The sequence below is a fragment of the Legionella jamestowniensis genome, from assembly GCF_001467745.1.
In the GTDB taxonomy this organism is placed as follows: Bacteria; Pseudomonadota; Gammaproteobacteria; order Legionellales; family Legionellaceae; genus Tatlockia; species Tatlockia jamestowniensis.
Window position 1 is genome coordinate 2,093,635 of sequence record NZ_LNYG01000013.1, and the last position, 57,671, is coordinate 2,151,305.

Genomic DNA, 57,671 nt, shown 5'->3' on the forward strand with positions numbered 1-57,671 from the left:
TCAATTTATGTGGGAGTGTCTTATGAGCAAAGAAAATAAAAAAAATTGGCATAAAATCAAAGAAGAGCATGACTTGGAGGAAGAGCGCTCCTCTGAAGAAGATTTTCTGGAAGATGAAGAGGATATGCTTGATGAGCCTGCACTTGAACACCCAAGTTATGAATCGCTTGAGGAACAATTGACTGCTGCGGAACAAAAAGCACATGAAAATTGGGAAAAAGCCGCTCGAGCAATGGCCGAGCTGGAAAATGTACGCCGCCGCGCAGAGCGAGATGTCAGTAATGCGCATCGCTATGGGGTAGAAAAGCTGTTAACTTCATTTTTACCGGTTGCAGACAGTATTGAACAAGCTTTACAACTCTCTGAAAAAGAGCAAAACAGCAGTATGCATGAAGGCTTGGAATTAACAATGAAGCTTTTTCTCGATGTATTGGAGAAAAATGGGGTTAAACAGCTAAATCCTTTAGGTGAACCGTTCAACCCTCAAGAGCATGAAGCAATGTCAATGCAAGAAGCTGAAGGTGCTGCGCCGAATACGGTGTTGGCAGTATTCCAAAAAGGTTACAAACTCCACGACAGGGTAATCCGTCCTGCCAGAGTGGTGGTTACCAAAACAAAATCGATTGATGAAAAAGCTTAAGGGCTTTAAAAAAATGGCTTGAAATTTACAAATTTCACCCCATATGTGAAACATTGCAACTAGAAAACTATCGGAGCACGAATAAATGGCAAAAATTATCGGAATCGACTTAGGTACAACAAACTCCTGCGTAGCGATAATGGAAGGCAATCAACCACGCGTTATTGAAAACAGTGAGGGTCATCGTACCACTCCTTCAATCGTGGCTTATACAGATGATAATGAAATTTTGGTGGGCGCGGCTGCCAAGCGTCAGGCAGTGACTAATCCCGATAATACGGTTTTTGCCGTAAAACGTTTAATTGGTCGCCGTTTTGATGATCCTATTGTACAAAAAGATATTAAAATGGTGCCCTATAAAATTATCAAAGCAGATAATGGTGATGCATGGGTACGGGTTAAAGGCCAGGACAAGGCCCCCCCACAAATTTCAGCCGAAGTATTACGCAAGATGAAAAAAACAGCTGAAGATTACCTGGGTGAAGAGGTGAAAGAAGCTGTAATTACTGTTCCAGCTTACTTTAATGATTCACAACGTCAGGCTACTAAAGATGCCGGCCGTATTGCGGGTCTTGAAGTAAAACGTATTATCAACGAACCTACTGCTGCAGCCCTTGCTTACGGTATGGACAAAAAACGCGGTGATTCTGTTATCGCTGTGTATGACTTAGGTGGTGGTACCTTTGATATTTCAATTATTGAAATTGCAGAAGTGGATGGTGAACATCAATTTGAAGTATTGGCAACCAATGGTGATACTTTCTTAGGTGGTGAGGACTTTGACCTGGCACTAATTGAGTACCTAGCTGCTGAATTCAAAAAAGATGCTGGTATTGATTTACATTCAGATCCTTTGGCGTTGCAACGTCTGAAAGACGCTGCTGAAAAGGCAAAAATCGAGTTGTCTTCTGCACAGCAAACTGATGTGAATTTACCTTATATTACTGCAGATGCTTCAGGGCCTAAGCACTTAAATATCAAGCTAACTCGTGCCAAATTAGAGTCATTGGTAGAAAACTTGATTGAGCGCTCTATCGAGCCTTGCAAAATTGCATTGAAAGATGCTGGTTTGAATGTTTCCCAGATTAATGAAGTAATTCTTGTCGGTGGTCAAACCCGTATGCCAATGGTGCAAAAGACAGTACAGGAATTCTTTGGTAAAGAACCACGCAAGGACGTAAACCCTGATGAAGCGGTGGCAGTAGGTGCGGCTATCCAGGCAGCGGTATTATCCGGTGATGTCAAAGACATTTTGTTACTGGACGTAACTCCATTGTCTTTAGGTATTGAAACCTTGGGTGGTGTAATGACAAAGCTTATTGAAAAAAATACTACCATTCCAACGAAAGCAAACCAGGTCTTTTCTACAGCCGATGATAACCAAACAGCGGTAACCGTGCATGTACTGCAAGGTGAACGTGAGCAGGCTTCTGCGAATAAATCCTTAGGTCGTTTTGATTTAACGGACATTCCACCTGCACCACGTGGCGTCCCGCAAATTGAGGTTATTTTTGATATTGATGCGAATGGTATTTTGAATGTTTCTGCAAAAGACAAGGCAACGGGCAAGGCACAATCCATTGTCATTAAAGCTTCTAGTGGATTAAGCGAGGAAGAAGTTGAAGCAATGGTTAAAGATGCCAAATCCCATGCAGATGAAGATAAGAAATTCAAAGAAATGGCAGAGATTCGCAATCAGGCGGATGCCCTTATTCACAGTAGTGAAAAATCCATGAAGGATTTGGAAGGTGAGTTATCTGCGGATGAGAAAAGTAGTATTGAATCTGCTATTGCTGAATTAAAAGAAGCAATGAAAGGAAATGACAAGGCTCAAATCGAAGAGAAGTTAAAAGTTCTGACCAACGTTTCTGGTAAAATGGCAGAGCGCGTTTATGCTAAGAAAACTGCTGAAACTCAATCCCAGCAACAACCTCATGAAACCCAATCTTCCGAGCAGCCTAAACAAGCTGATGAAGGGGTGGTTGATGCTGAATTTGAAGAAGTACAGGACGATAAAAAATAAAAAAGGATAGCAAGTAAGGCTGGCATCGCGACAATCGATATCAGCCTTACTACGTCCAAGGCGTATTAGCAGGAAATGAGAATTTTACACTTCGTTTCTTTTTTATACTTCTATAATGGTAAAATAGACGTTTAACCTTTAAAATTGGTGTTAGAGTTATTATGGAAAAGCAGGATTTATATGAGCTTCTCGGGGTAAGCCGCAGTGCAAGTGACGCTGAGATAAAAAAAGCCTATCGTAAACTGGCAATGAAGTATCACCCCGATCGTAACTCTAATGACAAGGAAGCAGAAGAGAAGTTTAAAGACATTCAAAGTGCTTATGCCGTCCTCTCCGACTCGCAAAAACGTGCCGCTTATGATCGTTTTGGACATGCTGGCGTTGATCCTTCAATGGGTGGGCATGGTGGTTTTGGTGGCTTTGGCGATGTTTTTGAAGATATTTTTGAAAATATTTTTTCCGGAGGCCGAGGGCGTGGCCAATCCAGAGCTCAACGGGGTGCGGACTTACAAGTTAATGTGCAGATGACTTTGGAAGAAGCAGCCCTGGGCAAACAAATTGAAATTACGGTTCCCAGACATGTCGCTTGTCAAAGCTGTCATGGCTCAGGCGCAAAAAAAGGATCTACTCCTAAAAATTGTGAAACCTGTAATGGGATAGGGCAAGTTCGCATTCAGCAAGGCTTTTTTTCCATTCAACAAACCTGCCCAAGCTGTCATGGCGAAGGCAAGGTAATTACTGATCCTTGCAACAGTTGTCATGGACAAGGCCGTGTAAGGGAAAGCAAAAAATTAACCGTGAAAATTCCTGCCGGTGTTGATAACGGTGATCGTGTTCGCCTTGGGGGAGAAGGTGAAGCGGGTATAAATGGTGGGCCAGCCGGTGATTTGTATGTTCAGGTTAATATTAAGGCACATGCCATTTTTGAACGCCATGACAGTGATCTTTATTGTGAAGTACCCATTAGTTTTATGACCGCAGCTTTAGGAGGTTCCATTGAAGTCCCTACTTTGGAAGGACGTGTTACTTTAAAAGTACCTGGTGAAACACAAACGGGTAAAACCTTCCGTTTGCGTGGTAAAGGCATGAAATCCGTACGTGGGCATGCAACGGGTGATTTGCTTTGCAGAGTGGTTGTAGAAACGCCTGTTAATTTATCAAAAGAACAGAAAGAATTACTTTCAAAACTTCAGGATTCTTTAGATAGCAGTAAAAAAACACACTCACCACGTTCGAGCTCCTGGTTCGACGGGGTAAAAAAATTTTTTGAAGACATGAAATTTTAATAAACCTGCTGTACAATTTAGTATTTTTGTGCAGTTTAGTGCGTCAATGTGAGTGAAGAACAGCGTCGCACTACGAAAGAGTCCTTTATGTTCAATAAATCAGCAATTTTAGCGCTCTCTGACGGAACTATCTTCGAAGGCTTCTCCATTGGTGCTAATGGTGATTGCGTAGGTGAATTGGTTTTTAACACAGCCATGACCGGTTACCAGGAAATGCTTACTGATCCTTCCTATGCCAAGCAAATTATTACCTTGACAACAGCACATGTAGGAAATACTGGCTGTAACTCTCAAGACATGGAGTCTTCTCGTGTGTGGGCGGCAGGTTTGGTTGTTCGCGAATGCTCCTCTTATTCCAGTAACTATCGCGCCGAACATTCTTTGCCGGATTGGTTGAAAAAGCAAGGCGTTGTGGCAATTGCTGGCATCGACACACGCCAATTAACACTACGATTACGGGAGCATGGAGCGGTTGGTGCTTGCATTAGTACCCATATCCATCAACCTCATTTAGCCATTGAAAAAGCAAAATCATTTTCTGGCTTGGAAGGCATGGATTTAGCCTGTGAAGTTTCAAGACAAACGATTGAGCGTTGGCATGAAGGGCGAGGAAATTGGGGGGATGGCTCTAGACCTAACCAATTTCATGTCGTTGCTTATGACTTCGGTGTAAAACATAACATTCTTCGCATTCTGCACGATAAAGGTTGTCATGTAACTATCGTACCTGCCAAAACAACAGTGGCAGAAGTCATGGCGTTGAATCCAGATGGAATTTTTTTATCAAATGGCCCGGGAGATCCTTTAGCTTGTGATTATGCTATTGCTGCAACCCGTCAATTTCTGCAAGATGACATTCCCATTTTGGGCATTTGTCTTGGATTTCAAATTTTAGCGCTCGCCTGTGGCGCCAAATCAGTTAAAATGAAATTTGGACATCATGGGGCGAATCATCCTGTTATTGAAACCAATGGATCCCAGCGTGTTTTTATCACCAGTCAAAATCATGGGTTTACTATTGATGAGTCGTCATTACCTGACTGTTTACAGGTAACGCATCGTTCATTGTTTGATCAAAGTCTGCAGGGTATTCAGCATAAAGAGAAGCCGGCTTTAGGATTTCAAGGACATCCAGAAGCAAGCCCTGGCCCTCATGATATATTGGTCATTTTTGATCAATTTATTTCAATGATGAAGTCAAACCAACAAAAGAGGATATAGTGTGAGTGATTTTCATGTTTTTACCTCCGAATCCGTTTCAGAAGGCCATCCTGATAAAATCGCGGATCAGATCTCTGACGCCGTTCTAGATGCCATTTTAGCCAAAGATAAAAGAGCACGTGTTGCTTGTGAAACCTTTGTAAAAACGGGTATGGTTCTGGTAGGTGGTGAAATCACTACCAGTGCTTGGGTGGACGTTGAGGGCATTGTCCGCGAAGTCATTAAAGACATTGGCTATAATAGCTCCGAAATGGGATTTGACTGGGCCTCTTGTGCTGTTTTAAGTGCGATTGGTAAACAATCCCCTGATATTGCTCGGGGTGTGGATAATAGCGAAACCCGAATCCTGGGTGCAGGGGATCAAGGTTTAATGTTTGGCTATGCCAGCAAAGAAACCGATGTCTATATGCCCGCTCCTATTGCTTATTCACACAGGCTTATGGCAAAACAAGCTTCCTTAAGAAAAGACAACAGTCTCCCCTGGCTTCGTCCTGATGCAAAATGTCAGTTAACCTTAAAGTATGAAGATGGAAAACCCGTTGGTATTGATACCATTGTTTTTTCAACACAACATTCACCAGAAATTAGTCATAAAGAACTGGTAGAAGCAGTGCGTGAGGAAATTATTAAACCAGTTTTACCTGCTGAATGGCTTTTCCCTCATACGCGTTATTACATTAATCCGACAGGTCGTTTTGTTATTGGTGGGCCTCTTGGTGACTGCGGTTTAACCGGTCGAAAAATTATTGTGGATACCTATGGCGGTATGGCTCGTCACGGTGGGGGATGTTTTTCTGGTAAAGATCCTTCGAAAGTAGATCGCTCAGCAGCTTATGCGGCTCGTCATGTGGCTAAAAATATTGTAGCTGCAGGCATCGCTGATAAATGTGAAGTTCAGGTTTCTTATGCTATTGGAGTCGCTGAACCTACCTCAATTAGTATTAATACGTTTGATACTGGCCGCCTACCTAATGCTGAAATTATCGATTTGATTAATACTCATTTTGATTTAACACCCCAGGGAATTATTGATAATCATGATCTGTTGCGTCCTATTTACCGTCAAACGGCTAGTTATGGTCATTATGGCCGGGAAGAATTTCCCTGGGAGCGTTTAGATAAGGTCGCTGTTTTGAGTAAGGCTTTATAGCTTAACTATTAAAAGGATAACTTATGGAACATGCGAATATGGCGATTAAGCAAACAAGTGAAAACAAAGACTATAAAATTGCTGATTTATCTTTAGCTGCCTGGGGCCGCAAAGAAATTGCGATTGCCGAAACTGAAATGCCTGGATTGATGGCTTTGCGTGAAGAATTTGCCAGTCAAAAACCATTAAAGGGCGCGCGCATTGCCGGTTGTTTACACATGACAATTCAGACGGCGGTTTTAATAGAGACCTTGCAGGCGCTAGGAGCTGAAGTCAGATGGTCTTCCTGTAATATTTTCTCAACGCAAGATCATGCAGCAGCAGCGATGGCTGCAGCCGGCGTACCGGTATTTGCCTGGAAGGGAGAAACCGAAGAGGAGTATTGGTGGTGTGTGGAACAAACTTTACGTGGACCTAATGGCTGGACTCCCAATTTGCTTTTGGATGATGGCGGTGATTTAACACTGATCATTCATCAAAAATACCCTGAAATGTTTGCCGATATTAAAGGGGTTTCTGAAGAAACGACCACGGGCGTGGCCAGACTTTATGAGATGGCTAAGAAAGGTCAGTTAAAGGTTCCAGCCATTAATGTTAACGACTCGGTGACTAAATCCAAATTTGATAACCTCTACGGTTGTCGCGAATCTTTACTCGATGGATTGAAACGAGCTACGGATGTGATGGTAGCGGGCAAGGTTGCATTAATTTTAGGTTATGGTGATGTGGGTAAGGGTTGTGCACAAGCATTGCGCGGTCAAGGAGCAACCGTGTGGATTAGCGAAATTGACCCTATTTGTGCCTTGCAAGCTGCGATGGAAGGCTACCGAGTCGTTACTCTTGATGACGTGGCTGAGCAAGTTGATATAGTCGTTACCGCCACTGGAAATTATCATGTGGTTACGCATGATCATATGTTGCGCATGAAGCATCAAGCCATTTTATGCAATATTGGCCATTTCGATTCTGAAATCGATATTCAAAGTTTGCGGCAATATACTTGGGAAAATATTAAACCTCAAGTTGACCACATTATATTCCCTAGTGGTAAGCGTTTAATTGTTCTTGCAGAAGGGCGTCTTGTCAATCTAGGTTGTGCAACAGGTCACCCCAGTTTCGTGATGTCAACCTCGTTTACTAATCAGGTATTGGCGCAACTTGAACTGTTTCAGCATAGCGAGAATTATGAGAATCAAGTCTATGTTCTACCCAAACACCTGGATGAAAAAGTAGCAAGATTACATTTAGCAAGGATAGGAGCCAAGTTGACTAAACTTACTCAGGAGCAAGCAGAGTACCTTGGCGTTTCTATTGAAGGTCCTTATAAATCGGATCATTATCGTTATTAAAAAAATAGGGCGGGTCGTTTTGACCCGACATGAAGTCTATGCTTGGTTGCGTTGGGTCGAAACGAACCAACCTACCCTATTGCTTAGATAAGACATTGCTATATACAGAAAGCTAAAAAGGCCCAAAATTCCGGCATCATCCTGAAAGCGCCATGGTCGCTTGAAGGGGCTTGATCAACTTGCTTAAAAATATTTTTTAGACATAGTTGATTTTCACTCCCTCTATCCATTCATTGGATATGAACATTTTACTTTTCGCTGGCCCTTTTCTTCTGCATACTATTCTTGAAAATTCATTGCAAAGGAGAGATGCATGGTTTATCAACAAGGATGTGCGGGTCTCACACTGCTTATGTGTGCAGCCACAGCAATAGCCAGTGACAATATACACCTTATTATCAAATATAAAGAAAAACCCACGGCATTCGCTGCTTTAAAAACAGAGCTGGCTAATACGGTTCATCTGCCTGTTCACGCTTTAACACCAATGGCAGGAGAAGCTTATTCTCTCGTGTATAAAACCAAGCATTTAAACAACAAAAAGGACAATTTGCTACAAAAAGTGCTGGTCAAGTTAAGACAAAATCCAAACATTGCTTATGCGGTAGAAGATAGGGTGGGGCACTTTAAACCTTTACCCTTTTTGAAGCATCAATCTTCCCCTTCTTCTTTGGCTAACAATTTGTTATCTCACGATTCTCAGTGGGATGAGTTTTCTCCGCCCGCAGGCGTGATGCTTGAATCGGCATCAGGACGTCGTGATGGAGCTTGGGCTTATACTACAGGACACGCTTCAAAGCCAATTGTTGTTGCGGTACTTGATACGGGTATAGCTATCAATCCAAGTCTGGTAAATAATCTTGTTAAAGACAAAGATGGGAAGGTGTGGGGTTGGAACTTTGCAGGGAATAATCGAAATTTAAGCGATGAAACAGAATCTTACCACGGGACTCATGTCGCTGGTACCATTGCAGGATATGGCGAAATCATGATGGGCATGGGAGAAGATTTAAAAATATTACCACTAAAAATTCCTGATGCCTCTGGAATGTTTTATGAAAGTCAGGTGATTAATGCTATTTATTGGGCTGTTGGTGGCGAAGTCCCCGGTATACCAACAAACTCTTATCCGGCAAAAGTACTTAACATGAGTTTTGGTGTCGATGCACACCCAGGTAAAGAAATTGATCATTGCGATGAAGCCTTGCAGGAAGCAATTTTTTATGCGCGTAAAAAAGGGGCTGTTATAGTGGTCGCCGCAGGCAATGATAATCAATGGGAACATTACAATGCACCTGCAGTGTGCAACAGTACCATTAAAGTTGCTGCAACGGGTCCTGCAGGGCTTCGCTCTTATTACTCGAATTATGGCCCCAGCGTTACACTTGCGGCACCTGGAGGTGACTTACGTTATGGTAGGAAAGGAGGTATCTTATCCACCGTTAATCCAGGTGGAGGCTATCAGCATTCAGGCTTTGATTTTTATCAAGGAACCAGCATGGCCTCTCCTCATGTAGCAGGTGTTGCAGGACTTGTTTTTGCCGTGAGTGATGGAGCTATCAAACCTGAAAAGGTGGAACAAATACTTTATGCCACTACACACGATTTTGGGCAAAGCAATGATGAAAATAATTCCTGTAAAGGAAGAAAACCTTGTGGACACGGAATTTTGGATGCAGACAATGCCATTAAGGCTACACAGGCTAATTATGATGTGATTCTTACAGTGCCAAAAATTAAAGATCTCAAATTAACGCTTTGTGGTAAAAATACTTATCAGTCTAAAGAAGCGACTTTAAAAATTGGCAAAGTAGAATGGCATCGAATTAACGCAACATGTTCGCCTAAATCTACCTATGCACAGCCTGTAATAAGCCAATCTAAATCAGGAACTATCAAGGTTAGTTACGGAGCAGCTAGCTATATACTTGATCACACCCTATTGAAGCACTGTGACATCATTGGATTTGATGGCATTGGCTGCTATTTGTAGATTCACAAAACTTGTTAATAAAATCGGAAATAGGCTCAGCAAAAGAGCCTTAACTTCTGATATTATTGTAAATAATTTGAGCATAATGTGTCTTGTATGGTAAAATTTTATTTTTCATAAACTTCAAGCTTACTATGCGAGAATGGTTGAGACGTTTTTATTACGATAAAAAAGCTACTTTGACAATTAAAGGTGAAACTTATCAATTTTCAGATTGGGAGCGCATTGGTGGGGGGTCTGAAAAACACGTCTATAAAATTAAAGGCAAAAATTTTTGTTTTTTCATCCCTCATAAATATTTCAGTGAGGCAGACTGGAATTTTAAAATTGAACTTGAAAAGAATATTTTGGATGAAATGACTTTGGTGGGTTTGAAAACCCAGCAATTTGAATTAGTGGATTTGGAAATTAACTCGCCTGAACAACCTTCTTATACTATAAAGGCGCTTTTAACGAAGGATTTTCAAACTCTCTGCCAGGATGAATCCCTGGTAATTTATAATCCTAAAGGAGATGAGAAGGTCTGTGGAAAGGCTCCTGATTTTATGGCACTAAGGGCGAGATTCAAAGAAGAAGCTTATGTCCAAGAGATGTTCCAAAAAATTATAAAAGAATATGCCACTGCTTATACATTTTCTTTACCAATCACTGCAATCCAGAGTACGGATGACAGCGAACATATCTGCTTTGAATTATCATCACCTGTACCTACTGTTAGGTATATGTTCTGGGATGTGGTTGCAGACACCAACGCATTTCCTTTTATCCCACTAGTTCCAAGTCTAAGCGAATTAAGGAAAGGTCCCCGTTCCTACAGTAATAGAGAAAACTATTCTTTATATTGTCTGGCCAACACAGTAGCTTGTTCTATTTTAGAGATTCTTTATAGTTTAAAGTCCAGGATACCTGCCAATTCCTTCACTTTTGTTGGAGAATTGCAAGAAGATATCTTAAAGGCTATTGATCATTCAGCTCTGTTAAAAGAGGCATTAGAGCATGCAAGAACTCAAGCAGTGAACTACTTGCATCATCTTTCGAATAAAATAAACCTTGCTAATGTGGGCAACAAAAATTTTACTAAACTACTGACCAGTGCAATTTCAACCAATAACTTAGAGTTAGTACAACGATACTATGAAGCACGCCCAATGGAACAATTAACGGAAGGATTGATTGATACTATTCTTGATGCATCTAACCGATGCGGGAATTCAAATATAAGTCAGTTCCTACATAGTAAGCTAGGACCGGAAAAGGGCGCTTTTGTCGAAGAGCGACGCAAAATTGAAGTACAAGAAAAAGTTGGTCAATTAAAAAACACCTTTTTTTCACAATACAACAAGCAACTGTCTGCTGACAAAGGAGCCTGGTGTGGCTTATATTCATTGTTTGCTAAGAGCCATGTTAAATCTGAAGCCGACTTGCATGAATTGGTCAAGCATGCCCAAGGTTTATCAAAAGAAGGTTCTGGGAAACGCAGCCAACTCGTTATGAAGCAACTTGGATGGCTTGATAAAAACAATCAGGTTAGAAGTGACTTGGCTTCAGTTTTAAAAGAAGAAAATACCCTTACAATACCTTAAATTCATCCTAATCTTCGGTAAGCCTGATCTGCATCAGGCAGACCAGTCGTCATCTTCCCATGTGGAAAAAACATCTTCCTCTGTCTGTTGTCCCTTCTGGGGAGCATCAGGAAACGCAATGGCAGGAGCAGGATTTTCAAGAGCCTCTGCTAAGCTTATAAATTTGTAGCCATTGTCCTTGTACATTTGCAAAATATCAGCCAACACATAACTGTTTAGAATATTTGCATGAATTAATAAAATTTGTCTAACCGGCTTTCCTTTTGCTCGTTTTTCCGCACGTAAGGTTTGTTTCCAAATGAAAGCAAGATATTGCGATTTAAGCTTCTTAATATAATTTTCGCGCTGACGATAGGGAACCTTGTAGATTTTTTCATTGAAACGAAAGTCCAGACTATCTACGGTGACAGGTGCAATGATGTAGTTATGAGCTGCCAGGTAATCCAGCACTTTTTGTTTTTTTTGATTGCTTCCCTCAGCCAAATAGGGATAACGAAAATATTTAGGCTCAGTTAATACAGAGGTCAACTTTTTATCAGCTCGATCAACATCGGTAATGTATTTCTCAGCACTCATTTGATTTAAATTGTAATGCGAGTAAGTGTGATTACCCAACATAAATCCAGCTTGACGAAATTGTTCCAAAAAAGCCATTTGTCCTTTTGCGATAGAACCTGCGATCACAAAACCAGTTGCAGGTACATTATAATCGGTGAGTGCTTTCATAATCCTTGCAAAGCGCTCTGTGGCGCGTTGTTGATTCCCTGGTGTGTCCATACGCGCACCCACCAATGGCAAGTCATCAATAGTGATGGCAATTTCGCGCACTTGCTCTGCAAGACAAAGAGAAGGCAATAAAAAGAGGATGAAGTATAGAACATTACGCATAGATAGTCCCTTATCTAATGGTCGAATAAATAAGTGTAGCAGATAAATAAAGAGACTGATAATTTAGAGATTTTTGCCCAGGTAACATTACAATATGAACGCTGCAATACTGCAGAGTAATTCAAGAAGGATTGTTTTAGGAAGAGGATAACAATGAAGAAATTTTTTATTGCTGTATGCGCTATGCTAAGTGTTGGAAGTTATGCTGGAGAGTTAAGCTCCTTTTCAGAGGTGGCTACTGCTGTGGGAAGTGGTAAACAATTAACCTTTGTTTGGACACTCAAAAATTGTAGTTCGGAAGTTAATTTACCAGATATTGTTACAGCCATTAAACCCAATGCTGTGATGCTTATTGGTGAAAAACGCATTACTGCCTCAGACACTCATTTTTCTTTAAACGAGCCTTCATTACCCAATAAACCTAGTTTTACCTTCAGTAAATATAATTTGCAAGATGATGGACAGGCCTTACTCGACATCACCATCATGAAGGCCGAGAACTATAAGAAAGTGAGTAATTATCAAATTCGATGCGAATTGGGTAAAGGTTTAGCAGTGTTTGATTAGTTCGCCAGCAAATCCATTGTCGAATAGGATATATTTTTGGTAATCATGAAACGTCATTCCCGCGCAGGCGGGAAGCCATCCAATTATCAACGTTGAAGAAGTCTGTTTTTCCACGTGAATGAATGTATATTATACTGCTTCTATTCCAATAATTGGCCTTGCGAAGTTTTGTTTGGCATTAATGGCACTTAATTATTTCATCATACTCAAAACATAGTTTAACTAGTATGTCTCGCATAAGAAAATGCTCACTTTTGATCCATGCCCACAATGGCAATGGTTTGATATGATTTTCATTTTTTAAGTTAAGGACAAGAAGCTATCAACCCTTAATTGCCGCATTTTCCAATACCTTCTCCGCTTGTTTATTACGGTATTTTCGCACGGCCATACGATAGTCCGGATATTTATTGCCAAGAATCGTTGCGGCAAGAATTGCTGCGTTTATAGCACCTGCTTTACCTACTGCCAATGTTCCCACGGGGATGCCTGCTGGCATTTGGACAATGGAGAGCAGTGCATCCAAGCCATCTGTAAAGGTAGAAGAAGGCATGGGGACTCCTAATACGGGTAACAGCGTTTTTGCAGCAACTATACCAGGTAGGTGTGCGGCGCCTCCCGCAGCTGCGATAAAGACTTCAACACCTGCCTCTTGGGCAGAGGTTAAATAGGAAAATAGAGCATCGGGTGTGCGGTGTGCAGATAATGCTCGTACCTGATGGGGAATCTCCAACTCATCAAGAACAAGGCTGGCTGCTTCCATAATTGCCCAATCCGATTTTGAACCCATTAATACAGAAACAAGTGCTTTTGACATCATTATAACCCCTATAAAATAACTTCCAGTTCAGATAATTTTTTGATGGCTTCAACAAGAGCTTGTCCTTCAAGCTGTTGAACACGAGACTTCAAGGTTTCAGCGGTATCGCCGTGCAGTACAGGACATTTTTTTTGTAAAATTAATGGCCCTGCGTCTACTTCTTCAGTGACAAAATGCACGGAACAACCTGTGACGGTTGCTGCTGCATCAAGTACTGCCTGATGTACTTTTAAATCCATTAAGCCTGAGAATTCCGGTAAAAGCGACGGATGGATATTAATTATTTTATTATTCCAGTTTAAAACAAAGTGCGGTGATAAAATGCGCATGTAGCCCATTAAAACAACCAGTTCAACATGATGTTGCTTCAGTAAATTGGATAAATAAAAATCAAAAGATTGTCGACTTAAGTCAGCGGGATTGGCAAACAACGATTTAATGCCCAAATTGGTTGCGCGCTCTAAAATGGGAGCATCAATTTTATTGCTGATGACCACTTCAATCGATGCATCCAATTCTTCGTTATGAATGGCATCAATGAGCGTAGTGAGATTAGTGCCTCGTGTTGAGCCTAATATTCCTAGACGTAGCATTGACGTATCCTCTCCATGGCATCAATCCGGTGTTGAATTAAAGATGCTGTACCTATATCTTCACGATGAAATAAAGGACCCTCAATAAGCGATATGGCATCTTCAGCAAGTTTTTCTGCTGCAAAAATTGTATTTGCTACACCAACGTAAGCTGCAGTTCTTGCTCCCGTGGCAATAATTTGCTCTTCTACCTGATTTACAGCAGCTAAATATAAATGGTCAGATGCAGTGATCTTATTGAAATTGATGGCGAAATTTTTCGCGGGTGCGTCAGGATACCCTTCGGGAACCACATACTTGCAAACCGTCGCTTGAGGATAAAATACCACCTGATTCTCACCTAAATTGCCATTGACCATGGCCCTACAAAGCTCGACAAAGTCGGATTTTAAAATGGCTAAGACGTTTAAGGCTTCAGGATCGCCAAAACGTGCATTAAACTCTATGACATAAACCCCATTTTTAGTGGCCATAAAGCTTCCATACAAAATACCAATATATTTTTCACGACATTCTGTAATTAATGCATGAAAAACAGCCTCATTGATAGCAAAAGCAGAATCGACATCGTTGCGGGTTAAAAAGGGAAGGCTGTGGTTGCTGTCGCTGTAACTTCCCATTCCCCCCGTGTTTGGTCCTTGATCCCCATTGTGGGCTCTTTTATGATCCTGAACTAGTGGCATGGGAATGAGGCGTTCGCCATCAGCAAAGCACATGAAAGAAAATTCTTGGCCAATTAATTTTTCTTCAATAATGAGAGATTGGCCTTTTGCAAAAATCTCCTGACAGTAAGCCAAAGCATCATCAAACGAGTGCAGATGTTCGCCTGCGACTTTAACACCTTTTCCACCCATCAAACCATCCGCTTTTATCACGTAATTATTTTCCCCCAATTCCTTAAGAAAGGGTAGGACGTTATCTGCTTTGTCAAATTGCTGCCATTTTGGAGAGCCGGGAATATGATATTTATGCATCAATTGCCGTGCAAAATGTTTGCTTGTTTCAATTTTTGCCAGGTTTTTTCTAGGGCCGATAGTTGGAATATTTTCTGCCCAGAGGGCATCCGCCAAACCTTTTTCAAGCGGCGCTTCAGGTCCAATAATCGTTAATGCAATTTGCCACTTTTTGGCTTGGGTAACAATTGCCGGACATTGGGTAATGTCCGCTTGCACATAATCAAGCGTTAACTGCTTTATGCCAGGGTTAATAAAATTTCCGTAACAATACAGTTCTACCTTTTGTGAGGAGCGCGCTAACGCTCGTAATATTGCATGCTCCCGGGCTCCCGAACCGATGACAAGAATTCTCATGATGAAGTCTCACAAATGTTATCAGTGATTGATCGATTAAACTGCCGTTCTTCCTCCCATCTCGTTATTTTGGATGGTGTCATAGCATGACAGAAATAATCACCATCCATACAAGACATACACGGCTTTTTTATTGCCGGTCGGCCACGACGTGTAACTGCCTCAACCAAATCCTCTTCGGTTTGATACAACAAAACATCAGCACCTAAGTAATGTGCGATGTGGTCCTCACCCTGATTGGCTGCAACGAGTTCTTTTCGTGACGGAATATCAATGCCGTTGAAGCAAGGATGTTTTATAGCAGGGCAGGTTGAAACAAAATAAATGCTTTTAGCACCAAATTCTCTGACCATTTTTATAATTTCCCGAGACGTGGTGCCTCGTACAATGCTGTCATCGACAATTAATACAGTTTTATTTTTAATTTCTGTGCGCTGAGGAGTAAGTTTATAACGAATGCTGCGCTTGCGTTCTTTCTGATTGGGCATGATGAAAGTGCGGCCAATAAAGGGATTTTTATACAACCCTTCAGAATATCGAACGCCTAATTCATGAGCGAAAGAAAGGGCTGCAGTATTTGCGGTAAAGGGGACTGGAATAACAACGTCTGGCGTTAAGTCGGGATATTTTTTCTTCCAGGCTCGAGCAAGGTTCTGGCCCATCCTGAGTCTTGCACGATAAACACTGATATTATCCAAGGTTGCATCTGGGCGGGCGAAATAAACATATTCAAAGACACAGGGCCTGAATTGCTCGGCTTTAACAATTCGACGAAAAAGCTGACCAGATTGGCTTACATAGGCTATTTCACCAGGCTGTATGTCACCTTGGGGAGTAAAGCCCAGCGCATAAAAGGGTGTCGTTTCTGAGGCGAATATAGTATCCACAGTGCCATCTGTATTTTCACGGGTTCCCCATACTAAGGGGCGAATGCCAAAGGGATCTCGGAAGGCCAACAGTCCTTTGCCAATAACCACGCTAACAACAGAATAAGCACCCTGGACGCAGTTGAAAACATGTCCGACAGCCTGGCACAGTATGTCAAAAAATTTACTATCGGACTCTTCATATGAAAAGGAAGAGAGTTCATCAGCCAGTTTTAATAATAAAACTTCGGAATCAAGGGTTGAGTTTAAATGGCGATGCTGCTTAAGGCGTATATCATCCGCTAATTCAAGATAATTGAATAAATTGCCGTTATGTGCCAAAGCAATACCTCGCGGACTGCCAATCCACAGCGGCTGAACCTCAGACTCCGTATAGCCTCCCGCAGTTGGATAGCGTGTGTGGGCAATCCCTATATTACCCTTAAGTGCTGCAATATTCTCAGGAGTAAAAATCTCTTGCACGAGCCCCAAACCGCTTTTGGAATAGAAGCGTTGATTACAGGTCAATATACCTGCTGCATCCTGCCCACGATGTTGCAGATGAATTAAACTATCGTGAAGTTCTGATGCGACGGGTTGGTGACTATAAATACCGACGATGCCGCACATAATGTTCTACCTTAAGTATGTTGCTATATTTCGTAAAATTCGTTCTTCAGCCGGTTCTTTGTGTTCTAAAAAATGAAAAGCTGTTCCTGTAATCATTTCATAGAGCTGGATATAGCGTGAAGCAAGTTCGGTAATTAAAGACTCGGGTGCCTTAGGCAGTACTTCATCCTGATAAGGATCACAATTTTTAGAAAACCATAAACGCAAAAATTCTTTATCAATATTCTCAGGCTCTAACCCTTCGGCCATTCGTGCTTGATAACTGTCTGCTAACCAGTAGCGACTGGAGTCCGGTGTATGGATTTCATCAACGACAACAATATTACCTGAACTATCCCGCCCAAATTCATATTTGGTATCCACCAAAATTAATCCATGTTTTTCAGCGATTTCGACTCCTGCCTGATACAAGCGTAATGCCAGGGCACTGGCTTGCAGCCAGTCTTCTTCTGTCATCCAACCTTCAGCAATGATATTTTGTGGGGAAATAGGGCGATCATGAATTTTTTCTTTCGTGGTAGGTGTGAGTACCGGGTAAGGGAGTTTTTGATTTTTTTTAAGCCCTTCTGGAAAAGTCAAGCCGCAGTATTCACGACTACCTTGGTTATATTGCGTCCAAAGGGAAGTGCTGGTGCTACCAGTAATATAACCTCTAACGACAAACTCGATGGGAAAAACAGTGCATTTTTTGGCAATAATGACATTTGGATCAGGAATAGTTACCAAGTGGTTAGGAACTATTTTTGCTGTTTGTTCAAACCACCAGGCGCTTGTTAAATTTAGTACTTGCCCTTTGTAAGGAATAAGGGCGAGAGGGCGGTCAAAAGCCGTTAATCTATCGGTTGTTACGAGCATAATATGCTCGCCTAAATCATAATAATCCCTTACTTTTCCTTCTGCCCGGTGATTAATGGGCAAATTGGTTTGCTTTAAACAAAAGGGGATCGCTCTTTGAAGTTGTTGCCGAGTTACTATATTGGAAGCATTCGTGTGCATATTGGTTACCCATAATATTGGTTGAAAAGATAGTCTCCATGAGTTCGGTAGTATTACCGTCATCACTTTCAAACTGCCAAATAATGCCGTGCTTAATGTTCTTAAATGGAATGGCGTAATGTGTGTTGAGTGTTTCTAAAGTATGTTGACCGATTAAATCCTCTTTTGCGCTGACAAGATAAGAACATGCCTGCTCCCTTCCTATTTCAGATCGCAATACTTCCTTTTCCTTTCTTTCACAATATAAAACACCAGAACCTTTGATTTTATTAAAGGTTACCTCGGAGTCACATTCAATTTCCCAGTGTTTAAAGCGTTTTACTGCAACAGGCAATCCCATTTTTCTTAATGTTTTTTCTACGGTAAGCGCGTGATTGTCGGTAATAATTAATTGGGTTAAACATTCATAACGATTTGAAGGGATAGAAAATGATTGAGGGATCATTCGGCTGGAGATAGTTGCAGTGACGTAGAACTGCCCCCTTTTCCCTTCTTTGATGTAGTCATGCATAGAACGAAATAAAGGATCACCATTGGTTGTCCGCTCCGGATGGGGCATCATCGCCAAGATGTTACCCGCTTCATTAGATACCGCTGCAATATTTGCGATGGAACCATTCGGATTAATCGGAAAGTTATCAATAATTTGACCCTTATCATCACAGTATTGAAACAGGTTTAAGCCTTTTTTTATTAGCTCTTTCAGGGTTGAGTCTGGCATAACAAACCGGCCTTCGCCGTGGGCAATCGGTAATTGGATGATTTGCTGAGGGGAAAGATAACGAGTAAAGGCATTGGTTTGATGAGTATCAGACAAACGCATGTTAATCCAGGCGTTATAAAAACCCGTACCCAGAATTTTTTCGTCGAATAAACGTTTATTTTCCGTGAGGGTCAATCCTGAGGGGTGGTTAGTCAGATTAGGAACTAAGCCTGCTTCAACAAGAATTTGGGCGCCGTTACAGATTCCTAATATGGGCTTTCCTTGTGTTCCTTGTTCTTTGATTGTTTGCATCACTGGATCAAGCGCAGCAATAATACCGGCACGCGAACGATCTTCATAGGAAAACCCGCCCACTAAAATGAAGCCATCGAAATGTTGTAGTTTTTGAAGTGCTTCATTCCATAAAAATTCTACTGGCTCCATCCCTGCTCGTTTTACAGCTAAGGCGGTTTCACGTTCGCAATTTGATCCTGGAAACTGGATTAAGCCAATACGTATCATAGCAAAATTACCTTTTTATTTTCACTGGCCGTAACGCGCCCTATTTCATAAAGAGGAAAATCAGGGAAGGGTAGCAGTGCTTCTTGAATGGAAGAAAGCTCCTCAGGGGCGAAAAATAATACCAGGCCTGCCCCCATATTAAAGGTGCGATACATCTGTTCATCCTCTAAATTGCCAAGTTTACGCAGCAAATTAAAAATTGGATATTCTGGTAATTTCCCTTTTTTAATTTCTGCCGAGCAACCTTGAGGTAGGATTCGCGGGATGTTGTCTAATAAACCACCGCCGGTAATATGGGCCATGCCTTTGATAGGAATATTTTTTTCAAGAAGATTTAAAATAGGTTTGCTGTAATTGATATGAGGGAGTAATAACTCTTCCCCAATAGAGTGCGAAAGATCCTGGAATCTTGAGTTCACATGATAACCTTCGACGTCAAAAAGTAATTTACGCGCTAAGGAATACCCATTGGTGTGTAAGCCGCTCGAGGGAAAAGCGGCAACAATGTCACCCGGAACTATAGTTTGTCCCAAAATTGCTTTTTCTTTCTCAACAATGCCAGTAATGACACCGACTAAATCAAGTTCACCAGGAAAATAAATGCCTGGCATTTCTGCAATTTCCCCGCCAACTAAGGAAATATTGCTTTCACGACAAGCAACCACCATCCCTCGAATAATTTGTTCAATAGTTCCAGGTTTTAGACGGTCATTGGCGATGTAATCTAAAAGAGTAAGTGGCTTGGCACCTAACACCAGAATGTCATTCACAGTTGCGCTTACCAAATCAATGCCAATCGTGTCAAATTTTTGCATCATATTGGCGACAATCATTTTAGTTCCCACACCGTCAATACTTTGAACGAGGACAGGATGCTTATAATCGGCCATGATGGATTGCAAATCATACATGGCTCCAAAGCCACCAATGGGGGTAAGAACCTGTGGTGAAAACGTGGTTTCTACCACTTGCTTGATACGACGAACGGTTTCATTCCCTGCTTCAATATCGACCCCTGCAGCCTTGTAATCAATACTCGACATTATACTAATCTCCCTAGTAGCCCATTTTCCCAAGCAGTTTTTGCCACATGGGTCGCTAAATTTATGACACTATTGATGTTTAAAATTGGCTCGGCTGTGGTTTCTCCAATCATGGTGAAGGGAACCGAAAGGGTACTAAAAGTCTGTTTAATTTGGTTTACATTATCTGGTGAGACTTCAAGTATGAAACCGCCACTTTCAGAAAATAATTTTTTATCGTCAGCGAGTGAACCAGGAATAGATACATTAACTCCGATATGATTTTTAAAACTCATTTCTGCTAACGCTACAGCAATACCTCCTTCGGAAATATCATGTGCTGAAAGTACCAGGTTTTGCTGGATGGCCATATGGACGGCCGTAATTTCTCTACTAAAAGTGGTTAAATCAGGTCGCGGTAATTGGCCACCTAATTCGTTATGAAGCTGGTAGTAGACACTACCCCCACACTCATCTTTTCGCTCCCCAAGTAGCAACAATACCGAATGTGGTTTTTTAAAATCGTAGGTAATGGCTTTGGAGAAATCGGGCATCGCTCCCAAACAGCTAATAATGGGGCTTGGAGGTATCGAGCCTTCAGAGGACTCATTATACAGGGATACATTTCCTGAAATAATGGGCAGTGTGGTATTACTATCTTGCAACATTTTTACTGCTTTGCAAGCATCTACAATGCCTTCAATGGCATCAATAAACTCTGCCATGCGAACAGGATTTTCAGGATTTCCAAAGCAAAGGCAATCGGTTAGGGCCACGGGCCACGCTCCTGTGGCGACAACATTGCGAACTGCCTCCAAAACAGCATTCACGGCTCCCCAATACGCATCAATTTTGCAATAGCGCGGATTGTGGTCAATGGATAATGCAATCGCTGTATTGCGTATTTCTTTAGGGTATTTTTCTTCATTGAACGGAGTGAGGAGGCCTGCGTCAGCCCAACCGGGTTCTATAAGGCTCCGACCTTGTACCTGTTTGTCATAAGTTTCATAAATAGGTGCCCGGGAAGCGATGTTTTCATGAGCCAATAGTGTCAGTAAAATTTGATTAAAATCGTTAATAAAAAAAGGAGCAGGAGGTTCCATGTTGATTTGTTTTTGACGGTATGAGGGGCGTTCATAAATAATCCCTTGGGTAATATCCTTGGCACGGGCTAAAACAATTTGCTTCCCATGGAAATTGACTACATATTGACCATCCGATCGTAATTGGCCGATAACTGTCGCTCCTGCACCTTCACAAATCTCAGGCAGGGCAAAGCGTTGGTTATAATGGTTTAAAACAGCATCAACGAGGTTTTCTGGAACTATCCACATGAAGCGCTCTTGAGTTTCGGAACAAAGAATTACTGCTGGGGGAAGGTTGGGCATACTGGTAGGGACTAACTCTAAATCAATCTCAGCGCCGTATCCTCCTGCCTCTGCCAATTCGACGCTGGCACATGCAATTCCGCCAGCCCCTAAATCCTTAAAGCCTACTTTATCGATTAAATGTCGTTCACGTAAAAACTCAAAAAAAGCATAATTGGCTTTAAGTAAATGCCGCTGTAAAAAAGCATTGGGTTCCTGAACGGCCCCTTTATTCATTTCCTGCTCATTTTCGCCTAAGTCTGAAGAGGCAAATGCTGCACCACCAAAACCACTGTTGTCTGTAGGTTTGCCAATTAAAATAAATTTGTAATTTGTAGCATTGGGAGGAGCATAAGAATGGATAATGTGGTCTTCGCGAAGTATGCCAAGCGTTACCACAGTTACCAGGCAATTTTCATTGTAAGCTTCATCATAATAAGTATCGCCTGCAAGATTGGGAATGCCTAAAGGATTGGCATAGCCGCCTATACCCCTCACAACTCCTTCATGAAGCCATTTGGTTTTGGCGAGTTTAATATCCCCAAAACGTAAGGAGTCAGCTACGGCAATGACTTCAGCACCCATGCAACAGACGTCGCGCACATTACCGCCAACGCCAGTGGCTGCACCTTCATAAGGGACGAGTTGCGAAGGGTGGTTGTGGGATTCATGACTAACAACAATACCGTAACGATTTCCCTGATTGTCAGTGGCCACAGCAACAATTCCAGCATCTTCTTTTGGCCCCAGAATAACGTGTGGTGCTTGGGTATTAAAACGTGCGAGATGTTTGCGACTACTTTTGTAAGAACAGTGCTCGGAACCCTGTATGGACCATAGGACACATTCGGCATAAGTAGGGGGGCGTTTTAACAGATTGTTTTGAATGGTCAGGGCTTCATTAGGGGTTAAACGGATTGAGTAGGTTTCAAGCAGGCGGGAAATCTCTTCTGAGGATAGTTGAGAGAAATCCAGAAAGTCGGGCGTTTCGTGCATAGAGGACTAACCTTCAAGCTAAAACGAAAGACATAACATAGCGATCTTTTGGATTAAAAGCAACGGAAATTTATAGGGACTTTAAATCCCAATGGTTTTAGTTTTTTATCTTTGCGGTTACAGCAAGTTAGTTTTAATACTTAATTCTTTTATGTTGTCCATGGCTAGGGGTTTAACTTGACGTTTGGAAATAGCTAAGTAAGCAAATGGAACAACATATAAGGAGAATAACGTTCCTACCAGCATGCCACCAATAATAACCAAGCCTAACTGTTGTCGACTTTCACTACCCGCACCGGTTGCTATGGCCAAGGGAAATGCCCCAAGAATCATTGCCAAGGTGGTCATAAGAATTGGTCTCAAACGAATACGGGCGCTTTCAAGAACCGCTGCAATACGTTCTTTGCCCGCATTAATTTGTTGATTTGCAAATTCGGTAATCATAATTCCATGTTTGGTCACAAGGCCTATGAGTGTAAGCATGCCGATACTACTGTATAAGGATAAGCTTTGATGAAATAAAAACAGTGTAAGTACTGCCCCCACCAAACTTAGAGGAACACTTAAAAGAACGATTAGTGGGTCAATAAAACTTTCAAATTGCGCTGCAAGAACCAAGTATATAAAAAGTAGTGCAAGTAAAAAGGCATAAAGACTGCTACCTGCGGATTCTAAATAATCTTTTACGGTACCGGTAAAACGATACTGGATATCATCAGGAAGTTTTTCGCGCAGTATTTTTTTTACATCTTTCACTACTTTATCCATGTGTGCTTCTGGTGCGAGCTCAGCGCTGATAATAGCACTGCGCATCCGGTTTAAGTGTGGCAAACTGTCTGGACCGATGTTATTGGTTATGTTGATTAAAGTTGATAAAGGAATCATCCTTCCTCGACCGCTTTGTACATACAGTTTATTAAGTACGGCTATATCTCGGCGTTCAGCCTGTTGTACTTGCAGAATAACTTTATAAGCCTGTCCTTCATAGGTGAAATTGACAGGGTTGCTACCGCCTAACATAGTAGACAAGAGCTCAGCGACGTCCGCTAGATTCACATCCAGGTCTGCTGCCAGTTGGCGATCAATTTCAATGTCAATTTGCTCACTGTCAAGGGCTAAGGTATTTCTTATGTGTCTTAAGCCTGGATAATCATCCAGCAGTTTAACAAGGTCACTGCTTATCTCATTAAGTCTCAAATAAGAGGTATTCCCTAAAAGGGCTACACTGAATTGGCTGTTTCCTGCTCGCTGGCCTAGAGGGTTTGGGCTTACCGGAAATACATTGACGCCGGTAATTTTTTGCATATTCTCACTCAGCTCGTTACTAATCTCTTTTTGGCTACGATCGCGATCGCCCCAAGACGCTAACTTCAATAAAGTAAATGCCGAGGTGGGTCTGACTGAACTGAGGTAGGTCGTTTTTTCAGGAATTTTTTCATAAATAGCTTCTAATTCACGCGTGTAGTGATCGGTATAATGAGTACTTGCATTGGTAGGGGAAGCAAGGGAACCAATAATGTAACCTTGATCTTCTCCTGGAGCTAATTCAGCACCGAGTTGTCCGTAACACAAAAAACCAATCAGGCAGCAACTGAGTAAACCGAAACTTAAAATGAAGGGATGTTTTAACATCCAGTGTAGGCTCTGAACATAACGAGAACTAAGTTCATTAAATTTCAAATTTAGCCAATGACTATAGCGTCCTTCTTTAGAAGTTAATAATTTTGAGCACATCATCGGGGAGAGACTCAAGGCGATAAGTCCAGAAATCAGCACACTGACTGCCAAGGTAATTCCGAATTGTAAAAAAAGCTTTCCGGTAAAGCCTGTAACAAATCCCATAGGGGCATAAACTGCAGCCAAGGTAATGGTCATCGCTAAAATGACAAAAACAATTTCTTTACTTCCCTTGATAGCTGCTGCCTTGGCATTTAAGCCATTTTGCATATGGCGATGACAATTTTCCAAAACGACAATGGCATCATCGACGACCAAACCAATCGCCAATACCATCGCTAATAAAGTGATTATATTAAGCTCAAATCCTAGTAAGTACATTGGCCAAAAAGCACTGATAAGACAAATAGGGATGGTAATGATGGGGATGGTAGCAGCGCGTAAATTTCCTATAAACATGAAAACGACGAGTGCTACAAATAAAACCGCTTCAAGAAATGTCTTATAAACTTCGCGAATAGAATGTTTAATAAATAATGTCGAATCAAAAACTACTTGAATTTTAAAATGAGGTGGTAAAGATTGTTGCAAAGAAGCAATGGTCTTTTTTACCCTGGCTGCGACATCGACAGGATTTGCTGTAGATTGGGCAAGTATGGCAAGCCCCACCGCCGGTTTTCCATTGATGCGTAATAAATTATCTTCGTTCTCACTTCCAACCGTTATGGTGGCTACATCGCCTAAATGAATTTGTTGTTTGTTAGATTGAGCAACGATTAATTGGGCAAAATGTTTGGCATCTTGCAAGCGGGCATGGGTCACCACGGTGTAATAGCGATTGCTGCTTTTTATTTGGCCACTTGGGACATCAATATTTTGTTGAGTGAGCGCTTTCTTTATTTGGGCTACTGTTACTTGATAGGCTGCCATTTTGACAGGGTCTAAGGCAATTTTAACGGCGTAATCGCGGCTGCCGTGGTAGACGACTTCGCCAACGCCTTTGACTTCTTGTAAAACGGGTTTAATAAAGCGGTTTACGTAGTCAGTAATTTCTAATGGGGACTTGGTATCGTCATGGAATCCTAACATTAATACTGGACTTGCTTCCGCGTCGTTTTTACTGACAGTTGGTGGGCGACTTTCCTTGGGCAGTTTTGTTTGTAATGCCGATAATTTGTTGCGTATATCATTAATTGCTTCATTAATGTCTACCCCAAGTTGAAAATCAATGTTAATGCGACTCTTACCTAACATACTTGTAGAGCGCAATGTATCAATGCCAGAAATGCCTGATAATGTATTTTCTATTGGAATGGTAATTTCTTTTTCGACAAGCTCAGGACTTGCCCCTTCATACTCGGTAGCAATGTGGATAACAGGCTTATCGATGTTGGGTAAATGTCTGATTACTAATTTTTGATAATGCAAGAGTCCTGTAATTACCAGTAACAGCGATAAAACAATCGTAAAGACAGGGCGTTTAATACAAAGTTCTGAAAAAATCACAATTGGTTTCTACCCTTGATGAATATCAATAACATGGCTGCCTTCCCTTAGTTTGTGTTGACCGCGAACAATCACAATATCATCAACACTCAAACCACTGTTAATTTCTGTCATCGCTCCATGGTGTGCCCCTGTTTTAACCCGTACAGCCACGGCTTTATCATTACGCAAAACAAAAATCTTTTGACCGCTGATGGTGGGTATTAAACTTTCCTCAGGCACTAAAAGACGTTTTCTTTTATTATCAAATTCATGGTTAACGCGAACAAATAAACCTGCGGACAGTAAATTGTTAGAGTTATCAATGAGTGCTTCAATGGCGATAGTTCTGGTTTCTTTGTCAATAGCGGGATCGATATAATTGACATACCCTTTATATATTTGGTTAGGATAGGCATCTGATACTATAGTAACCTGTTGTCCAACTTGTACACTGGGTAAATAGCGTTCTGGTAACGTATATTCGACACGTAATTTTTGGTTGGCTACAAGTCGCACCAGTGGTTGGCCAACTCTTACATACTGACCAATACTTACCTGCCTTGAACCGAGAGTGCCCGTAAAAGGAGCCCTCAAACTCAGCTTTTCAAGCTGGGCTTTTTTAGCTTTTACTGTGTTTTGTTTTTCTTGCAAATCGGCCAATGCTTGATCCAGTGCTTGCTCTGAGGCGAGTTTTCGTTTAGTAAGCTCACGGGTACGCTCATAGCTGGTTTCACTTAACGCCAAATTGGCGTTAGCGCTGGCTAACTCGCTTTTTAAAACCGTGGCATCGAGCTGAATAAGTAAAGTCCCTTTTTTAACAAGGGTTCCAGGTTTAAAATAAATGGCAGCAATTTGGCCTGACAATTCCGAACTAATATCAATATTATCGGTACTTGCAAGGCTTCCTATGGTTTCGAATTGGTCGGCCAGAGTTTTCTCGATTACAACTGCGGTTTCTACTGGAACAGGTTTGGGTTCAGTGACCCTTCCATGCAATTGATGGCTAGGGGTAGAAAAGGTATAACCCAGCAAAAACACCGCCATGGGGGGCAGTAGAAAAAAAAATATACGATAGTTCATGGAAGTGAATGTCAGAATTTAAGAAATAAAATTATAATGGAGTTTGCAGAAGGATTCAAAAAAAGACTTAAAATTATTCAAATAGATGTGATTATTTACTATATAGTTAAATAGATAATATAAAATAGATACAAGGATAAAAATTGCACCAATTGAAATCAGGTATTTTTTTCATACTATTAGTTTTTCCTGAATTATGGGGGGCAATTGCAGCACCTCAAACATTCGGTAATATCTCTACCAATATAACGGATTCCTTTACAAGTCTTGCCAAACTAATAACAGCACTTAGCTATCTAGGTGGTTTGGCCTTTTCGATTGTTGCCATTATGAAATTTAAACAACATAAAGACAATCCAACTCAGGTAACCATTGGACAGCCACTTGGACAGGCTTGTATTGCAATAATATTACTATTTTTGCCTTCCTTTCTTGGCTATCTTGGCGGGACGATGTTTGGAAACGAAGCGCGCACCTCCGGTCCCAAAGGACAAGTTTATTGCTCAAATACCCAAGCTGTTTTCAGCGCGGACAGTTGCAATTAGTAAATTCTTTTTTTATTTTTCAGCATTTATCCATCCAGAAAGAACTTCTATGATTTTACGTGCTTGATCATCGCTGGAAATATTAAATTTTGATTTCATCCAATATTGATTATTTTTCTTTTGGTAGCGTCGTATTGAATATTTGACGGGACCAAAATCTTGTTTGGCATTGTCCCAGTCTTGATAGCGGAATAGTATGGTTGTCCATGCCCCTTTTGACAACACATGTTTGTCCAATTCTTTGACTGTTTCTACCCCATTTTCACTATAGGCAATGGTTAAATCATCGATTGTTTCACTCATGAAAAATTTCCAGACAATAAATTTAATCGATGGATTGTAATTTGCCGTTAACAAAAGTCAAGCGGAATGGTGTTTGAAATTTATCAGTTTGAAAGACCCAAATTTCAGGTTTCTGATTACTTTGAATGGGTTGATTTATAAATGTATTATTAACGATGGATGGATTGCCACAGGCGCCGTAAACCTTTCCCACAGGGTCACCTATTTGTACCATCGAGCCACCACAAATAGAAAAAGCATTACTTTGCGTACCATTAACGCGCACCGAACTGACCTTGTTATCAATAATATCCACCTCGAGTTGAGCGCCACTATTGACGCCCACGGGCAAAGACCAAACACCATAGAAGGCGGTGTGAGAACCTTGATTGTTATAAATAAGCTGGAGGACAGGAACCTTCTGCATCACTGGGGTGTCGGACTGTAGTTTGCTTAAAGGTTGACCACAGGCGGAAAGTACCTGATCAGCGGACATGCCGATGTTAATATAACCGTGATTTTGTGGGCAATACATCGACTGAATGGCAAAAATATTGGCAGAAAAGCTCATTGAGGCAATACCAAGGAATACAGTCCAATGTCTGTTCATAAGATTTGTTCCATTGGGTTTTAATATTGCTTCAAGTATAGCTCTCTAACATCAATTTTGCTTACATATTAAAAGGGAGTATTGCAGCCATAAACAAAGCAATAATTTTCAAAAATATCATTATAATAATCGGTGAAAAATCAAAACCGGAAATATTGGGAATGAGATAGCGTCCTAATTCCAATAAAGGTTCGGTGATTAATCTTATAATATCCAAAACAGGGTGCTGCCGTGTAGGATTAATCCAACTGATAATCACCCTGATAAGAATCATAAAAAATAACAGCTCACAGACTAAAGTAATTAAATCAGCAATGGTAAATAGGATTAAATAAAGCACCGGTAATAAAATATTATAAAAAAGAAGACCAAGAACCAAGAATTTGAGCAAATCAATAATCACGATGAGGCCTAGGGTTATCCAATCATAACGGTTTAAAGGTGTTTTACCTGAATATATTAAACGCTCAATAGGATGTACGATGGGATTAGTCAACTGATAAACCAATTGCCCGACGGGGTGAAGGGTACTGACCTGAAAATACCGTAGCGCAGCGCGTATAAACAATGCAAATAGTATTAAATTAAAACCTAATTTAATTAAAAAATAAGCGATAGCGATTAATCCTGACATATTACTCTCGAAAATTAACTACTTTAGAAAAAATTATTAGGTATTATAAATGTAATCTTTAGGCAATAGCCAAGTATTCTTATTTTTTACTTAGGATAAAATTAATTTTGCTTGAGATTTAAGTAAAGTTCGTTCTAGTCTTCACGTATAATGAGTTAAGAACTTAACATTTCAGCACGTTTGGCAGCAGCATCCATCGCCTCATGGATTAGCTTCTGAAAATTATGGGTTTGCAAAATCTCAAGGGCTGCTGCTGTTGTGCCGCCGGGTGATGTTACTTGTTGTCTCAAGCGACTGATATTGTTATTGTTTTCCGCCAAACCTAGTGCCCCATTGACAGTTTGTAGCGTGAATGCTCTAGCGACCTCTTCATCAAGCCCTAACTTTTTAGCAGCCTCAATCATTGCTTCCATTAAAAGGAAAACATAGGCAGGGCCGCTACCTGATAGGGCCGTAAAAGCGTTTAGGTCATTTTCATTGGTTGTCCAATGAATAAGCGCCAAATTTTCAAAAAGCTCTGTAGCCCATTGTTTGTGCTGAGAATTGCTGTTGGAATTAGCAATTAGCGGAGTGGCCCCTTTACCAATGGAAATTGCTAAATTGGGCATGCAACGAATAATAGCTTGCCCTTTTCGACAATGTTTTTCTAAAGAGTGCAATTTAACCCCCGCAGCAATTGAAATAAGTAAACTGTGGACTGGTAGGGATGGACCTATTTCCTGCAATACTATCTCAGCTTTATCCGGTTTAACGGCTAAAATAATGACTTCCGCATTGCGAATTATTTCCAGATTGGATGAAGACGTAATTATCCCTTCTTCATCCATTCCATTTGAAAGGGAAGGGGCAGCTGCCAAAATGTGATAACGTTTATTCGCTACAAGGCCTTTGGCAATGGCTTGAGCCATATTGCCAAAGCCTATAAAACTTATTTTCATAATGTTCCTTTGCTAATTCTAAATTTTATCGTTCGCCGAATAATGCTCGACCAATGCGTACAATGGTACTGCCTGCTCGAATGGCCGCTATTAAATCCTCGCTCATACCCATAGACAGTGTATCCATGCTTAAATTAAGCTTTTTGTTAAGGGTATTAAGCAAATTTTTTAATCGTAACAGGCTTTCGTATTGTTGCTGTTCCTCATGATGGAGCATGGGAATGGTCATTAAACCGCGCAACTTTAATTTAGGAAATTGACTAACCAATTCAGCAAATTCTATGGCGTGCTCACTACTTACCCCTGACTTTGTAGGTTCGTTATCAAGATTAATTTGCACACATACATTTAAAGGGGGTAGATGGTCTGGCCGATGTTTATTAAGCAAGCGAGCGATTTCTTCGCGACTTAAACTATGAACCCAATTAAAGTGTTGAGCAATGCCTTTGGTTTTATTACTTTGAATGGGCCCTATAAAATGCCAGCAAATAGCCAGAGAATAAAGAGTCTGGATTTTTTGACAAGCTTCCTGGTAGTGATTTTCCCCAAAATGCCTTAAACCCGCGTCGTATGCTTCTTGAATGGCTTCTGCTGAGTGACCTTTGCTGACGGCCAGCAACAAGATTTCTTGTGGGGAGCGCTGATAATGGTGGGCTGTTGAGTTGATTAAGTCTTTAAGATAATGCACTCGTTCAGCAATAGTGGCCATAATTAAAGCTAAGGGAAAAAGTTAAAGATAGCAAATTTATTGCAAAATTTAAACATTAATAGAGTGTAGATACTGTCTTTAAAGGCAAGTAGCCCGGATTGCTTGCAACCGGGATATCGCCAATTTAAATTATGACCTTTCAGAGTTAGGGGAGTTAAAATAGAAGTTTTCCCGGCTGCAAGCCGCCGGGCTACTTAAGCCTCTTTCTGAATCGTAATTAATTGCTTTATTCCCTCTTCGGCAAGCGACAGCATGCTGTTAAGCTGTTCGCGTGTAAAGCTTCGATCTTCGGCAGTGCCTTGAACTTCAATAAAATGGCCTTCTTCATTCATCACTACATTCATGTCTGTTTCAGCTAATACATCTTCCGCATAATCAAGGTCGAGTACAGGTTGGCCACGATAAATGCCTACAGAAACCGCTGCAATATAATTAAAGTTTGGCATTTTACGAATTTTTTCGCGTCCCACCATCCATACTACAGCATCTTTTAAAGCCACACAGGCACCAGTAATTGCTGCAGTGCGTGTGCCTCCATCTGCTTGTATCACATCACAGTCCAAAGTAATGGTATTTTCGCCGAAAAGTTTTAAATCAACACAAGTACGAAGAGAACGGCCAATCAGGCGTTGGATTTCTAATGTTCTACCGCCTTGCTTGCCCTTGCTGGCTTCACGTTCAGTGCGACTATGGGTTGCGCGGGGTAACATGCCATATTCTGCAGTAATCCAACCCTGATTTTTACCTTTCAAAAATCTTGGTACCCCGTCCACAACAGACGCATTACACAGAACACGTGTCTGTCCAAATTCAACGAGTACGGAGCCCTCGGCATGCTGCGTGTAGTTGCGGGTTATCTTAATAGGACGTAATTGATTGGGTTCACGATTACTAGGGCGCATGATAAATCCTCGATAAAATCAGTAAGTATAAACGTTTCATCGGTACTATGCACCCTGCCCATTAACTTAACAAGCCTCGGGGCAGAAGATTAAGAAAAGAAGTTTTGCATTTGTACAAATTTGGTATATAGTCGCGCCCACGTTTTAGATGAATTAGTATAGTTATGACTCACAGTATGACCGCTTTTGCCAGGGTGCAACGTCAACTTGATGTTGGCGTTTTCTGCTGGGAAATTAAATCTGTAAACCATCGTTATCTCGATGTAACATTTCGTCTGCCTGACTCGTTTCGTTTTTTAGAAACTTCGTTACGTGCTTTGGTGCGAGATAAAGTGAATCGTGGTAAAGTGGAATGCCAATTGAAATTTCAAGCCACTGTGAGTTGTGATCAATCTGTACTCATTAATGAAAAGTTGGTTAATGAATTGCTTGGGATTGGAGACAAGTTAGCAACCAGCAAGTTTCTTGCCAATGACATATCAGTTAGTACAATTTTGACATGGCCTGGTGTTATTGATGTGACACAACCCGATGCTGAAGTATTGGCACAACAAGCAAAGCAATTGTTTGAAGAGACACTGACACAATTACTCATGGCTAGAAAAGAAGAAGGGCTTGCTTTGAAAAAGCAGATAGTAACCCGACTTGAAAAATTGGATAACGAAATAAAAACGAGTATGCACTTGGTCGCAAATACAGCAGAGCAAGCACGTGATAAATTATTAACGCGACTCAATACTGTGCAACTCGCTATCGACAGTACACGGATTGAGCAGGAAATTGCTTTATTAATAGCACGTGCTGATGTGAGTGAAGAATTGGCAAGGTTGCAGATTCACGTTAAAGAAGTTGCTAAAATACTGGAAAATACAGAAGCTTCAGGACGACGCCTTGATTTTTTAATGCAAGAATTAAATCGGGAAGCCAACACGCTAAGTTCAAAATCGGACTCGATTGCTTTAACTCAAAGTGCAGTGGAAATGAAGGTTTTAATTGAGCAAATGCGTGAACAAATTCAAAACATAGAGTAATGATATTATGGCTGTTACTAAAACGGGTAATCTTATTATAGTGGCCGCACCTTCAGGAGGGGGCAAAACCAGTTTGGTTAAAAAGCTGGCTGCCAGTGTGGAAAATATTGCCATTTCTATTTCTCATACAACGCGTGATAAGCGTCCAGGGGAGCTAGATGGTGTGGATTATTTTTTTACTGATGAACAGCAATTTTTAAAAATGATTAGTGAACATGCCTTTGTTGAGTATGCCCGTGTTTTTAATCACTACTATGGTACTTCCGTCGCCCAAATTAAAACGCGACTAGAATCAGGCCTTGATGTACTTTTAGACATTGATTGGCAGGGAGCCCAACAAATTCGCCGTCTTTTTCCTGAAGCGATTTCAGTGTTCATCATTCCTCCGTCATTGGATATCCTGAAACAACGCCTGCAAGGTCGACGCCAGGATAATGAAGAGATTATCAAAGAGCGCATGAAACGTGCACAGAATGAGCTTAGTCACTATTCCGAATTTGACTATCTTATAGTCAATGATGATTTTGAAAAAGCATCCTCAGAATTGCAGGCCATCGTGATTGCAAATCGTTTGAAAATGGGGCGACAAGCGCAACATCAAAGAAAATTACTTTCTTTCCTGTTATCATCGCAGTAAAATAGACTATTTTTTGGGCCTTTTGTTAACGATCAGTAGCAAGACTTTGATTTTCTAGCTTTATTATCAATCTATTAGCTATATTATATAAAAAGAATAGATGGAAAAAAGAAGTTATTGGTGAAATTAACAAGGCCCTTAACTATTGGCATACAATGTTTGAGTTTCTGGAGGGTAAATGTAATGGCACGTGTAACCGTAGAAGATTGTCTGGAACATGTAGCAAATCGTTTTGAACTGGTAATGGTAGCAACGAAACGTGCTCGAGAAATCGCTGTACGCGGAGAGCAACCTCTGGTTGAATGGGAAAATGACAAACCGACAGTGGTAGCATTGCGTGAAATCGCAGAAGGCTTGATTAAGCCAGATATTTTGGATAAAGATTAATTGAGTTTTTTTTATCTCTATGGTTTGAACTCCCGGATTGTTCAGGATTTGCTGATATCTTTTGCTGTTGATATGCCTGAAAATCTGCTTTTTGTGCCTTATAGCCCAAAAACAGTTCAATTTGCTAGGGAAACCATTCAACTTAAGCGGTAGTTTGAGGGACGGGAGTATTTCGTGAGCTACTTTAAGGAGTTAGACGAAGAGCTTAAATGCTACCTAGAGCAACCGCTTATCGAAAAATGTTATCAAGCTTTTTTGGTAGCAGAAAAGGCTCATCGTGGTCAAATGCGCCGTTCAGGTGAACCTTATATCACTCACCCGGTTGCTGCTGCCTTAATATTGGCTCGTATGCGTTTGGATTATCAAACGATTATGGCAACGTTGTTGCACGATGTGGTAGAAGATACCTCCATCAGTAAAGAAGATTTAGTCCAACAATTTGGTGAAGATGTCACTGCTTTAGTTGATGGGGTGACTAAATTAACCAAAATTAAATTTGAGTCACGCGCAGAAGCCCAGGCTGAGAATTTTCGAAAAATGGTGCTGGCGATGGTGAAAGACATTCGTGTCATTATCGTCAAATTGGCTGATCGCTATCATAATATGCGTACTTTAGGTGCAATGCCTGCTGTAAAGCGGCGGCGAATTGCCATCGAAACGCTGGAAATTTATGCTCCTATTGCAAACCGTTTAGGGATGCACGCTATTTATACAGGCCTTGAGGATTTGGGATTTCAGGCGCTTTATCCCATGCGCTATCGTGCTATTAAATCGGCAGTGGAGAAATCGCGTGGGAATCGTCGCGAATTAACACAAAAAATTGAACAGGATCTGGAGCAGGCACTCAAACAACTAAATATTCCTTATGAGCATGTATTTGGCCGCCAAAAACACTTATACAGTGTGTATCGAAAAATGCGCCAAAAAAAGGCTTCTTTTGCAGAAATTACCGATGTTTTTGCTTTTCGAGTGATTACAGAGGATATAGACTCCTGTTATCGTGTGCTTGGCGCACTTCATCGAACGTATAAACCTGTTCCACAACGCTTTAAAGATTATATTGGCATACCTAAAGCCAATGGTTATCAATCACTGCACACCACTTTATTTGGTCCCTTTGGAGTTCCTTTGGAAGTGCAAATACGTACCCGAGATATGGATAAGGTCGCTGAAAATGGCGTGGCTGCCCATTGGATTTACAAATCATCCGGCCTGGAAGTCAATGAGGCACAGTTGCGCGCAAGGGAGTGGGTTCAAAGATTGCTTGAAATGCAGCGCAGCACAGGTAATTCACTGGAGTTCATCGAAAACGTTAAAATTGATTTATTTCCAGATGAAGTATATGTATTTACCCCCAAAGGTCATATCATGGAATTACCTAAAGGGGCAACGCCGGTTGATTTTGCGTATACAGTGCATTCTGGGGTGGGAAATAGTTGTGTTGCAGCAAAGGTAAATCGTCGTCTGGTGCCGTTAAGTATTCCGTTGACGAATGGGCAAACCGTTGAAATTATTACAGCCCCAGGTGCCCATCCAAACCCTGCTTGGCTTAATTTTGTGGTGACGGGTAAGGCTCGTAGTAATATTCGCCATTTTCTGAAAAGCCAACAACACGCTGAGTCCATTGTTTTAGGGAAACGCTTATTGGAGCAATCACTTGCTGAATTATCTGGCGATTATAGCAAAGTGCCTCCAGAAACGTTACAGGCGTTACTTCATGATTTAAATTATAAATCGGCAGATGAATTACTTTATGCAATTGGTATTGGTAATCAAATGCCTATGGTGATTGCCAAGCGATTAATTATTTCCCAGGAAACCTCTGAACTTGAGAAATCCACTAAAAGTAGTCCTCTGGCAATTAAAGGGACTGAGGGGATGGTGGTTCATTTTGCGGATTGTTGCCAACCCATTCCCGGTGATAGTATCGTAGGTCGATTCCAGCAAGGACGAGGCATTATCGTCCATGCCAGTGATTGTCCGAATATCAATCAAGGGCGTAGTAATCCTGAACAATTAATTTCTTTACGTTGGGATGAGCAAGTACAAGGTGAATATTGGGTGGATATTACGGTTGAAGTTGCAAATCAACGCGGGGTACTGGCCGCATTGGCAACAGCGATTTCTGAAGCAGAATCGAATATTGGTAATATTAATGTCGACCCTAGGGATGGTCGTCATAATGCTGTCACCTTTTCAATTAGTGTACGGGATCGAACGCATTTAGCGCGAGTGATGCGGCGTTTGCGTGCAAATAAAGTAGTCATGCGACTTTATCGTAACAAGCAGGAGACTAATTAATGCAAGCTATTCAAAGTGATTTAGCGCCATCGGCGATTGGAACTTATAGTCAGGCAATTCGTTGTGGGGATACTGTTTATCTCTCAGGGCAAATACCTCTTGATCCTAAAACAATGCAATTATGCAGTAATGAGATCCGCATGCAGATTAATCAAGTATTTGCTAATATGGCAGCTGTATGTGAAGCGGCAGGAGGCAACCTTTCCAACCTTGTAAAACTTACTGTGTATTTGACCGATTTAAATCATTTTCCTTTGGTGAATGAAGCAATGGCACGCTATTTTGCTGAACCCTATCCTGCGCGGGCAGCCATTGGTGTAAGTGCTTTGCCTCGTGGTGCTCAGGTCGAGGTTGAAGGCATTATGGTTCTACCGGCAAAATAGCAAGAATAGCCAGGTGAATAATACAGAATACACTAAAGTCGGACGTTTTATGTTCCTTATCGTCTGGCTCATTTTCTTTATTCTGTTATTTGTATTTTTTTATTCTTACGATAATGCAGGCCAGGGACACTATCAAATTAATCCAGGGATGATAACAATTACCCCGGATCGACAAGGCCATTATTACCTTGATGGCGCCATAAATGGACATCCTGTAAAGTTAATGCTGGATACTGGCGCGACGTTGGTTGCAATCCCTGAAAATCTGGCTAAAAAAATGAAATTAGTAGGTCGTTATGACGTGACTATTAAAACGGCAGGCGGTGAGGTTACTGGCTCGTTGACTCGACTTGACACACTAGCCTTTGCTGATTTTACGTTGCAGAATGTCAAGGCTGTGATTATTCCGGGTGATGAAAGCATCGTGCTATTGGGTATGAATGTGCTTGGCAAATTTAATTTATCACAACAGGGCAAGCGCTTAATTGTAAAAAAGGAATGAAGCATATTCTTTAGGACATCGAATAAATGAAGTATTAGGTTAACATGAGTATAATTTCTTTTTATAATGTCACCTTAAATCTTGGCGGTAATCGCTTACTGGATCAGGTTGACTGGCAAATCCAACCGCAAGACAGGATTGCACTGGTAGGCAGGAATGGTGTTGGAAAATCATCATTATTGCGCTTATTACAGGGGGAGCTTGTACCTGATAGCGGACAAATAAGTCGTATCAATGGATTGCGCGTAGCAGGCTTAACCCAGGAAGTACCGATAACGGCCAAAGAAACAGTTTATCATTTTTTAGTAAAAAGCTTAGGCGAAGTAGGGGAGGTACTTTCTCAATTTCATGCGCTAACGGCAGCCAATGAAGTGTCCAAGTTAGTGGCCTGTCAACAAAAAATGGATAATCTACATGCTTGGGATATTTTGCCGCGCGTGGAGATGATGGCCAGCCGACTAGGTGTGGATCCTAACGCAGAAATGGGGCAATTATCTGGAGGGATGAAGCGCCGCGCTTTGTTAGCGGCTGCTTTGATTGCAGCTCCTGATCTGTTGTTACTTGATGAGCCTACTAACCATTTGGATGTTGATGCCATAGAATGGTTGGAAGCATATTTAAAATCATACAACGGCAGTTTACTCCTGGTAACCCATGATCGCAGCTTCTTAAACCAAGTTGCAAACCGCATTGTTGAAATTGATCGCGGTAAACTTTACAACTACGACTGCGATTATGAGACCTTTCTTGATAGACGTGAAGCCAGACGTTTAAGTGAACAAAAACAAAATGAATTATTCGACAAGCGGTTGGCTGATGAAGAGGCCTGGATAAGAACAGGTATTAAGGCACGCCGTACACGTAATGAAGGGCGTGTTCGTGCTTTAAAAGCCATGCGTGAACAGTATAAAGCCCGGCGTGAACAGCTAGGGAAGGTAAAGACTATCGCGATGGATATCTCACGCTCAGGCGCGATGGTTATCGAAGCGAACCACATAAACTACAGTATTGATGGAAAAAAATTGCTGAATGATTTTTCCTTATTGTTAATGCGTGGTGATAAGGTAGGAATCATTGGACCTAATGGTTGTGGTAAAACAACGTTGGTACGTTTGCTGTTAGGCGAATTGAACCCTGATTCAGGTTCTGTCCGCCATGGCGCGTCACTGGAAGTGGCTTATTTTGATCAATTACGCCGTAAACTTGATGAGCAGCAAACGGTAATGGCTAATGTGGGTGACGGTGCTGATTATGTTACTATTAATGGGCAACAAAAACACGTTGCCACCTACCTGCGCGAATTCCTATTTCCCCCCGAGCGATTTAATCAACCTGTTGCAACACTATCGGGGGGTGAGCGCAACCGTTTATTACTGGCCAAGCTATTCGCGAAACCTGTGAATTTATTAGTCATGGATGAACCAACCAATGATTTGGACATAGAAACCTTGGAGTTGCTGGAAACCATGTTAATTGATTATCCAGGCACTTTACTTCTTATTAGCCATGATAGGGCGTTTATTAACCAAGTGGTCACCAGTGTTTTAGTGTACGAAGGGGAAGGACAATTTAATGAATATGTGGGCGGTTATGAGGATTACCAAAACCAAAAAAAACAACAACGAGAATCCATCGTAAAACCTATAAAAGCGCGACCCAAAAATACGGCTAAATTAAGTTTCAATGAACAACGTGAACTGGCACAATTACCGCAAAAAATTGAAGCGTTGGAAGAAAAAATCAGCCAAGCTCAATTGAAAATGATGGCAGCTGATTTTTACCAGCAAGAAGCACAAGCAATAGCCGCATTTAATCAACAGCTGGCCGCTGATGAACAAACCCTCGCGCAACTTTATGAGCGCTGGGAAGTCTTGGAAGCGAAGGGGTAATCATGCTCTTAACCATAGCTTTAGTGGTTTTTTCTTGTGCAATTCTTGTTTTTTTCTCACAGGAATGGGCCAATTTCTTGAAAAAAATGTTTGCCATCCGTGGCATGAAGTTATTATTACCCTTATTTATCGTATCGTTGTTAGTAGTTTACTATGAAATTTGGGTCTCTTGGGGACTATTAAGAATAAAATGGGGCTTGCACTATCTGGCAGCCATTATTGAAAGCTGGCTGCCTATTACTTTCGCCCTATTTATTGCTAATTTAATCCTGCTGATGGGGTTGGCGGTTTTACCTGTTGCTCTTGCTAATATCTGGATAAAGCACAAGAGTTTTGAACCCTTCCAATATGCCTTTGTCACTAGCATGATCATTTGGTTGTTGGTGGCTATTTTATTGACCGTAAGTTATAGCTATTCATGATCGTATAACAAAGCACAGGGCAAACATCATACTTTAGCTAAATTGTAACAACAAAGCATCATCCTTCGCTTGCTCCCAATAACATACGTCATGTCGAACGGAGTGAGACATCTCCAATACCAGAAGATCCCTCTGGTTCGGGATGAGGTAAGGCTTTCCTGATGTTTGACCCAAAGAGGTTGTGCAAGATGATGATGTTAAATTAATATAAATGGTATGATCTTGCCCTTATGCATCCAAAAATAAAAGACGACGCTATGTAATAGAAGTTAGTGGGTTTGCATTTCTCCCCAGTGATAAGGATAACCCTCACGGCATTTTTTGTAGGAATAATACACATAAGACGGATTCGCAGAATAGGCATAATGGGTGGCATCATAAGCACAGCATGGTATTTTGCTCATAAAGCAACCCCGCTTGGCATGCCATAACAGACCGCTGCTGGTTTGACTCAAGGAGCGACCGTCCATGCATACATAACGAGGCCTATCGGGCTTACCGCCAACGATGCAACCTTGCGCAAAAACGAACCCCGGTAAAAAAACAGCCATACAATAAATTAGTTTGTTCATTCCCTTGTCCAAACAGCTTGCCTATACTATATAACATAGAAAAAATCTCGACTAAATCAACACTTTTTAATAGAAATAGTTAAGAAGTTTTAAGGACTACTTAAGAATTTACGTTTAAAATGAAATTATACAATGTCTTTCGGAGTTAAGAATGCCTTTAAATGCTCAACTTTTATCTGCCCTAAATGATAAAAAACTTGCCAAAAATCCTAAGGCTTTGGCTGCTTTGAACGCCATATTAAAAGTAGATCCTGCCCAACCTGATGCTTTTAGGACGGCTATCCTTGCTCATCAGAATGTCTGGAATGGCCTGGGGATGCCCGCATTCAATGCCACTGGTCAAAATAATGATGATAATTTTTTGGACTCTAATCCTGCTACAAATTTTCCTGCCTTATTTAAAGCAGCTGCTTTGCAACGAATGAAACTTGGGCTGGCTACATTAAACGAACCTGGTTTTTCAACGATTATTGAAGGAACAAAGTCAGATATTCGAGGCAGGCTTGTCGGAAATGATGGTCAGATACAGTTAGCGAGACCCACTGAAAAAATCCATGGATGGCAAGGAAATGGAGCGAACATTCTAGATGACGCAGCAATGGGTGAAATTCAATTAGAAGCCCAGCGTCTCCTTCTTTCAAGAAAAATTTCAGTAACGACCGATAAAAATCTTATTGATAATCTTTTAAATGCTGGAGATGATCCTAGTTTTCGTGCTGCAGCCGTAGCCCTTGGTGTTCCAGCCCCTACAGCGCAGCATATGAATCACGGTCAATTACGCGATCTTATTAAAGTGGAGGCAGCCAAAAAGGGGTATGAATTAGATCTTGCTCAAGCTCCTCTGGTAGATCTTAATAATGCCTATGCAAATTTAAGAAAAAATAATGTCCAATTTAAAGCCGATGTAGTCCCTGCTCCTTATGCAAGGGAAATAACTACCGATGAGGATATAAACTGGGTTCGTGAAATTTATGGTAAGAAATACCTGGAACAATACTATTCAACTCATACGGATCTGGCTGAGCTTAATGCTATTGCTAGCCAACCCGATGTGAATGCTTCAAAAGCTCTTTTAAAGGTAGATAATACAGACAATCCTTATTTAGATGCAGCCGTCACTGCCAAAAATTTACCCTCTCTACGTCAAGTTGCAGCTGTTCAGGCATTGAGTTTAAAAATATCTGCGTTGGACGATTTAAATACTTTAAATGCAATAACGAAGTTAACAAGGGCTCAAGATATTAAACGACTCTTAGCAACCAGTGATGTTTTAGGCTATAAAAATGAACACAATTTTCAGGAAGCTTTCATTGATGATGCCAGTGTCAAACAAATTGTTGCTGCAGCGTCTGTAAGGCAAACGTTATTAAAGACAAATGATTATAACAAACTGCAAACGCTGTTACTGGATACAAACCCCAATTTTGCTGACGTTTGGAAAACTTTTACCGGAGCGACAGATGTTTCTAATGAAGTAAAAAATTACTTTAAGAATCCAGACAATGTTGAGAGGGTCAAAAAACAAGCATTAGAAGCTTTTGTTAAGCTTAGAGTTAAAAGCGACGATGCTTCTGTTACTAATGCAATCGTCAGTATCACCGCAAAACCCACCAAGAAAAAGGCATTAATACAGGGTGTAAATACTTTGTTAGGGAAAACTCCTAGCCCCACAGATAGTTTACTTGATAATGATGAAAATTTTAGACATAAGTTAAGAGCTTATGCTGCCATTGAAGCGACATTGCGAGTCACCAAGGAAATTAATTTAACAGGGGGTAACCTTGCTGCTTTTAAAGGGCAGATTAATAATCTTAATATTCAAAGACCTACTGCTCCTGGTGTTGCCGGTGCTGCACCCAATTTAAATGGCAATGATTTACGGGCTTTAGATGTCGCAAATCTAATTCAAGTTCTTCCTGTAAAAGAAAGGGAAGAGTTTCGCGGCAGATTAGTTGAAAATTTAATAAACAATCATCCTCCTCTTGCTTCTGCTCAGGAAAAACAGAATTTTAAAAATCTGATAGAAGCAAAAGACTTTGTACAGTTTAAACAGGCTCTTAATGCTTTAGGAATTACCTCTAATGATTGGGTGACCAAAGAAAGCATGGTTGCTGTACAAACTGCAGCCAGCAAAAAGTTAATTGCAGCCAACTTTGCGAATTACTCTGTCTTTGCAAAACATGACGCGTTGCTGAAAGTGGTTGAAAATTTACCTGTAGCCAAGCAAAAAGGGATTGTGGAAAATCCCGATGTTATCCGTTCGTTGATGGATGCACGTACCCCTGACCAAATAAAGCTGGTAGTAGGTAATGATGTCAAAGTGGAGAATAATTTACTCAATAATCTCGCTGAAGAAAATAACCATCATGCCAATGCTGCAAAAATTGTAAATGCAGAGGTAGCAAAGCTCGTTGGTGATCTGAAAACACCACCCGCTTTCCCCTTGGATGAAAATAAAGTTAATGCTATTAATGCCAGATTAATGGCAAATCCTCCTCCTTTGAATACAGATTTTGCAGGGACAATAAACGGGATTGCTGCTGATTTGGGCATGCACGATGGAAGTTTGAATGGTAGTTTTAACCCACGTACGGTGCGTATTAAAAGTCAGGAAACTCACAATCAGCATTTGTTAGCTGAATTTAATAAATCTTCCATTGGGTTTAACTTTGATAGTGGCCAGATTTCCGAAGCGAGAAAAGCTGTAGTTGGGCTTATGATGAGTTTGACTAAGCAAAGTCAATTTCCTCAACTTGCACCTGGTACTCAAAATCAATTTAATGATCTTTACAAAGACTTTAAAGATTCTTCTTCAGCAGCTGAGTTTATAGATAAACTTAGTAAGAATGCACAGTTAGCTGGTGTATTTAATGAAGAAGATTTAAAAAAACAAATTACTCCTGAGGTATTTAATGCAGCAAAAGCTAATGTAGATAAGAAAGCACTTCTTCACTATAATGAAAGATTTTTAACGGGACGTTTGCAAGAACTTAAAAACGAGCGCAAACCACTCGAAGATCTCCATAAAGAAATCACCTCTTCTGATAAGAAAATTCATAAGCAGCTAAAACAGTTAAGTGAAACACGAGCAATCGAATGGCTAAACCCTGGATTCCAGTCTTCTGCCAGACAGAATGCTCGCGAAATGCTGGAGACCTACAAAGAACTGGATCAAGTTTGTGAGACAACAGTACGGTTTTATGAGAAGGAAATAGCACTCTTAAACAAACAGTTGCGTGCCTTGCCGAAGGATGAGGAGTTGCCCACAGCACCTGGTGAGCGCTGGCGTAAAACGAAAATAGCGGCCTATAGAGCAGAACTTAACAAGCAATTACAGGCAACAGAAACAGAGCTGGAGCGTTATCTGGGTGTGCAAAGGCTGTTACGGGGAAATCCGGATGCTCTTGATGGAACTAATCCTCTGGTTAAGCAAGGTATTTTAAAAACGCTTGAAGCGGCAAGGAAAGGTGAGGATATTAAATTTCTTTCATTTGAATCGACCTACACTGACCATCCAGCGGAACAAAAACGCTCCCTGCTTGGTAATACAGGCCAGCAACCGCCGAGCGTAGTAGTATCTGGTCAGATTGCAGGTGGTGGAAAAAGTTTTGTCAATGTAGAACCTATCCCGAAAGGTCATTTGCGTAATCATGTTATTACTGTCGACAATGCTGGAGTCGAAGTTGTTGGAAGAATTTTAGAAGAACGTGGTGCTGATAATGTCGAAACGACAAAAGATGGTAAAGTAAAGTATTCGCCTAATTATAAAATAACACTCGCGGAGCTTCCACAAGGTCCTCAAAATCAGCTAGCACGAAATCAAATATATATGGCAATGGCGATGACGGCATTAAAAAATGGCCCTCCAACCAAGCCTATCTATATCAACAAAGCCAATGCTGAAACCACTAAAGGAATTTATATGGCTTTAATGGTCATTGCCCACAATGATCCTAACATGAAATTTGACCCTAAACTGATTAAAGTAAATACCGCAGTATTTGATCCGAGTCAGCATGAACACTGGGGTATTAAAGGAAAATCCATTATTTATAATCCAGAGTATAAAGCGCTGGTAAAAGCCTATCAGCCAAATTTAGACGCTATGAAAGATTTATCCAAAACTATGTTGGGTAAAGAGACAATGGAAGCGAAGAAAACCACGGATAGTGCTGCAAAAGCCGCAACTCAACATTACCGCCAGGATATCTATAAGGAGCGGGAGAAGAGGACAAAAGATGCAATTGACAAAGCAGAGAAAGATGTCTCAACATTGGGAAATGTAAAAGGTCCTTAAGAGTTGAAAACTAAGAGCTGTTATTGATAATTGCTTAAAAGCGTAAACGTTCTAGGGGTTGTGCAGTAGAATCAGAAACAATAGATGCCGCGGCAAGTTTTTTGCTAGACATAGTCTGTGCCTACTCCCCGCGGCTTGACCGCGGGGTCCAGCGTTTTAGTGCAGAGCCCCCCCTGGATCCCGCGGTCAAGCCGCGGGACGTCGGAAAAGTAGAGCTGTACTGGATTTTCAGAGATGTGTATAGGAGACGGCGGCTTGTCCGCGGGTCTAGTGTTTTAGCGCAGTGTTCCTGGTCGCGAACAAGCTGCGGGACGTCGGAAAGTATAGTTGGACTGGTTTTCGGAGATGTGTAGAAGATTCAGCTACAAGCCGCGGGACGTTAGAAAGTAGAGTCAAAGCAGGTAATACAAACCGCTTATTTTAGGAAAATAATGAATAAAAACAATCTGCCTATAGGTGTTTTTGATTCTGGAATGGGGGGCTTGACGGTCCTTCGGGCCCTTAAAACCACATTACCCCATGAGTCTTTTATTTACCTAGGCGATACGGCGCGTTTGCCTTATGGGACGAAAAGTCCTGATACGGTCCAGCAATATGCCGTGCAGATGAGCCGGATTTTAATCGAGAGACAAATTAAAGCCCTGGTCATTGCCTGTAATACTGCTACCACCGCGGCTCTTCCTCATCTACAAACTATCCTGCCGGATATTCCTGTGTTAGGCGTCGTATCTCCCGGTGCCTCTGCAGTGGTTGCTGCGACTAAAAATCATCGGATTGCGGTGTTGGCGACAGAAACAACCATTGCTTCAAATGCCTATCAGCGCTTAATTCAGCAACAATTACCAAAGGCCGCGATAAGTGCCCGCGCTTGCAGTGTTTTAGTGGCCCTGGCAGAAGAAGGCATGACTGCAAATGCAGTGGCTCGCGAAGCGTTAACGTATTATCTCTCGGAGTTTGGGGAGGAGGATACCCTTCTTTTAGGGTGTACTCATTTCCCTGTCTTTAAAGCACTACTGCACACGCTTTTACCTCCTGGTGTGACCATTGTTGATTCCGCAGAAGCGACTGCCAAAGCGTTGCATAAGGTCTTAATCCAAGCCCGTTTATTCAATGATACCCAGTCACCAGCGACGATTCATTATTTAGTGACTGATTCAATTAAACGTTTTCAGGCCGTTGGAGAAATCTTTCTCGGGGAGCCCTTGCCCCAGGAGCATATTGAATTAGTGGATGCTTGTGCCTTAGTTTAGAGAAAAATTAACATTTATGCGCTAAGATCTCTTTCTAACCCTCAACAGCAATCTTCTTCTTCCTGGCGGATTGATAGCGCTCTTGCATTTCGACATCGATGTAGCGGTCAGTCGTGGCGCTTGAGCTGTGGCCTGCATCGTCACGAACATGCTCGCGGGGGCGAATTTTCACATCTTCTGAAATACCGGTATGTCTTAACCAATGCACTGTAGCTGCCATTAAATTGTCTGCTTCTTCCATGCGGTTATTGCGGCGTAAATTTTCAATGGCGAGATCAAAACAAAGTTGGACCAAACGCCTTATTGGCGCCGTATCGCTGATAGGACCTGTCCCGCGAATTTTAGGAATAAGCGGTGTATTGTCCGCTGGGGAGGGCAGGGGGGTTAAACCTAAAAACTGACGCCAGCGTATTAAACTGTCCAGCATCGCCTCACTGACAGCAATTTGTCTTTCTTTATTGCCTTTGCCAACGGTAGTAAACCACCAATGTCCATTGGAATCCTTGGCAAAATCATTCATCATCGGAATCCAGCGATCGCTTGCGGCTAACTCTGAGATTCGTAGATACATGCCAAAAAGCATGCTAAGAATAAAGCGTGTTCGTTCATGTTTTTCAGGATTCTCCTGCGCTAACTTTTCTGCGGCGTCTAACACGGCATCCCATTGATCGATACTTAACCGGCGAATGGGCGTATTTCCCTGGCGTTTGCGTACAAATTTACTTTTTTGCCGGATTAAAGCGACAGGATTTGATACCAGGTATTCCTCAGCAATTAAAAAGTTAAAAAACGTGCTTAGGATGGCGAATATTTCCTGTATAGCCCCTTGTGACAAACTGAAGTTTTCAATCGAAGGGGTAGCCCCTTGTTTTCTGGCTGATTTGGCTACACTGGCTACAAATGGACGCCAATTTTCATTCGGTAAACGCTTACCCTCTTTTTCAATAAAGCGGGGTACCTTTTTTAAACCGATCCAGCTTTGTGGCGGGTTTTGGCAAAAACGTACGAATTGCTCAATGTCCTCACGCTTGAGTTCACAAAGCGTCATCTTTTTTATATGCCAGCACCACTGTAGCAAGCGCTCTGCTTCACGACGATAACTGTTAAACGTACCGAGGCTTCCTACATAGCTTTTCAAAAAAGTTAAGCTGTAATTGAAATCCTTTTGAAATCGTGAATCGGGTAAAACCACATTTTCTGCATTCTTATGAAGATAATTCATATTGTCAAAAATGGGCAGTAATTGAAATTTCATAGGATTCGCATAAAAAAATTATTTTTAATGCTATCTAAAAAAAAATAAAGCAGCAATAAAATACTGATGACCTTAAAATCTCAAGGCTAGCTAATTATCTGCTATACTAGGCAAGTACGTTGTTGCACTTGGATATCGACGTCTAGATAATATTTCCTTCGGTAAAAAAATTAATTGCTTGGGTTATTGACCTCCAGCACTGCTGCGAGTATTATTTGCGCTCTGTCCTTGAGGACGGGTTAAAAACGGGGTGTAGCGCAGCCTGGTAGCGCGTCTGCTTTGGGAGCAGAATGTCGGGGGTTCGAATCCCTCCACCCCGACCAAGTTTTTAATTTGCGCCCGTAGCTCATCTGGATAGAGCATCGGCCTTCTAAGCCGAGGGTAGCAGGTTCGAATCCTGCCGGGCGTGCCAGCCATGTGCAGTATTCTTTTAGATTAGTGTATAGTTATGGTGAGCGTAGCTCAGTTGGTAGAGCCCCGGGTTGTGATCCCGGTTGTCGTGGGTTCGAGTCCCATCGTTCACCCCATACTCAGCCATATCCGAAATGCAATTAAGATTTTTACTCCAATGGAAACAATGTATTTCAGGATAAAATGGTCATCTACGCTTAAGATTTATTCTGAGTCTTTACAATGATGGCTTACTGTTTGATAATTCCACCCTGTTTTGCGAAAGTGGCGGAACTGGTAGACGCGCTGGATTTAGGTTCCAGTGGGGTAACCCGTGAGAGTTCGAGTCTCTCCTTTCGCACCATTTCATGATAATTTCCAAGAGGTGACTTAGATGCAAGTTTCTGTTGAGACCTTGAAAGGTTTGGAACGTAAAGTAACAGTTTCGGTACCTACCGAAAAAGTAGAAGAGGAAGTGAGCCTGCGTCTCAAAAATCTTGCTCGCAAAGTAAAAGTTGATGGTTTTCGCCCCGGTAAAGTACCGATGCATGTGGTAAAAAATCGTTTCTCTGACAGTGTTCGTGAAGATGTCGCGCGGGAAATGGTGCAATCCACGTTATATGAAGCGCTGCAAAATGAGAAGTTAATGCCAGCAGGTTCCCCTCGAGTAGAACCCGAGCAAGTTGAGTCTGGTAAAGATTTTATTTATAGCGCTGTCTTTGAAGTACTCCCTGAAATTAATGTCGTTGAACTCAACGATGATAAAATTGAAGTGATCAAAGCTCAAGTCTCGAATAAAGACGTAGATGCCATGATCGAAAAATTACGTGAGCAGGCAAAAGAATGGTCAGAAGTTTCACGTGCTGTGGCTAATGGTGATAAAGCTGTTATTGATTTCGAAGGCTTTTTAGGCGATAAGGCATTTGAAGGTGGCAGTGCCCAAGGTTATGAAATTGTTGTCGGCTCTGGCTCAATGATTCCTGGTTTTGAAGAAGGATTGGTCGGCGCCAAACAAGGGAAGCCGTTTGAAATTAAGGTTACTTTCCCTGAGGATTATGGCCATAAAGATTTGGCGGGTAAAGAAGCCACCTTTAAAATTACGGTACAAAAAGTGTTTGAAGGCAAATTACCGGAGCTTAATGACGCTTTTGCGAAAAAATTTAATATCGAGGAAGGTGGTATAGAAGCCTTGAAGAAAGATATTAAAGAAAATATGGAGCGTGAATTAGAGCGTCGTGTGAGCGCAATGAATCGTGAGAAAATCTTTGATAAATTGATGGAAGTGAATCCTTTTGATTTACCAAATGCATTGATTGACCAAGAAATAGAGCATTTGAAACATGAAATGTATCACCGACTTTTTGGTCATGAGCATTCAGATAATGAGACAATACCGGATTTCCCCAGGGCATTGTTTGAAGAGCAAGCCAAACGTCGTGTTCATCTGGGATTACTCTTTTCTGAATACGTTAAAAAACATGAGCTCGTAGCTGATAAAGCACGTGTAGACGCGATGATTGAGAAATTCGCCAGTGCTTATGAGAAACCTGAAGAGCTTCGTGCCTGGTATCAAAGCAGTAAAGAACGTCTTGGTGAAATTGAAGCTTTGGTGATGGAAGAAATGGTCGCCGAGAAAATCAGCGAAAATGCCAAGCTTGTCGATAAAAAAATGAATTACGAGGATGTCATGAATCCTAAGAAAGAGACCAAAAAAGAGGGAGCATAACTATGGCGGCTTATTCAGAGAACTTGATAAGGAATGCCAGCGGCTTGGTGCCCATGGTTATTGAGCAAACCTCCCGCGGTGAGCGCTCTTATGACATCTACTCAAGGCTTTTGAAAGAACGGATCATTTTTTTGCTGGGTGAAGTTGAAGACCATATGGCTAATCTGGTTGTAGCGCAGCTACTGTTTTTAGAATCAGAAAATCCAGATAAGGACATCTCGCTTTATATTAATTCACCAGGCGGCGTGGTAACCGCAGGGCTTGCAATTTATGATACAATACAGTTTATCAAGCCGGATGTAAGTACATTATGTATTGGCCAGGCAGCAAGTGCTGCTGCCCTTTTGCTCTGTGCCGGTGCAGAAGGTAAGCGTTTTTGTTTGCCAAATTCTCGAGTGATGATTCATCAACCGCTAGGAGGCTATCGAGGACAGGCAACGGATATTGAGATTCATGCTCGTGAGACGTTGGCGGTGCGTGAGCGCCTTAATAATATCATGGCAACTCATACTAAAAAAACGCCGGATCAAATCATGCGTGATACGGAGCGTGATAATTTTATGAGCGCCCAACAAGCTGTGGAATATGGTTTGGTAGATAACGTTCTCTACAACCGCGATATATTAGCAGAAACCAAATAATTGGTTGCCAGTTATTTTTTCTTAATAGCTGGCAAGTTTATATTTGGCGTTATTTTTTCAATTGTCTAAAATTTTACTAAGGCTTGTGCTTAAAGTTGCAAAGAAAGGAAATAAAATCTGGAGCAAAGATAGTCGCGGCAGATAGTTAAATACTATTGCATCAGTTTTGTTCCAGCCGACTTCCCTCTGAAAGACTTTAAGGATAAATCTTCCAGATTGCGACTGCTTTTTGGTAACAGTAAGAAAGGGGTTTGTAGATGAGTAAAACCGGTAACGGCGAAGGTGATAAAATTTTGTACTGTTCATTCTGCGGTAAGAGTCAGCATGAAGTAAAAAAATTAATCGCAGGTCCATCAGTATTTGTCTGTGATGAATGCGTTGAGCTTTGTAATGATATAATTCGTGAAGAAACTCAGGAAATCCAGGAAGAAGCTGAGGCTCGTTTACCTACACCTAAGGAAATTGCCACTTTTCTGGATGAATACGTCATTGGACAGCCTCATGCGAAAAAAGTTCTATCTGTGGCTGTATATAATCATTACAAACGTTTGCACCATAAAACTGAGGACGGTATTGAATTGGGTAAAAGTAATATTTTACTCATCGGACCTACAGGTAGCGGTAAAACGTTGCTAGCGCAAACATTAGCCAGAATTTTGAATGTACCTTTTACCATGGCCGATGCAACGACGCTGACTGAAGCAGGTTATGTTGGAGAAGACGTCGAAAACATTATTCAGAAACTCTTACAAAAATGTGACTATGACGTTGATAAAGCCCAGCAGGGTATCGTTTATATTGACGAGATTGATAAAATTTCACGCAAATCCGACAATCCCTCTATCACGCGTGATGTATCCGGTGAAGGGGTGCAACAGGCTTTGCTTAAATTAATAGAAGGCACCATTGCATCTGTGCCCCCACAAGGTGGCCGTAAACACCCACAACAAGAGTTTTTGCAGGTTGACACCTCAAATATTCTGTTTATTTGTGGTGGGGCCTTTGCCGGTCTTGATAAAGTTATTCGAGAACGCAGTGATAAATCGGGTATTGGTTTCTCTGCGCAATTAAAGAATAAAAAAGACGGCCAGGACATGGAAAAGGTATTAAGTGCCCTTGAGTCGGAAGATCTGGTTAAATACGGCCTCATTCCTGAGTTCGTAGGACGGTTACCCGTAGTGACTACTCTGCAGGAACTTGATGAAGATGCTTTGATTGATATTCTTACCAAACCAAAAAATGCCCTCACTAAACAGTTCCATGCGCTGTTTAAAATGGAAGGAGTCGAACTGGAATTTCGTGAGGAAGCCTTACACTTAATTGCCAAAAAAGCACTGGATAGAAAAATTGGCGCCCGTGGTTTACGTGCTATCCTTGAAAATATACTTTTAGACACCATGTATGAATTACCTTCAATGGAGGGTGTTAACAAAGTAGTTATTGATGAAAATGTAATCAACAACACTGGCAAACCTATCCTTATCTATGAAGGTGATGAAAGCAAACAATCTGCTGCAGGTGGACGAGAATAAGACTGTGCGGCAGCACTGTCCTGCATAGTGGCTATACGTTGCAGGGCAGTCCAGGTTTCTATTTTGCCTTAAGGTGCGGACAAAATTTTCAACTAAAGGCGGTTGTGCTTTTCTCATAGGATTATCGTTTAAATAAGGGCTTATTATGTCTAGCGAAAGCGAAAATGAAATCATGCCAAATGAAAATGAAGAAGTGACGTCACTGTTACCTGTTTTACCGCTGCGGGATGTGGTTGTCTATCCGCATATGGTCATTCCTTTGTTTGTTGGGCGGGAAAAATCAATTAAGGCACTTGAAGCATCCATGGTGGATAATAAGCAGATTTTTCTGGTTGCTCAAAAAAAATCTTCCCATGATGATCCTGGAGCAGAAGATATTTATGCAGTTGGTACCATATCAAGTGTCTTGCAAATGCTTAAATTACCCGATGGCACCGTGAAAGTTCTAGTCGAGGGGGAGCAACGCGCACAAGCTAAGGAATACACCCAGGAAAGAGGCTTCCTCGAAGCTACTCTGGAGGGGATTGAGGAAGTAAACGAACAAATGCAGCAACAGGAAATTGAAATTCTGATGCGCTCTCTTATGTCTCAATTTGAACAATATATTAAACTCAACAAAAAGATTCCGCCTGAAGTATTAAGTTCGTTGGCCAGCATTGAAGAACCAGGACGGCTTGCAGATACCATCGCTGCCCATTTGTCACTGAAAGTGGATGATAAACAAGAGTTACTTGAAATCCTTGATGTCGGTACACGTCTCGAGCGCTTAATGGCTGCAATAGAAGGCGAAATTGATTTACTTCATGTTGAAAAACGAGTTCGTGGCCGCGTCAAGCGACAAATGGAGAAAAGCCAACGCGAATATTATCTAAACGAACAAATGAAGGCTATACAAAAAGAGCTTGGGGACCTAAGCGAAGAAGGAAATGAAATCGAACAGCTTGAGGCGTCGATTAATAAAGCGGGGATGCCTAAAGAAGCCAAAGAAAAGGCATTATCTGAGCTACAAAAATTAAAAATGATGTCACCGATGTCGGCCGAAGCAACGGTTATTCGCAATTATCTGGATTGGATGTTAACTGTCCCATGGAAAAGAAAAAATAAAATTCAGTTCGATTTAAGTAAAGCCGAACGTTTGCTCGATAAAGAGCACTACGGACTTGAGAAGGTCAAGGAACGTATTCTTGAGTATCTGGCAGTACAGCAGCGTGTAAAACGATTAAAAGGACCTATTTTATGTTTGGTCGGGCCTCCAGGGGTGGGTAAAACCTCCTTAGGTCAATCGATTGCCAACGCGACAGGCCGTACGTTCATCCGGATTGCTTTAGGTGGTGTGCGGGATGAGGCAGAAATTCGTGGACATCGACGCACTTATATTGGTTCAATGCCAGGAAAAATTATTCAAAAACTCTGTAAAGCAGGTGTAAAAAATCCGCTCATCATGCTCGATGAGGTGGACAAAATGGCCATGGATTTCCGGGGCGATCCTGCATCAGCTTTACTGGAGGTTTTAGATCCGGAGCAAAATCATACCTTTAGTGACCATTATCTGGAAGTCGATTATGATTTAAGCGATGTAATGTTTATTGCTACCGCTAACTCACTGGAAATCCCTGCCCCCTTACTTGATCGTATGGAGGTCATACGTTTACCAGGTTATACCGAAGATGAAAAAATCCACATCGCAGAAAGCTATTTGATACCGAAGCAGTTGGTGTTGAATGGTCTGAAACCAGAAGAAATTAACATTGCCGAGAGCGCTGTTCGTGAAATCATCCGCCATTACACACGTGAGGCGGGTGTACGTAATCTTGAGAGGGATATTGCCAGTGTTTGTCGTAAAGTTGTTAAGGAAATCTTAACCGGCAAACGCGTTAAAAAAGTAACCCTAACACGCAATAATATTGAGAAATATCTGGGCGTTAAGAAATTCCGTTATGGTCTTGCAGAAGAATATGATCAGGTAGGGCAGGTTACAGGTTTAGCCTGGACCAGTGTTGGTGGAGAACTTCTAACTATTGAAGCGTCTATGATGCCTGGTAAAGGTAAAACAACCCATACCGGTCAGCTTGGTGAGGTTATGCAGGAATCTATCCATGCAGCAATGACGGTAGTAAGAAGTAGGGCAAAATCCTTTGGAATAGCTGAGGATTTTTATGACAAGAATGATTTTCACGTCCACGTGCCCGAAGGTGCAACCCCAAAAGATGGTCCTAGCGCAGGTATAGGAATGTGTACAGCGCTTGTTTCAGTCCTAACGCAAATTCCTGTACGTGCAGATGTAGCTATGACAGGGGAAATTACGTTAAGAGGACAGGTGCTTCCAATTGGTGGATTAAAAGAAAAACTTTTGGCAGCACATCGTGGTGGAATTAAGCATGTTATTATTCCTGAGGAAAACCGCAAAGATCTTGAAGAAATTCCTGATAACGTTTTAAAGAAACTGACCATTCATCCAGTTAAGACGATTGAAAAGGTTCTCGAACTAGCTTTGCAGCGTAGTCCGGTCAAAAACGAACCAACTTCAGGTCACTCTGAGATAATTTCGGGCAAAAATACAAAAAAAATTAAGAATAAGGATTTACATGCCCATTAATACCGGGTATATTTCACTCCGTTGCCCGTTACTGGTGGGCGATGCAAGGATGTGATTGCTTGACTGTGGTTGATGATTTTGATTTAATCGCCACGGGTAAGGAAAGAATAACTGATAGGGGAAAAGATGAATAAGAGCGAATTGATTGAAGCTATTGCAAATGGTTCAGGCGTAACTAAAGCAGACGCTAGTCGAGTTCTCGATACTTTTATGACTACCGTGACCGACGCTTTAAGAAGTGGTGATCAAGTTGTATTACCAGGTTTCGGTTCTTTTTCCACTGGTAACCGTTCTGCGCGCACTGGTAGAAATCCGCAGACAGGTGAAACCATCGAAATCAAAGCTTCAAGAGTGGCCAAGTTTAAAGCTGGCAAGTCACTAAAAGAAGCCGTGCAAGAAGCGTAAGTTTTTTGGGTGCTTAGCTCAGCTGGGAGAGCATCGCCCTTACAAGGCGAGGGTCGCAGGTTCGATCCCTGCAGCACCCACCAAGAATTGGAGTGGTAGTTCAGTTGGTTAGAATACCGGCCTGTCACGCCGGGGGTCGCGGGTTCGAGCCCCGTCCACTCCGCCAGATTAACGCGCCGAAGGGCGCGTTTTTTTTACCAGTCATGTACTGAATCTGAAATTTCTTTTGCGAATTACCCAATTATGGAACATCAAACATGTTGCAGAAGCTGAACGAACGCATACAAGGCCTTGTAGCTTGGATAGTCATTATCCTTATCGCCATTACTTTTACGCTTTTCGGCGTTGACTATTACATGCAATCACATCAGGCTTCCAATGCTGTAGTGGAAGTTAATGGACAACCCATTTCTGCGCAGGCTTTTGAAATTAATTATCGAAGGGCTCGTCAGCAGCGTGAAGCTGCACAAATGACAGCGACTACTGAAAAAGCGTTAAAAAAAGAAGTCCTCGAAGACATGATTCTGAATGAAGTGTCTGTGCAGGCAGCCAGAACCAGTGGCTTTGAAGTCAGTGTTGAACAGGCGAATGCCGCAATAGTGAGCATTCCTCAATTTCAGGAAGATGGCCATTTCTCTGCTGAGCGTTATCAACAGGCTTTAAGTGGCGCCATGTTTACACCAGAGTCTTTTCAAAAGGAAGTTAGACAAGGAATGCTGCTTAATCAACAACGCTTCGCATTTATAGGCAGTGCTTTCGCCTTACCCAATGAAATAAAACGTTTTGTAAAGCTTTATATGCAAACGCGGGATTATGATTATTTACAAATTCCTATCTCTTTGTTTATGAAAAATATCAAGGTTTCCGACGAAGCCATTAATGCTTATTATCAAAAGCATCAGAAAGAATTTATTGCGCCGGAAAAAGTAGCCATAGAATATGTGCGTTTATCGATGCAAGCACTGCGAGATCAAATTAAAATTAGCGACGAAGAGCTCAAACGCTATTATGATGAAAATGAAAGTAGCTTTTTAACACCAGCTCAATGGCAAGTCGCTCAGATCCTTTTTGCTGTCCCTAACGATGCTTCTTCTGAAGCCGAAGAACAGATTAAACAAAAAGCTGAGGAAGCCTACCAAGCTTTACAAAAGAATCCTGCTCAATTTGAAGCGTGGGCAAGAACGAAGTCTGACGACAAATTAGCAGCGATGAATAATGGGGTTCTTCCTTGGATGGTTGCTGGACACAGCGAATTTGATAAGGAGTTGGCTAGCTTAACCACGAAGGGTCAAGTTTCATCACCAATAAAAGCATCACATGGTTATGTGATTTTTAAATTGTTGGACTATAAGCCCGCCACAGTGAAACCACTTGAAGAAGTCCAACCCGAGATAAAAGAGCAGTTGATCGGGGAGCTCGCGCAAACCAAGTACGCTCAGGCACTTGAACAGCTGAGTGATTTAAGTTATCAATCACCTGATTCCTTACAGCCCGTAGCGGAGGCTTTGAACTTATCAATCGAAAAAGCACCACCCTTCTCACGACGAGGTGGTAATGAGGAATTAACCAAGAATAAAGACGTAGTGAATGCAGCCTTTAGCCATGATGTTTTAGAATTAGGGAATAATAGTGAGCCTATTCAGCTCGATAATGATAGCGTCATTGTTCTGCGTGTTGATCAACATATTCCGGCAGCAGAGAAACCGTTGACTGACGTGAAAAATTATATCGCAACGAAACTGGCCAAAAAGGAAGCTGAACAACAAGCCCAGAAATTGGGTGCGACCTTTTTATCCTCAAAAATAACACCAGAATCACAAGAAAAGTTATTGGAAACCAACCAGATACAATGGCATCAAGTCGAACAAGCAACGAGGGAAACTGATAAAGCTGATGCAGAAATAAATGACTTAGCCTTTAGTTTGGCTCGAACCAATAGTGAAGTAGGACGCAGTATAAAAAATGGCGATTTTGTGATTGTTCGTTTGAAAAAAATAAACGATGGCCAATTTAAATTATTGGACAAGGAGCAACAAGCTAGTATAGCCCAGCAAATTGAGTCCAGCTATGGAGTGATGGATTACGACCTGTATGTAAATAGCTTATTGAGCAAGGCGAAGATCGATAGGCATTAAACCAAGGGGGAGTAATGACTCAAAAATTCACTGATAACCTGTTGGCTACCTTATATTTGAATATCTCTAAAAGATATAAAGGGTTAAAAGATGAGGCTTTTAACCCAGACCGAAGCGTAATTTATTCACAGATAGCTAATGAATTAAGTTATGAACTCGCCACGCCATTAAGCAGTTTACATCAGCTTGCTGAAGAAGAAAAATTCAAGGTATTTACCGTTCTAAATACTTTTTTTGCTTCCCTTCCAAGACATGCTTCTTATCCTCAAATTACCTATGTGTTTATCCCCCAGAAAATAAATATTTCTGACAGTAGATGGCATCATCATTCTTGCTATTGCCCCCATAATAGTTTGTTTACCTGGTTGTATTATGATTCACTTTTTTATCGACCTGGTCGATGGTCTAGTATTAATAATCACCATAGCCACTCCAGCAAGAAAAAAGAAGAGGTCATGCTGTTACTGCTAATTACAATGATGGCTATTGCTGTTGGTGCAGCTTTTGTAGCAGCTTATTATTTATTAAGAGAATTTCTCGATAGTCAGGAACGTCTTTGGATGGACGAGGGTTGGCTACAAGCTGTTATTAGTTTTTCAAGTGCTATTGGTAGTACGGCTGTTGCTGGTTTATTTGCGGCGCTATTTGCTTCAGCGCCACTTGCTGCATTTGCTGTGGCTGCTGGAATTAGTAATCCTGTAGGTGTTGTAGTGCTCGGGGTGATTTGTTTATCACTGATAGGTGGGGCGCTAGGTTGCTTTATTACAAATCAAATTCAAAATTACATTATTAAAGAGAATAATAAGGATGCGTTAGACCCGCTTGATCCTCATCGCTATGGATTAACTCCTGCTCAAGAGTATAATTTGATACAGAAAGGGTTAGATCCTATTAAAGTTAAATGTGCCATTGTTGCTTTACATGAGCAAATCGGTAAGGAAATCCCTCCACTCTTACACCGCATTTTTTCAGATAGTGACGGAAAACAAGCTCTTCTAAAGCAAATTAGGGATTTACGGAACGGACAAACAGGATACATGATTACAGTTGGCACCGGGTCCAGTCAGTTAAACTTTGATTTGCGTTCTCCAATACCTGTTCAGCCTAATATCCATACACATTCATCTAGAGATGAATATAACCCAGAGCCTTCCGCTCCTCTAGCATATCCAGGATATGTTTACTGATGATTGCACGCGGTCATTGCGAGCGTTAGCGAAGCAATGACGCGATTTTCTAAATTTTTACCTGTATAAAAGAATAATCATAAAAATATTCTTCACGACGGGATTGTTAATTAAGTAATAACTCGTTTAAAATTTAATCTGTCGAACAGCACTAGTAGTAAAAATGAAAACCATTCCACGGATAATTTGCTTTTTTCTTTGCTTCACATGGCTTATCCTAAGTTTTGCCAGCCACGCAGGTTGGGGACATAGGCATTATCACCATCATCCTTACGGTTATGTGCCTGGCGGTTATTATGACAGAGGATGGTATCCTGGTTGGGGTGGCCCTAATGTGATTATCAACGTACCTGTGATGCCCGCTCCAGTTTATGTTCCTCCGCCCGTCTATGTGCCACAATATATTCCTCAATGCGAAGTTGTTGAAGTGTGCAGTCCTGATGCATGTTGGTTAGAACAGGAATGCCGTTGAGGCATGACGAAAAAGCCCATTCGGAGTTAACTCAATTCATTCAACCAAAATATAATTTGGCTTGGTGTTTAATGCTTGTTTTACTATTTTCTTATGGTAGTCTTTAGCCATTTACTCTTTTTAACTTCTCTACGAGATTTAATTATTGAATGTTTAAATTCTCAAATTTAACGCCATCGCAGCAAGCGATGGCAGGTTTTGTTTTATTAGCAGCTTTTTTTATAATGGCCCGTTTGTTTTTATGCAATGGGACGCTTGGTTTGGATGAGGC

Annotated in this window: 48 protein-coding genes and 6 tRNA genes (1 of these 54 running past the window's edge); 35 read left to right on the forward strand and 19 right to left on the reverse strand. The window is 41.4% G+C overall.

The annotated features are described in order from the left end of the window. Positions 1 to 22 precede the first annotated feature (22 nt). The 8 genes from grpE to Ljam_RS13725 all read left to right on the forward strand — a co-directional run bounded on the left by grpE (position 23) and on the right by Ljam_RS13725 (position 11,245). A complete protein-coding gene (gene grpE / locus Ljam_RS13690; RefSeq protein WP_058450549.1) occupies positions 23 to 640 on the forward strand; it encodes a nucleotide exchange factor GrpE in 618 nt (205 codons plus the stop codon). An 85-nt stretch (positions 641 to 725) separates the two neighbouring features. Further along, on the forward strand, positions 726 to 2,663 hold the full coding sequence (gene dnaK / locus Ljam_RS13695) for a molecular chaperone DnaK (RefSeq protein ID WP_058450550.1): 1,938 nt from the start codon (positions 726 to 728) through the stop codon (positions 2,661 to 2,663). A gap of 161 nt (positions 2,664 to 2,824) precedes the next feature. Continuing rightward, positions 2,825 to 3,949: a molecular chaperone DnaJ gene (gene dnaJ, locus Ljam_RS13700; RefSeq protein ID WP_058450551.1), complete on the forward strand. Its 1,125-nt coding sequence runs from the start codon at positions 2,825 to 2,827 to the stop codon at positions 3,947 to 3,949. A gap of 87 nt (positions 3,950 to 4,036) precedes the next feature. Beyond that, a complete protein-coding gene (gene carA, locus Ljam_RS13705; RefSeq protein WP_058450552.1) occupies positions 4,037 to 5,170 on the forward strand; it encodes a glutamine-hydrolyzing carbamoyl-phosphate synthase small subunit in 1,134 nt (377 codons plus the stop codon). Between the two features lies 1 nt (position 5,171). Beyond that, positions 5,172 to 6,320, forward strand: a complete 1,149-nt coding sequence (gene metK, locus Ljam_RS13710; RefSeq protein WP_058450553.1) for a methionine adenosyltransferase — start codon at positions 5,172 to 5,174, stop codon at positions 6,318 to 6,320. Positions 6,321 to 6,358: 38 nt separating this feature from the next. Continuing rightward, a complete protein-coding gene (gene ahcY / locus Ljam_RS13715) occupies positions 6,359 to 7,669 on the forward strand; it encodes an adenosylhomocysteinase (RefSeq protein ID WP_202967574.1) in 1,311 nt (436 codons plus the stop codon). A gap of 313 nt (positions 7,670 to 7,982) precedes the next feature. Next, the gene (locus Ljam_RS13720) at positions 7,983 to 9,662 is read left to right on the forward strand and encodes a S8 family peptidase (RefSeq protein WP_058450555.1); all 1,680 of its coding nucleotides are present in this window, start codon (positions 7,983 to 7,985) and stop codon (positions 9,660 to 9,662) included. A 134-nt stretch (positions 9,663 to 9,796) separates the two neighbouring features. Then, complete coding sequence (locus Ljam_RS13725; protein ID WP_058450556.1) at positions 9,797 to 11,245, forward strand: hypothetical protein; 1,449 nt, start codon at positions 9,797 to 9,799, stop codon at positions 11,243 to 11,245. A gap of 33 nt (positions 11,246 to 11,278) precedes the next feature. Here Ljam_RS13725 and Ljam_RS13730 read toward each other — a convergent pair whose 3' ends face one another. Further along, entirely contained in the window at positions 11,279 to 12,133 is an 855-nt protein-coding gene (locus tag Ljam_RS13730; protein WP_058450557.1) for a polysaccharide deacetylase family protein, read from the reverse strand. A 153-nt stretch (positions 12,134 to 12,286) separates the two neighbouring features. Between Ljam_RS13730 and Ljam_RS13735 the strand changes: the two genes are divergently transcribed. Further along, positions 12,287 to 12,700 carry a VirK family protein gene (locus Ljam_RS13735; protein WP_058450558.1) on the forward strand — a complete coding sequence of 138 codons (414 nt, stop codon included), beginning with the start codon at positions 12,287 to 12,289 and terminating at the stop codon, positions 12,698 to 12,700. Positions 12,701 to 13,022: 322 nt separating this feature from the next. Here Ljam_RS13735 and purE read toward each other — a convergent pair whose 3' ends face one another. The 10 genes from purE to Ljam_RS13785 all read right to left on the reverse strand — a co-directional run bounded on the left by purE (position 13,023) and on the right by Ljam_RS13785 (position 26,770). Next, entirely contained in the window at positions 13,023 to 13,517 is a 495-nt protein-coding gene (gene purE, locus Ljam_RS13740) for a 5-(carboxyamino)imidazole ribonucleotide mutase (RefSeq protein WP_058450838.1), read from the reverse strand. A gap of 11 nt (positions 13,518 to 13,528) precedes the next feature. Further along, on the reverse strand, positions 13,529 to 14,113 hold the full coding sequence (gene purN, locus Ljam_RS13745; RefSeq protein WP_058450559.1) for a phosphoribosylglycinamide formyltransferase: 585 nt from the start codon (positions 14,111 to 14,113) through the stop codon (positions 13,529 to 13,531). After that, the gene (gene purD, locus Ljam_RS13750) at positions 14,101 to 15,423 is read right to left on the reverse strand and encodes a phosphoribosylamine--glycine ligase (RefSeq protein ID WP_058450560.1); all 1,323 of its coding nucleotides are present in this window, start codon (positions 15,421 to 15,423) and stop codon (positions 14,101 to 14,103) included. The genes purN and purD overlap by 13 nt, the downstream gene beginning before the upstream one ends. Beyond that, on the reverse strand, positions 15,420 to 16,919 hold the full coding sequence (gene purF, locus Ljam_RS13755) for an amidophosphoribosyltransferase (RefSeq protein WP_058450561.1): 1,500 nt from the start codon (positions 16,917 to 16,919) through the stop codon (positions 15,420 to 15,422). The genes purD and purF overlap by 4 nt, the downstream gene beginning before the upstream one ends. A 6-nt stretch (positions 16,920 to 16,925) precedes the next feature. Continuing rightward, entirely contained in the window at positions 16,926 to 17,915 is a 990-nt protein-coding gene (locus Ljam_RS13760) for a phosphoribosylaminoimidazolesuccinocarboxamide synthase (protein ID WP_058450562.1), read from the reverse strand. Then, entirely contained in the window at positions 17,827 to 19,140 is a 1,314-nt protein-coding gene (gene purQ / locus Ljam_RS13765) for a phosphoribosylformylglycinamidine synthase I (protein ID WP_058450563.1), read from the reverse strand. The genes Ljam_RS13760 and purQ overlap by 89 nt, the downstream gene beginning before the upstream one ends. Further along, a complete protein-coding gene (gene purM / locus Ljam_RS13770; RefSeq protein ID WP_058450564.1) occupies positions 19,137 to 20,183 on the reverse strand; it encodes a phosphoribosylformylglycinamidine cyclo-ligase in 1,047 nt (348 codons plus the stop codon). The genes purQ and purM overlap by 4 nt, the downstream gene beginning before the upstream one ends. Next, a complete protein-coding gene (purL, locus tag Ljam_RS13775) occupies positions 20,183 to 22,525 on the reverse strand; it encodes a phosphoribosylformylglycinamidine synthase subunit PurL (RefSeq protein ID WP_058450565.1) in 2,343 nt (780 codons plus the stop codon). Before purL ends, purM begins: the two co-directional genes overlap by 1 nt. A gap of 117 nt (positions 22,526 to 22,642) precedes the next feature. Further along, positions 22,643 to 25,708, reverse strand: coding sequence for an efflux RND transporter permease subunit (locus tag Ljam_RS13780; protein WP_058450566.1), 3,066 nt, complete (start codon positions 25,706 to 25,708; stop codon positions 22,643 to 22,645). Between the two features lie 9 nt (positions 25,709 to 25,717). Next, positions 25,718 to 26,770 (reverse strand): efflux RND transporter periplasmic adaptor subunit, encoded by a 1,053-nt coding sequence (locus tag Ljam_RS13785; RefSeq protein WP_082651630.1) that lies wholly within the window; start codon positions 26,768 to 26,770, stop codon positions 25,718 to 25,720. 152 nt (positions 26,771 to 26,922) lie between these two features. On the opposite strand from Ljam_RS13785, the gene Ljam_RS13790 reads away from it, so the two are divergent. Then, entirely contained in the window at positions 26,923 to 27,315 is a 393-nt protein-coding gene (locus tag Ljam_RS13790) for a type IV secretion protein IcmD (protein ID WP_420795621.1), read from the forward strand. Positions 27,316 to 27,327: 12 nt separating this feature from the next. On the opposite strand, the gene Ljam_RS13795 is transcribed toward Ljam_RS13790, so the two are convergent. The 6 genes from Ljam_RS13795 to rph form a co-directional block, all read right to left on the reverse strand. Beyond that, a complete protein-coding gene (locus Ljam_RS13795) occupies positions 27,328 to 27,618 on the reverse strand; it encodes a hypothetical protein (RefSeq protein ID WP_058450569.1) in 291 nt (96 codons plus the stop codon). 22 nt (positions 27,619 to 27,640) lie between these two features. Further along, on the reverse strand, positions 27,641 to 28,207 hold the full coding sequence (locus Ljam_RS13800; RefSeq protein ID WP_058450570.1) for a DUF2845 domain-containing protein: 567 nt from the start codon (positions 28,205 to 28,207) through the stop codon (positions 27,641 to 27,643). Positions 28,208 to 28,268: 61 nt separating this feature from the next. Then, a complete protein-coding gene (locus Ljam_RS13805) occupies positions 28,269 to 28,841 on the reverse strand; it encodes a YggT family protein (protein WP_058450571.1) in 573 nt (190 codons plus the stop codon). Positions 28,842 to 28,996: 155 nt separating this feature from the next. Beyond that, positions 28,997 to 29,779 (reverse strand): pyrroline-5-carboxylate reductase, encoded by a 783-nt coding sequence (gene proC / locus Ljam_RS13810; RefSeq protein WP_058450572.1) that lies wholly within the window; start codon positions 29,777 to 29,779, stop codon positions 28,997 to 28,999. Positions 29,780 to 29,804: 25 nt separating this feature from the next. Further along, entirely contained in the window at positions 29,805 to 30,488 is a 684-nt protein-coding gene (locus tag Ljam_RS13815) for a YggS family pyridoxal phosphate-dependent enzyme (RefSeq protein ID WP_058450573.1), read from the reverse strand. A 194-nt stretch (positions 30,489 to 30,682) separates the two neighbouring features. Continuing rightward, positions 30,683 to 31,390 (reverse strand): ribonuclease PH, encoded by a 708-nt coding sequence (gene rph, locus Ljam_RS13820; protein WP_058450574.1) that lies wholly within the window; start codon positions 31,388 to 31,390, stop codon positions 30,683 to 30,685. A gap of 164 nt (positions 31,391 to 31,554) precedes the next feature. Between rph and Ljam_RS13825 the strand changes: the two genes are divergently transcribed. The 8 genes from Ljam_RS13825 to Ljam_RS13860 all read left to right on the forward strand — a co-directional run bounded on the left by Ljam_RS13825 (position 31,555) and on the right by Ljam_RS13860 (position 38,942). Further along, positions 31,555 to 32,421: a YicC/YloC family endoribonuclease gene (locus Ljam_RS13825; RefSeq protein ID WP_058450575.1), complete on the forward strand. Its 867-nt coding sequence runs from the start codon at positions 31,555 to 31,557 to the stop codon at positions 32,419 to 32,421. Between the two features lie 7 nt (positions 32,422 to 32,428). Further along, complete coding sequence (gene gmk / locus Ljam_RS13830; protein ID WP_058450576.1) at positions 32,429 to 33,058, forward strand: guanylate kinase; 630 nt, start codon at positions 32,429 to 32,431, stop codon at positions 33,056 to 33,058. Positions 33,059 to 33,241: 183 nt separating this feature from the next. After that, positions 33,242 to 33,445 (forward strand): DNA-directed RNA polymerase subunit omega, encoded by a 204-nt coding sequence (gene rpoZ, locus Ljam_RS13835; RefSeq protein ID WP_058450577.1) that lies wholly within the window; start codon positions 33,242 to 33,244, stop codon positions 33,443 to 33,445. Between the two features lie 174 nt (positions 33,446 to 33,619). Continuing rightward, complete coding sequence (gene spoT, locus Ljam_RS13840) at positions 33,620 to 35,746, forward strand: bifunctional GTP diphosphokinase/guanosine-3',5'-bis pyrophosphate 3'-pyrophosphohydrolase (protein WP_058450578.1); 2,127 nt, start codon at positions 33,620 to 33,622, stop codon at positions 35,744 to 35,746. Beyond that, a complete protein-coding gene (locus tag Ljam_RS13845) occupies positions 35,746 to 36,129 on the forward strand; it encodes a RidA family protein (protein ID WP_058450579.1) in 384 nt (127 codons plus the stop codon). Before spoT ends, Ljam_RS13845 begins: the two co-directional genes overlap by 1 nt. 13 nt (positions 36,130 to 36,142) lie before the next feature. Beyond that, positions 36,143 to 36,631 carry a retropepsin-like aspartic protease family protein gene (locus Ljam_RS13850; RefSeq protein ID WP_058450580.1) on the forward strand — a complete coding sequence of 163 codons (489 nt, stop codon included), beginning with the start codon at positions 36,143 to 36,145 and terminating at the stop codon, positions 36,629 to 36,631. A gap of 44 nt (positions 36,632 to 36,675) precedes the next feature. Next, on the forward strand, positions 36,676 to 38,520 hold the full coding sequence (locus Ljam_RS13855) for an ATP-binding cassette domain-containing protein (RefSeq protein WP_058450581.1): 1,845 nt from the start codon (positions 36,676 to 36,678) through the stop codon (positions 38,518 to 38,520). A gap of 2 nt (positions 38,521 to 38,522) precedes the next feature. After that, complete coding sequence (locus Ljam_RS13860; RefSeq protein ID WP_058450582.1) at positions 38,523 to 38,942, forward strand: hypothetical protein; 420 nt, start codon at positions 38,523 to 38,525, stop codon at positions 38,940 to 38,942. Positions 38,943 to 39,211: 269 nt separating this feature from the next. On the opposite strand, the gene Ljam_RS13865 is transcribed toward Ljam_RS13860, so the two are convergent. Then, a complete protein-coding gene (locus tag Ljam_RS13865; RefSeq protein ID WP_058450583.1) occupies positions 39,212 to 39,514 on the reverse strand; it encodes a hypothetical protein in 303 nt (100 codons plus the stop codon). Between the two features lie 151 nt (positions 39,515 to 39,665). Between Ljam_RS13865 and Ljam_RS13870 the strand changes: the two genes are divergently transcribed. Together Ljam_RS13870 and murI are read left to right on the forward strand one after the other, a co-directional pair. Beyond that, positions 39,666 to 43,811, forward strand: coding sequence for a hypothetical protein (locus tag Ljam_RS13870; protein WP_058450584.1), 4,146 nt, complete (start codon positions 39,666 to 39,668; stop codon positions 43,809 to 43,811). Positions 43,812 to 44,242: 431 nt separating this feature from the next. Continuing rightward, the gene (murI, locus tag Ljam_RS13875; RefSeq protein ID WP_058450585.1) at positions 44,243 to 45,061 is read left to right on the forward strand and encodes a glutamate racemase; all 819 of its coding nucleotides are present in this window, start codon (positions 44,243 to 44,245) and stop codon (positions 45,059 to 45,061) included. 34 nt (positions 45,062 to 45,095) lie between these two features. On the opposite strand, the gene Ljam_RS13880 is transcribed toward murI, so the two are convergent. After that, a complete protein-coding gene (locus tag Ljam_RS13880) occupies positions 45,096 to 46,316 on the reverse strand; it encodes a tyrosine-type recombinase/integrase (RefSeq protein WP_058450586.1) in 1,221 nt (406 codons plus the stop codon). A gap of 246 nt (positions 46,317 to 46,562) precedes the next feature. Between Ljam_RS13880 and Ljam_RS13885 the strand changes: the two genes are divergently transcribed. The 15 genes from Ljam_RS13885 to Ljam_RS13955 all read left to right on the forward strand — a co-directional run. After that, a tRNA-Pro gene (locus tag Ljam_RS13885) sits at positions 46,563 to 46,639 on the forward strand. 12 nt (positions 46,640 to 46,651) lie between these two features. Further along, positions 46,652 to 46,728 (forward strand) — tRNA-Arg (locus tag Ljam_RS13890). Positions 46,729 to 46,767: 39 nt separating this feature from the next. Continuing rightward, positions 46,768 to 46,843, forward strand: a tRNA-His gene (locus tag Ljam_RS13895). Positions 46,844 to 46,985: 142 nt separating this feature from the next. After that, positions 46,986 to 47,070: transfer RNA gene (locus tag Ljam_RS13900), tRNA-Leu, on the forward strand. A 30-nt stretch (positions 47,071 to 47,100) separates the two neighbouring features. After that, a complete protein-coding gene (gene tig / locus Ljam_RS13905) occupies positions 47,101 to 48,432 on the forward strand; it encodes a trigger factor (protein WP_058450587.1) in 1,332 nt (443 codons plus the stop codon). A gap of 2 nt (positions 48,433 to 48,434) precedes the next feature. Next, positions 48,435 to 49,073 carry an ATP-dependent Clp endopeptidase proteolytic subunit ClpP gene (clpP, locus tag Ljam_RS13910; protein WP_058450588.1) on the forward strand — a complete coding sequence of 213 codons (639 nt, stop codon included), beginning with the start codon at positions 48,435 to 48,437 and terminating at the stop codon, positions 49,071 to 49,073. A gap of 257 nt (positions 49,074 to 49,330) precedes the next feature. After that, positions 49,331 to 50,605, forward strand: coding sequence for an ATP-dependent Clp protease ATP-binding subunit ClpX (clpX, locus tag Ljam_RS13915; protein WP_058450589.1), 1,275 nt, complete (start codon positions 49,331 to 49,333; stop codon positions 50,603 to 50,605). A gap of 145 nt (positions 50,606 to 50,750) precedes the next feature. Continuing rightward, positions 50,751 to 53,201, forward strand: coding sequence for an endopeptidase La (lon, locus tag Ljam_RS13920; RefSeq protein ID WP_058450590.1), 2,451 nt, complete (start codon positions 50,751 to 50,753; stop codon positions 53,199 to 53,201). Positions 53,202 to 53,327: 126 nt separating this feature from the next. Further along, positions 53,328 to 53,606, forward strand: a complete 279-nt coding sequence (locus Ljam_RS13925) for an HU family DNA-binding protein (protein WP_045105272.1) — start codon at positions 53,328 to 53,330, stop codon at positions 53,604 to 53,606. Positions 53,607 to 53,613: 7 nt separating this feature from the next. Next, positions 53,614 to 53,689 (forward strand) — tRNA-Val (locus tag Ljam_RS13930). 6 nt (positions 53,690 to 53,695) lie between these two features. Further along, positions 53,696 to 53,772 (forward strand) — tRNA-Asp (locus Ljam_RS13935). Between the two features lie 91 nt (positions 53,773 to 53,863). Continuing rightward, a complete protein-coding gene (locus tag Ljam_RS13940) occupies positions 53,864 to 55,741 on the forward strand; it encodes a SurA N-terminal domain-containing protein (RefSeq protein ID WP_058450591.1) in 1,878 nt (625 codons plus the stop codon). 14 nt (positions 55,742 to 55,755) lie between these two features. Next, entirely contained in the window at positions 55,756 to 56,928 is a 1,173-nt protein-coding gene (locus tag Ljam_RS13945) for an MFS transporter (protein ID WP_058450592.1), read from the forward strand. Positions 56,929 to 57,091: 163 nt separating this feature from the next. Continuing rightward, entirely contained in the window at positions 57,092 to 57,400 is a 309-nt protein-coding gene (locus Ljam_RS13950; RefSeq protein WP_058450593.1) for a hypothetical protein, read from the forward strand. 149 nt (positions 57,401 to 57,549) lie between these two features. Beyond that, positions 57,550 to 57,671: the 5' portion of a glycosyltransferase family 39 protein gene (locus Ljam_RS13955; RefSeq protein ID WP_058450594.1), read on the forward strand. It continues 1,270 nt past the right edge of the window; only the first 122 of its 1,392 coding nucleotides appear in the window; it begins with the start codon at positions 57,550 to 57,552; its stop codon lies off the right edge, out of view.

What these genes read in the sequence shown, in the direction of transcription:
- grpE (WP_058450549.1), top strand. Translation starts at nt 23, where the DNA reads ATGAGCAAAGAAAATAAAAAAAATTGGCATAAAATCAAAGAAGAGCAT.
- dnaK (WP_058450550.1), top strand. Translation starts at nt 726, where the DNA reads ATGGCAAAAATTATCGGAATCGACTTAGGTACAACAAACTCCTGCGTA.
- dnaJ (WP_058450551.1), top strand. Translation starts at nt 2,825, where the DNA reads ATGGAAAAGCAGGATTTATATGAGCTTCTCGGGGTAAGCCGCAGTGCA.
- carA (WP_058450552.1), top strand. Translation starts at nt 4,037, where the DNA reads ATGTTCAATAAATCAGCAATTTTAGCGCTCTCTGACGGAACTATCTTC.
- ahcY (WP_202967574.1), top strand. Translation starts at nt 6,359, where the DNA reads ATGGCGATTAAGCAAACAAGTGAAAACAAAGACTATAAAATTGCTGAT.
- Ljam_RS13720 (WP_058450555.1), top strand. Translation starts at nt 7,983, where the DNA reads ATGGTTTATCAACAAGGATGTGCGGGTCTCACACTGCTTATGTGTGCA.
- Ljam_RS13725 (WP_058450556.1), top strand. Translation starts at nt 9,797, where the DNA reads ATGCGAGAATGGTTGAGACGTTTTTATTACGATAAAAAAGCTACTTTG.
- Ljam_RS13730 (WP_058450557.1), bottom strand. Translation starts at nt 12,133, where the DNA reads ATGCGTAATGTTCTATACTTCATCCTCTTTTTATTGCCTTCTCTTTGT.
- Ljam_RS13735 (WP_058450558.1), top strand. Translation starts at nt 12,287, where the DNA reads ATGAAGAAATTTTTTATTGCTGTATGCGCTATGCTAAGTGTTGGAAGT.
- purE (WP_058450838.1), bottom strand. Translation starts at nt 13,517, where the DNA reads ATGTCAAAAGCACTTGTTTCTGTATTAATGGGTTCAAAATCGGATTGG.
- purN (WP_058450559.1), bottom strand. Translation starts at nt 14,113, where the DNA reads ATGCTACGTCTAGGAATATTAGGCTCAACACGAGGCACTAATCTCACT.
- purD (WP_058450560.1), bottom strand. Translation starts at nt 15,423, where the DNA reads ATGAGAATTCTTGTCATCGGTTCGGGAGCCCGGGAGCATGCAATATTA.
- purF (WP_058450561.1), bottom strand. Translation starts at nt 16,919, where the DNA reads ATGTGCGGCATCGTCGGTATTTATAGTCACCAACCCGTCGCATCAGAA.
- Ljam_RS13760 (WP_058450562.1), bottom strand. Translation starts at nt 17,915, where the DNA reads ATGCACACGAATGCTTCCAATATAGTAACTCGGCAACAACTTCAAAGA.
- purQ (WP_058450563.1), bottom strand. Translation starts at nt 19,140, where the DNA reads ATGATACGTATTGGCTTAATCCAGTTTCCAGGATCAAATTGCGAACGT.
- purM (WP_058450564.1), bottom strand. Translation starts at nt 20,183, where the DNA reads ATGTCGAGTATTGATTACAAGGCTGCAGGGGTCGATATTGAAGCAGGG.
- purL (WP_058450565.1), bottom strand. Translation starts at nt 22,525, where the DNA reads ATGCACGAAACGCCCGACTTTCTGGATTTCTCTCAACTATCCTCAGAA.
- Ljam_RS13785 (WP_082651630.1), bottom strand. Translation starts at nt 26,770, where the DNA reads ATGAACTATCGTATATTTTTTTTTCTACTGCCCCCCATGGCGGTGTTT.
- Ljam_RS13795 (WP_058450569.1), bottom strand. Translation starts at nt 27,618, where the DNA reads ATGAGTGAAACAATCGATGATTTAACCATTGCCTATAGTGAAAATGGG.
- Ljam_RS13800 (WP_058450570.1), bottom strand. Translation starts at nt 28,207, where the DNA reads ATGAACAGACATTGGACTGTATTCCTTGGTATTGCCTCAATGAGCTTT.
- Ljam_RS13805 (WP_058450571.1), bottom strand. Translation starts at nt 28,841, where the DNA reads ATGTCAGGATTAATCGCTATCGCTTATTTTTTAATTAAATTAGGTTTT.
- proC (WP_058450572.1), bottom strand. Translation starts at nt 29,779, where the DNA reads ATGAAAATAAGTTTTATAGGCTTTGGCAATATGGCTCAAGCCATTGCC.
- Ljam_RS13815 (WP_058450573.1), bottom strand. Translation starts at nt 30,488, where the DNA reads ATGGCCACTATTGCTGAACGAGTGCATTATCTTAAAGACTTAATCAAC.
- rph (WP_058450574.1), bottom strand. Translation starts at nt 31,390, where the DNA reads ATGCGCCCTAGTAATCGTGAACCCAATCAATTACGTCCTATTAAGATA.
- Ljam_RS13825 (WP_058450575.1), top strand. Translation starts at nt 31,555, where the DNA reads ATGACTCACAGTATGACCGCTTTTGCCAGGGTGCAACGTCAACTTGAT.
- gmk (WP_058450576.1), top strand. Translation starts at nt 32,429, where the DNA reads ATGGCTGTTACTAAAACGGGTAATCTTATTATAGTGGCCGCACCTTCA.
- rpoZ (WP_058450577.1), top strand. Translation starts at nt 33,242, where the DNA reads ATGGCACGTGTAACCGTAGAAGATTGTCTGGAACATGTAGCAAATCGT.
- Ljam_RS13845 (WP_058450579.1), top strand. Translation starts at nt 35,746, where the DNA reads ATGCAAGCTATTCAAAGTGATTTAGCGCCATCGGCGATTGGAACTTAT.
- Ljam_RS13855 (WP_058450581.1), top strand. Translation starts at nt 36,676, where the DNA reads ATGAGTATAATTTCTTTTTATAATGTCACCTTAAATCTTGGCGGTAAT.
- Ljam_RS13860 (WP_058450582.1), top strand. Translation starts at nt 38,523, where the DNA reads ATGCTCTTAACCATAGCTTTAGTGGTTTTTTCTTGTGCAATTCTTGTT.
- Ljam_RS13865 (WP_058450583.1), bottom strand. Translation starts at nt 39,514, where the DNA reads ATGAACAAACTAATTTATTGTATGGCTGTTTTTTTACCGGGGTTCGTT.
- Ljam_RS13870 (WP_058450584.1), top strand. Translation starts at nt 39,666, where the DNA reads ATGCCTTTAAATGCTCAACTTTTATCTGCCCTAAATGATAAAAAACTT.
- murI (WP_058450585.1), top strand. Translation starts at nt 44,243, where the DNA reads ATGAATAAAAACAATCTGCCTATAGGTGTTTTTGATTCTGGAATGGGG.
- Ljam_RS13880 (WP_058450586.1), bottom strand. Translation starts at nt 46,316, where the DNA reads ATGAAATTTCAATTACTGCCCATTTTTGACAATATGAATTATCTTCAT.
- tig (WP_058450587.1), top strand. Translation starts at nt 47,101, where the DNA reads ATGCAAGTTTCTGTTGAGACCTTGAAAGGTTTGGAACGTAAAGTAACA.
- clpP (WP_058450588.1), top strand. Translation starts at nt 48,435, where the DNA reads ATGGCGGCTTATTCAGAGAACTTGATAAGGAATGCCAGCGGCTTGGTG.
- clpX (WP_058450589.1), top strand. Translation starts at nt 49,331, where the DNA reads ATGAGTAAAACCGGTAACGGCGAAGGTGATAAAATTTTGTACTGTTCA.
- lon (WP_058450590.1), top strand. Translation starts at nt 50,751, where the DNA reads ATGTCTAGCGAAAGCGAAAATGAAATCATGCCAAATGAAAATGAAGAA.
- Ljam_RS13925 (WP_045105272.1), top strand. Translation starts at nt 53,328, where the DNA reads ATGAATAAGAGCGAATTGATTGAAGCTATTGCAAATGGTTCAGGCGTA.
- Ljam_RS13940 (WP_058450591.1), top strand. Translation starts at nt 53,864, where the DNA reads ATGTTGCAGAAGCTGAACGAACGCATACAAGGCCTTGTAGCTTGGATA.
- Ljam_RS13945 (WP_058450592.1), top strand. Translation starts at nt 55,756, where the DNA reads ATGACTCAAAAATTCACTGATAACCTGTTGGCTACCTTATATTTGAAT.
- Ljam_RS13950 (WP_058450593.1), top strand. Translation starts at nt 57,092, where the DNA reads ATGAAAACCATTCCACGGATAATTTGCTTTTTTCTTTGCTTCACATGG.